This window comes from Domibacillus enclensis, assembly GCF_900156125.1.
GTDB lineage: Bacteria > Bacillota > Bacilli > Bacillales > Domibacillaceae > Domibacillus > Domibacillus enclensis.
Map to the genome: position 1 here is coordinate 170,981 of NZ_FTLX01000001.1, position 57,671 is coordinate 228,651.

At 48.1% G+C, this 57,671-nt stretch carries 52 protein-coding genes, 1 pseudogene and 2 other annotated features (2 of these 55 running past the window's edge); of the genes and pseudogenes, 12 read left to right on the top strand and 41 right to left on the bottom strand.

Features of this window, described 5'->3' with window-relative positions; genetic code table 11:
- On the top strand, positions 1-1,242 hold the 3' portion of the coding sequence (locus BW952_RS00890) for an ABC-F family ATP-binding cassette domain-containing protein (protein ID WP_045851057.1). Its footprint begins 381 nt before the window's first position; only the last 1,242 of its 1,623 coding nucleotides appear in the window; the start codon falls outside the window, past its left edge; its stop codon occupies positions 1,240-1,242.
- 53 nt (positions 1,243-1,295) lie between these two features.
- Here BW952_RS00890 and BW952_RS00895 read toward each other — a convergent pair whose 3' ends face one another.
- The 3 genes from BW952_RS00895 to BW952_RS00905 are packed head-to-tail and all read right to left on the bottom strand — an operon-like array spanning position 1,296 to position 3,322.
- Positions 1,296-1,703: a universal stress protein gene (locus BW952_RS00895; protein WP_045851056.1), complete on the bottom strand. Its 408-nt coding sequence runs from the start codon at positions 1,701-1,703 to the stop codon at positions 1,296-1,298.
- An 18-nt stretch (positions 1,704-1,721) separates the two neighbouring features.
- A complete protein-coding gene (locus BW952_RS00900) occupies positions 1,722-3,044 on the bottom strand; it encodes a CoA-disulfide reductase (protein WP_045851055.1) in 1,323 nt (440 codons plus the stop codon).
- Positions 3,041-3,322 (bottom strand): GNAT family N-acetyltransferase, encoded by a 282-nt coding sequence (locus BW952_RS00905; protein ID WP_082084617.1) that lies wholly within the window; start codon positions 3,320-3,322, stop codon positions 3,041-3,043. The genes BW952_RS00900 and BW952_RS00905 overlap by 4 nt, the downstream gene beginning before the upstream one ends.
- Before the next feature lie 149 nt (positions 3,323-3,471).
- Between BW952_RS00905 and trhA the strand changes: the two genes are divergently transcribed.
- A complete protein-coding gene (gene trhA / locus BW952_RS00910) occupies positions 3,472-4,125 on the top strand; it encodes a PAQR family membrane homeostasis protein TrhA (RefSeq protein WP_045851054.1) in 654 nt (217 codons plus the stop codon).
- Between the two features lie 30 nt (positions 4,126-4,155).
- Here the strand turns inward: trhA and BW952_RS00915 are convergent, their stop codons facing one another.
- The 9 genes from BW952_RS00915 to BW952_RS00960 all read right to left on the bottom strand — a co-directional run bounded on the left by BW952_RS00915 (position 4,156) and on the right by BW952_RS00960 (position 13,925).
- Complete coding sequence (locus tag BW952_RS00915) at positions 4,156-5,082, bottom strand: tripartite tricarboxylate transporter substrate-binding protein (protein WP_052698457.1); 927 nt, start codon at positions 5,080-5,082, stop codon at positions 4,156-4,158.
- 17 nt (positions 5,083-5,099) lie between these two features.
- The gene (locus BW952_RS00920; protein ID WP_045851052.1) at positions 5,100-5,783 is read right to left on the bottom strand and encodes a response regulator; all 684 of its coding nucleotides are present in this window, start codon (positions 5,781-5,783) and stop codon (positions 5,100-5,102) included.
- Positions 5,780-7,063 carry an ATP-binding protein gene (locus tag BW952_RS00925; RefSeq protein WP_052698456.1) on the bottom strand — a complete coding sequence of 428 codons (1,284 nt, stop codon included), beginning with the start codon at positions 7,061-7,063 and terminating at the stop codon, positions 5,780-5,782. The genes BW952_RS00920 and BW952_RS00925 overlap by 4 nt, the downstream gene beginning before the upstream one ends.
- Before the next feature lie 95 nt (positions 7,064-7,158).
- Positions 7,159-8,484 carry a CitMHS family transporter gene (locus tag BW952_RS00930; protein ID WP_045851134.1) on the bottom strand — a complete coding sequence of 442 codons (1,326 nt, stop codon included), beginning with the start codon at positions 8,482-8,484 and terminating at the stop codon, positions 7,159-7,161.
- Positions 8,485-8,945: 461 nt separating this feature from the next.
- Positions 8,946-9,305: a replication termination protein gene (locus tag BW952_RS00940; protein ID WP_045849601.1), complete on the bottom strand. Its 360-nt coding sequence runs from the start codon at positions 9,303-9,305 to the stop codon at positions 8,946-8,948.
- Between the two features lie 75 nt (positions 9,306-9,380).
- Positions 9,381-10,820, bottom strand: a complete 1,440-nt coding sequence (locus BW952_RS00945) for a phospholipase D family protein (RefSeq protein WP_045849600.1) — start codon at positions 10,818-10,820, stop codon at positions 9,381-9,383.
- A 63-nt stretch (positions 10,821-10,883) separates the two neighbouring features.
- Complete coding sequence (locus BW952_RS00950; RefSeq protein WP_045849599.1) at positions 10,884-11,948, bottom strand: acetyl-CoA C-acyltransferase; 1,065 nt, start codon at positions 11,946-11,948, stop codon at positions 10,884-10,886.
- The gene (locus tag BW952_RS00955) at positions 11,945-13,339 is read right to left on the bottom strand and encodes an AMP-binding protein (protein WP_045849598.1); all 1,395 of its coding nucleotides are present in this window, start codon (positions 13,337-13,339) and stop codon (positions 11,945-11,947) included. The genes BW952_RS00950 and BW952_RS00955 overlap by 4 nt, the downstream gene beginning before the upstream one ends.
- Before the next feature lie 31 nt (positions 13,340-13,370).
- Positions 13,371-13,925: a biotin transporter BioY gene (locus BW952_RS00960; RefSeq protein ID WP_045849597.1), complete on the bottom strand. Its 555-nt coding sequence runs from the start codon at positions 13,923-13,925 to the stop codon at positions 13,371-13,373.
- A 164-nt stretch (positions 13,926-14,089) separates the two neighbouring features.
- Here BW952_RS00960 and BW952_RS00965 point away from each other — a divergent pair, with 164 nt between their 5' ends.
- Positions 14,090-15,253: an aminotransferase class I/II-fold pyridoxal phosphate-dependent enzyme gene (locus BW952_RS00965; protein ID WP_045849596.1), complete on the top strand. Its 1,164-nt coding sequence runs from the start codon at positions 14,090-14,092 to the stop codon at positions 15,251-15,253.
- Between the two features lie 17 nt (positions 15,254-15,270).
- The gene (locus tag BW952_RS00970) at positions 15,271-16,635 is read left to right on the top strand and encodes a TrkH family potassium uptake protein (RefSeq protein ID WP_231581278.1); all 1,365 of its coding nucleotides are present in this window, start codon (positions 15,271-15,273) and stop codon (positions 16,633-16,635) included.
- Positions 16,636-16,648: 13 nt separating this feature from the next.
- Here BW952_RS00970 and BW952_RS00975 read toward each other — a convergent pair whose 3' ends face one another.
- The 6 genes from BW952_RS00975 to bioB form a co-directional block, all read right to left on the bottom strand.
- Positions 16,649-17,491 carry a formate/nitrite transporter family protein gene (locus tag BW952_RS00975; RefSeq protein WP_045849595.1) on the bottom strand — a complete coding sequence of 281 codons (843 nt, stop codon included), beginning with the start codon at positions 17,489-17,491 and terminating at the stop codon, positions 16,649-16,651.
- 411 nt (positions 17,492-17,902) lie between these two features.
- Positions 17,903-18,574, bottom strand: coding sequence for an LrgB family protein (locus tag BW952_RS00980; RefSeq protein ID WP_045849594.1), 672 nt, complete (start codon positions 18,572-18,574; stop codon positions 17,903-17,905).
- Positions 18,571-18,939, bottom strand: a complete 369-nt coding sequence (locus tag BW952_RS00985; RefSeq protein ID WP_045849593.1) for a CidA/LrgA family protein — start codon at positions 18,937-18,939, stop codon at positions 18,571-18,573. Before BW952_RS00985 ends, BW952_RS00980 begins: the two co-directional genes overlap by 4 nt.
- Positions 18,936-19,298 (bottom strand): MaoC family dehydratase, encoded by a 363-nt coding sequence (locus BW952_RS00990; RefSeq protein WP_045849592.1) that lies wholly within the window; start codon positions 19,296-19,298, stop codon positions 18,936-18,938. The genes BW952_RS00985 and BW952_RS00990 overlap by 4 nt, the downstream gene beginning before the upstream one ends.
- On the bottom strand, positions 19,291-19,686 hold the full coding sequence (locus BW952_RS00995) for an FAS1-like dehydratase domain-containing protein (protein WP_045849591.1): 396 nt from the start codon (positions 19,684-19,686) through the stop codon (positions 19,291-19,293). Before BW952_RS00995 ends, BW952_RS00990 begins: the two co-directional genes overlap by 8 nt.
- 277 nt (positions 19,687-19,963) lie before the next feature.
- Positions 19,964-20,959, bottom strand: coding sequence for a biotin synthase BioB (gene bioB, locus BW952_RS01000; RefSeq protein ID WP_045849590.1), 996 nt, complete (start codon positions 20,957-20,959; stop codon positions 19,964-19,966).
- A 173-nt stretch (positions 20,960-21,132) separates the two neighbouring features.
- On the opposite strand from bioB, the gene yidC reads away from it, so the two are divergent.
- The 3 genes from yidC (at position 21,133) to BW952_RS01015 (ending at position 23,867) form a co-directional block, all read left to right on the top strand.
- Complete coding sequence (gene yidC / locus BW952_RS01005; protein ID WP_045849589.1) at positions 21,133-21,894, top strand: membrane protein insertase YidC; 762 nt, start codon at positions 21,133-21,135, stop codon at positions 21,892-21,894.
- Positions 21,895-22,039: 145 nt separating this feature from the next.
- Positions 22,040-22,738: a 5-bromo-4-chloroindolyl phosphate hydrolysis family protein gene (locus BW952_RS01010; RefSeq protein ID WP_045849588.1), complete on the top strand. Its 699-nt coding sequence runs from the start codon at positions 22,040-22,042 to the stop codon at positions 22,736-22,738.
- Positions 22,683-23,867 carry a toxic anion resistance protein gene (locus BW952_RS01015; protein WP_045849587.1) on the top strand — a complete coding sequence of 395 codons (1,185 nt, stop codon included), beginning with the start codon at positions 22,683-22,685 and terminating at the stop codon, positions 23,865-23,867. Before BW952_RS01010 ends, BW952_RS01015 begins: the two co-directional genes overlap by 56 nt.
- A gap of 93 nt (positions 23,868-23,960) precedes the next feature.
- On the opposite strand, the gene brnQ is transcribed toward BW952_RS01015, so the two are convergent.
- The 6 genes from brnQ to BW952_RS01045 all read right to left on the bottom strand — a co-directional run bounded on the left by brnQ (position 23,961) and on the right by BW952_RS01045 (position 30,205).
- On the bottom strand, positions 23,961-25,241 hold the full coding sequence (gene brnQ, locus BW952_RS01020; protein WP_045849586.1) for a branched-chain amino acid transport system II carrier protein: 1,281 nt from the start codon (positions 25,239-25,241) through the stop codon (positions 23,961-23,963).
- Between the two features lie 15 nt (positions 25,242-25,256).
- Positions 25,257-27,140: a vWA domain-containing protein gene (locus tag BW952_RS01025; protein WP_052698368.1), complete on the bottom strand. Its 1,884-nt coding sequence runs from the start codon at positions 27,138-27,140 to the stop codon at positions 25,257-25,259.
- A 1-nt stretch (position 27,141) separates the two neighbouring features.
- On the bottom strand, positions 27,142-28,005 hold the full coding sequence (locus BW952_RS01030) for an ATP-binding protein (protein WP_045849626.1): 864 nt from the start codon (positions 28,003-28,005) through the stop codon (positions 27,142-27,144).
- Between the two features lie 99 nt (positions 28,006-28,104).
- The gene (locus tag BW952_RS01035; protein WP_052698364.1) at positions 28,105-28,521 is read right to left on the bottom strand and encodes a Rok-like winged helix domain-containing protein; all 417 of its coding nucleotides are present in this window, start codon (positions 28,519-28,521) and stop codon (positions 28,105-28,107) included.
- 34 nt (positions 28,522-28,555) lie between these two features.
- Entirely contained in the window at positions 28,556-28,759 is a 204-nt protein-coding gene (locus tag BW952_RS01040; RefSeq protein ID WP_045849585.1) for a DUF6501 family protein, read from the bottom strand.
- Between the two features lie 3 nt (positions 28,760-28,762).
- Entirely contained in the window at positions 28,763-30,205 is a 1,443-nt protein-coding gene (locus tag BW952_RS01045; protein WP_045849624.1) for a bifunctional ADP-dependent NAD(P)H-hydrate dehydratase/NAD(P)H-hydrate epimerase, read from the bottom strand.
- Positions 30,206-30,400: 195 nt separating this feature from the next.
- Between BW952_RS01045 and sda the strand changes: the two genes are divergently transcribed.
- Complete coding sequence (gene sda / locus BW952_RS01050; RefSeq protein WP_331428797.1) at positions 30,401-30,529, top strand: sporulation histidine kinase inhibitor Sda; 129 nt, start codon at positions 30,401-30,403, stop codon at positions 30,527-30,529.
- Positions 30,530-30,569: 40 nt separating this feature from the next.
- On the opposite strand, the gene odhB is transcribed toward sda, so the two are convergent.
- The 3 genes from odhB to BW952_RS01065 all read right to left on the bottom strand — a co-directional run bounded on the left by odhB (position 30,570) and on the right by BW952_RS01065 (position 37,623).
- Positions 30,570-31,820, bottom strand: coding sequence for a 2-oxoglutarate dehydrogenase complex dihydrolipoyllysine-residue succinyltransferase (gene odhB, locus BW952_RS01055; RefSeq protein ID WP_045849583.1), 1,251 nt, complete (start codon positions 31,818-31,820; stop codon positions 30,570-30,572).
- Positions 31,821-31,900: 80 nt separating this feature from the next.
- On the bottom strand, positions 31,901-34,720 hold the full coding sequence (locus tag BW952_RS01060; RefSeq protein WP_045849582.1) for a 2-oxoglutarate dehydrogenase E1 component: 2,820 nt from the start codon (positions 34,718-34,720) through the stop codon (positions 31,901-31,903).
- A gap of 425 nt (positions 34,721-35,145) precedes the next feature.
- Positions 35,146-37,623 (bottom strand): CoA-disulfide reductase, encoded by a 2,478-nt coding sequence (locus tag BW952_RS01065; protein WP_045849581.1) that lies wholly within the window; start codon positions 37,621-37,623, stop codon positions 35,146-35,148.
- Between the two features lie 138 nt (positions 37,624-37,761).
- On the opposite strand from BW952_RS01065, the gene BW952_RS01070 reads away from it, so the two are divergent.
- The gene (locus BW952_RS01070) at positions 37,762-38,544 is read left to right on the top strand and encodes an ABC transporter ATP-binding protein (RefSeq protein ID WP_045849580.1); all 783 of its coding nucleotides are present in this window, start codon (positions 37,762-37,764) and stop codon (positions 38,542-38,544) included.
- A gap of 272 nt (positions 38,545-38,816) precedes the next feature.
- On the opposite strand, the gene trpA is transcribed toward BW952_RS01070, so the two are convergent.
- The 14 genes and pseudogenes from trpA to BW952_RS01135 all read right to left on the bottom strand — a co-directional run bounded on the left by trpA (position 38,817) and on the right by BW952_RS01135 (position 54,789).
- Positions 38,817-39,581 (bottom strand): tryptophan synthase subunit alpha, encoded by a 765-nt coding sequence (gene trpA / locus BW952_RS01075; protein ID WP_045849579.1) that lies wholly within the window; start codon positions 39,579-39,581, stop codon positions 38,817-38,819.
- Complete coding sequence (gene trpB / locus BW952_RS01080; RefSeq protein WP_045849578.1) at positions 39,578-40,789, bottom strand: tryptophan synthase subunit beta; 1,212 nt, start codon at positions 40,787-40,789, stop codon at positions 39,578-39,580. The genes trpA and trpB overlap by 4 nt, the downstream gene beginning before the upstream one ends.
- Positions 40,786-41,400, bottom strand: a complete 615-nt coding sequence (locus BW952_RS19600) for a phosphoribosylanthranilate isomerase (protein WP_045849577.1) — start codon at positions 41,398-41,400, stop codon at positions 40,786-40,788. The genes trpB and BW952_RS19600 overlap by 4 nt, the downstream gene beginning before the upstream one ends.
- Entirely contained in the window at positions 41,401-42,171 is a 771-nt protein-coding gene (gene trpC / locus BW952_RS19605; protein WP_045849576.1) for an indole-3-glycerol phosphate synthase TrpC, read from the bottom strand.
- Positions 42,168-43,784, bottom strand: coding sequence for a bifunctional anthranilate synthase component II/anthranilate phosphoribosyltransferase (locus tag BW952_RS01090; RefSeq protein WP_076496158.1), 1,617 nt, complete (start codon positions 43,782-43,784; stop codon positions 42,168-42,170). Before BW952_RS01090 ends, trpC begins: the two co-directional genes overlap by 4 nt.
- Entirely contained in the window at positions 43,781-45,175 is a 1,395-nt protein-coding gene (gene trpE / locus BW952_RS01095) for an anthranilate synthase component I (RefSeq protein ID WP_045849622.1), read from the bottom strand. Before trpE ends, BW952_RS01090 begins: the two co-directional genes overlap by 4 nt.
- A 51-nt stretch (positions 45,176-45,226) precedes the next feature.
- Positions 45,227-45,433, bottom strand: a binding site (T-box leader).
- Between the two features lie 25 nt (positions 45,434-45,458).
- Positions 45,459-45,688, bottom strand: a binding site (T-box leader).
- 40 nt (positions 45,689-45,728) lie between these two features.
- Complete coding sequence (locus tag BW952_RS01100) at positions 45,729-46,397, bottom strand: GNAT family N-acetyltransferase (protein ID WP_045849575.1); 669 nt, start codon at positions 46,395-46,397, stop codon at positions 45,729-45,731.
- The gene (locus BW952_RS01105) at positions 46,394-47,263 is read right to left on the bottom strand and encodes a carbon-nitrogen hydrolase family protein (protein ID WP_045849574.1); all 870 of its coding nucleotides are present in this window, start codon (positions 47,261-47,263) and stop codon (positions 46,394-46,396) included. The genes BW952_RS01100 and BW952_RS01105 overlap by 4 nt, the downstream gene beginning before the upstream one ends.
- 394 nt (positions 47,264-47,657) lie before the next feature.
- A complete protein-coding gene (thrB, locus tag BW952_RS01110; RefSeq protein ID WP_076496159.1) occupies positions 47,658-48,548 on the bottom strand; it encodes a homoserine kinase in 891 nt (296 codons plus the stop codon).
- Positions 48,545-49,609 carry a threonine synthase gene (gene thrC, locus BW952_RS01115; protein ID WP_045849573.1) on the bottom strand — a complete coding sequence of 355 codons (1,065 nt, stop codon included), beginning with the start codon at positions 49,607-49,609 and terminating at the stop codon, positions 48,545-48,547. The genes thrB and thrC overlap by 4 nt, the downstream gene beginning before the upstream one ends.
- 2 nt (positions 49,610-49,611) lie before the next feature.
- Positions 49,612-50,910, bottom strand: a complete 1,299-nt coding sequence (locus tag BW952_RS01120; RefSeq protein WP_045849572.1) for a homoserine dehydrogenase — start codon at positions 50,908-50,910, stop codon at positions 49,612-49,614.
- 222 nt (positions 50,911-51,132) lie between these two features.
- A pseudogene (gene tnpB / locus BW952_RS01125) lies at positions 51,133-52,255 on the bottom strand (IS200/IS605 family element RNA-guided endonuclease TnpB).
- A gap of 252 nt (positions 52,256-52,507) precedes the next feature.
- Complete coding sequence (locus BW952_RS01130) at positions 52,508-53,998, bottom strand: glycosyl hydrolase family 28-related protein (RefSeq protein WP_045849571.1); 1,491 nt, start codon at positions 53,996-53,998, stop codon at positions 52,508-52,510.
- A gap of 41 nt (positions 53,999-54,039) precedes the next feature.
- Positions 54,040-54,789 (bottom strand): NRDE family protein, encoded by a 750-nt coding sequence (locus BW952_RS01135; RefSeq protein ID WP_045849570.1) that lies wholly within the window; start codon positions 54,787-54,789, stop codon positions 54,040-54,042.
- An 85-nt stretch (positions 54,790-54,874) separates the two neighbouring features.
- Here BW952_RS01135 and BW952_RS01140 point away from each other — a divergent pair, with 85 nt between their 5' ends.
- The 3 genes in view from BW952_RS01140 to BW952_RS01150 are tightly spaced (at most 1 nt apart) and all read left to right on the top strand, a layout consistent with a single transcriptional unit that may run on beyond the window.
- Positions 54,875-56,020 carry an iron-containing alcohol dehydrogenase gene (locus BW952_RS01140; RefSeq protein WP_082084543.1) on the top strand — a complete coding sequence of 382 codons (1,146 nt, stop codon included), beginning with the start codon at positions 54,875-54,877 and terminating at the stop codon, positions 56,018-56,020.
- Positions 56,017-57,615 carry an ATP-binding protein gene (locus tag BW952_RS01145; protein WP_045849568.1) on the top strand — a complete coding sequence of 533 codons (1,599 nt, stop codon included), beginning with the start codon at positions 56,017-56,019 and terminating at the stop codon, positions 57,613-57,615. Before BW952_RS01140 ends, BW952_RS01145 begins: the two co-directional genes overlap by 4 nt.
- 1 nt (position 57,616) lies before the next feature.
- Positions 57,617-57,671, top strand: partial view of a sigma-54-dependent transcriptional regulator gene (locus BW952_RS01150; RefSeq protein WP_045849567.1) — the 5' end (the start) only. 1,352 nt of this gene lie beyond the right edge of the window; the window shows 55 of its 1,407 coding nt (coding positions 1-55); the start codon lies at positions 57,617-57,619; its stop codon lies beyond the right edge, outside the window.

Here is a 57,671-nt window from a genome sequence, read left to right on the forward strand (position 1 = left end):
GGATGGGAAGCAGAATCAGAAGCGGCCATTTTGCTGTCAGGCCTTGGCATCACCGATGCGCTGCATGATAAGCTTATGGCTGATCTTGACGGTTCGGATAAAGTAAAGGTGCTTCTTGCCCAGGCATTGTTCGGCAAGCCGGATGTTCTATTGCTGGATGAGCCGACCAACCACCTTGACATTGAAGCGATCCGCTGGCTGGAAGAGTTTTTAATTAACTTTGAGAACACAGTCATTGTCGTTTCCCATGACCGTCACTTTTTAAATAAAGTCTGCACGCACACAGCGGACCTTGACTTCGGCAAAATTCAAATTTATGCAGGGAACTATGATTTCTGGTATGAATCAAGTCAGCTGGCGCAAAAGCTTCAGTCAGATGCCAATAAGAAAAAAGAAGAGAAAATCAAAGAGCTTCAAGCGTTTATTGCTCGCTTCAGCGCCAATGCGTCGAAATCAAAGCAAGCAACGTCCCGTAAAAAATCATTGGATAAAATTTCTCTTGACGATATTAAACCGTCTTCACGCCGGTATCCGTATGTTCAGTTTACGCCTGAACGTGAAATTGGGAATGATATTTTGCGTGTGGATGGGTTGTCGAAAACGATTGATGGTGTAAAAGTGCTGGATAACGTCAGCTTTATTATGAACAAGGACGACAAAATTGCGCTTGTTGGCACAAACGAAGCCGCAAAAACAGCACTGTTTAAAATTTTAGCCGGTGAAATGGAACCGGATGAAGGCTCGTACAAATGGGGCGTAACGACAACCCAGGCGTATTTCCCGAAAGACAACTCTGAGTATTTTGACGGATCGGACATCACCCTTGTGGAATGGCTTCGCCAGTTTTCACCAGCGGACGAAAGTGAAAGCTTCCTGCGCGGCTTCCTGGGCCGTATGCTGTTCTCGGGTGAAGAAGCGTTGAAAAAAGCGAGTGTTCTGTCCGGGGGCGAGAAAGTGCGCTGCATGCTGTCGAAAATGATGCTGTCCGGTTCAAACGTGCTGCTGTTGGACGAACCAACCAATCACTTGGATCTGGAATCGATCACGGCATTGAATAATGGATTGATTAACTTTAAGGGCACGATGATTTTTGCTTCTCATGACCATCAGTTCGTGCAGTCGACCGCTAACCGCATTATCGATATTACGCCAAATGGTGTTGTTGATAAATCGGTCACGTATGATGAGTATTTAGATGATGCTGAGCTTCAGAAAAAAGTAAAAGAAATGTATGCTTCGTAAATTGAATGTAACAGCAAAAGCGCTCTTCACATGGAAGGGCGCTTTTGTTTTGCTCATTTGACAATCATCACCGGACAGTGAGCCCGTTTCATGACTTTATGGCTGACGCTGCCCAGAACAAATTCCTGCAGGTTGTTCAAGCCCCGGCTTCCGAGGATGACGAGATCTACATGATGCTCATTCGCATATTTGACAATCACCGGTCCAGGATCTCCCTCTTTGACGATCACCTTATAGGAAATATTCTGCGCTTGAAACAGCGCATCGTGACGCGAAAGCTTTTCTTTGCGTTCCCGCTGGATGGTGGCAAGACGCTCTTTTTGAAGCAGACTGCCCTTCGCCTGATCAGCGGTCGGTACAAACAAAACGGTGATCTGTCCGCCGGCAAGTGCAGCGGCATGCTGTGCGGCGCGGAATGAGTGATCCGAACCGTCAGCTGCTAACAGAATATGTGTATACATACGATCAAGTCCCCTTGTTTATGTAGCTCGCCGTGCCGCTTGCTGAATAGGGTCCCACACTCCGTTTACAGGCGGAGAATAACTTAAATCCAGGTCTTCTAGTTCATCAACCGTCATTTGATTAAAGAGTGCGGCTGCGAGCACATCAATTCGTTTTTCTGCGCCATTTTCACCGATGGCCTGGCCGCCGAGCAAGCGGCGGCTTTCAGGAGCGTATAAAATCTTCACGTGCAGTGGTGCTGCATCAGGATAATAGCCGGCTTTATCCTTCGCCTGAATCGTGGACGTTTTAAACGAAATGTTTTCCTCCCGGGCCTGCTGTTCCGTTAAGCCGGTGGAGGCCGCGATCAAGTTGAAAAATTTCATCACCGACGTACCCGTGACGCCTTTAAAGGAACGGCTTTTTCCGGCCATGTTCAACCCGGCAATGCGCCCTTGTTTATTGGCTGTAGTGCCTAGTGGAATGTAATCCGGCTTTTGCTTCACAAGGTGAAAATGTGAGGCGCAGTCACCGGCAGCGTAAATGCCCGGTATGGACGTTTCTAACCGGTCATTGACAAGAATCGCCCCGTTTTGAAGCATATTCATCCCGGTTTTCTTTAAAAAAGCTGTGTTCGGGCGGACGCCGACCGAGGCAACGATTAAATCAGCGGGGTAGCTGTTTTGATTGGTCGTAATGCGCCCTTTCCCGATCGCTTCCACTTCTTCGTTTAATGTAAGAAGAACCCCGTGCCGCTCCGCTTCCTGATGGAGGCGTTCCGACAGGTCTGCATCAAACATGGAAGCAATATGGCTGCCACGCTGAATGATGCGAATGCGCTTGCCCAGCCGGTGAATGTTTTCGGCGGTTTCAAGGCCAATATAGCCTGCCCCGATAATCACAACCTCTTTTACGTGTTCCTGCTCCAAATCAGCGATGAGCCGGTTTGTATCCGGAATGGTTTTCAGCACATGCACCATTTGGCTGGCTGCGCCCTTCCAGGTGGGCAAAACAGGAGAGGCGCCTGTCGCGATTAACAGCCGGTCATATGAAACAGTAAAGGGTTGTCCTGTCTCGTGATTAGTCCCTGACACCGTCCGTGATGAAGAATCGACGGCCGTCGCCTCGTGCAGCGTACGGGCATCAATCCCGTATTTTGACCGGAACGATTCCACCGTTCGGGCAATCACGTCATTGGTCGACTCGATCAAACCGCCGACAACGTAAGGAAGACCGCACTGGCCATACGAATATATTGTTCCTTTTTCCAGCACCGTAATCTCAGACTGCGGATCGTTATGAACGATCTGCATAGCTGCGCTCATCCCGGCCGCATCCCCGCCAATAATCACGTACTTCATTTTGCCAGGGCATTCACATCATTATATTTGCTGCTTTTTGAAAATTTAGCGACGACGTATGAGCAGGTTGGAATGATTTGAACGTTTTGTTCTCTTGCGTAATCCGCCAGTGCATCAAGAAGTGCCTGGGCGATGCCGCCGCCCCGTAAATCGTGATCGACATACGTATGATTGGCGTTAATTTTTCCGTCACCGGCCGGAGCATATGTAATTTCAGCCATCCGGCGTCCATCCTTTTCCATGTAAAAAATACCTTCTTCGTGTTTAATTGGTTCCAATTGAATAAACCCCTTTCATTGGTTGTCTTTCACAGTATACCCTTTTCACCCCCTCTCCTTAACCTGTTTTAAGGGATAGAACGAGAATAATTGGATCAGAATATGCTACAATACGGGAAAGATGGATTTGAACGAAAGGATCGTTTTGAATGAAAAAAGAGTCAAGAACACACGTGTTTTCAAAAGGTGAAGAAATTGCGAACTCCATTACGCATGGCATCGGGGCATTGCTGAGCATTGCAGCGCTTGTGCTGCTTATTGTGTTTTCTGCGCTGCACGGGACGGGCTGGCATCTGGCCGGTTTTATGGTGTTCGGGATCACAATGGTTCTGCTTTACCTTTCTTCTACGCTTGTGCACAGCTTTCCGCATGGCAAAGCAAAAGATTTGTTTGAAATCTTTGACCATGCCTCGATTTATTTTTTTATTGCCGGGACGTATACTCCTTTTTTATTTATCGCGGTTAAAGGAACCCTCGGCTGGACATTATTTGGGCTTGTGTGGGGAATGGCCATTGCCGGAATGATATTTAAATGCTTTTTCGTCAAGCGCTTTGTCGGGGTGTCGACGCTTCTATACGTTGTGATGGGCTGGCTGATCGTCTTTGCCTGGGGACCGCTCACCGCCTTTTTGTCACCGCTGCCTCTTTCCTTCCTCGTTACAGGAGGCATTTTGTACACAGCAGGCGCAATCTTTTATGTCTGGCGCGGCTTTCCTTACCATCATATGATCTGGCATCTGTTTGTGTTGGCCGGCAGCGTATTTCATTTCTTCGCTGTGCTGGGCTTGCTTCCAGATGCTTGAAAAAGCGGTCTCGCCCAGTGCGTGACCGCTTTATTTTTGCTCCATCATATACCGGTATTTTTTAAAATCAGCTTCCAAAAGCGCCTCGGTATCCTGGCTGTTTCGATAAAAAGCTGTCCAGTGGTTTTCTTGTAGTTCTTCTTTCCAGTAAGGCGAGGACTGGACAGCTGTCAGCAGCTCCTGCCACTGCTTTTTCTCCCTCTCACTCATATCACCGGGTCCCATGACACCTCGCCAGTGCGGGAACACAACGTCAATCCCCTGCTCTTTCCAGGTTGGGACGTTCGGCAGGTGGCCGAGCCGCTCGGGAGAAGAGATGGCGATGATCCGGACAGCTTCATTTGCCGCAAAGGCTTCCGACTGGGAGGAAGAAAGCGAGGCCGCCGCCACCTCTCCTGACTGAAGCGCCTGCAGCAGTGCATCCGCGTTTGAATAGCGGAAAAAGCGAAGTGAGGCGGCAGACAGATTCTGTGCCCGTGCGGCCTCTGCAAAAGCGATTTGATCGTCATTCCCAAATTGCGGTTCAATGCCGACAGGATGCTGTTCCGGATTTTGCCGCAGGATGTGCATCAGGTCAGTGATGGACTGGATCGGTGAGTCCTCTGGAACGATCACCGTTTGCCATTCACTGGCCATCGTGGCAAGCGGCGTGAAGTCGCTGAAGTGAAGAGTGCTGTGCCCGAGCAGTTCATTTGTGAGCAGCAGGCTCGAATTGATGGCAATTGTGCCGGACCCTGATTCATTCAAGCGGCTCCACCCGTTTTCTCCGCCGTCTCCTTCCTTATACACAATCCGTATTTCCTTGTCGGTCAGCTCTTCTTTTTCCATTACCCTTTTAATCGACATCGCGAGCGCATCCCAGCCGCCGTCTGGAGCACCGGGGACAATAATGGTGACTTCCTGATCGGCGAGAGGCGGATCAGGGGAACAGCCAGCTGCGAGCAGCAATACGATCATCCACAGTAGCGCTTTTTTCATCCTGTAATTGTGTAATAGCGGCGCTCAGGGCGGCCGACAATTCCATATTCATGTTCCACGCGGCAGACACCGGTTGTCACTAAGTATTCGAGATACCGGCGTGCCGTCGTCCGGGAAGCACCCATTTTTATGCCCATTTCCTCAATGGACACACCCGAATCAATCGTTTTCAACAATTCAGAGACACGAGCGAGCGTTACACCGTCTATGCCGGTTGGAAGCGGTGCAGTTGCTTGCGTGCGTTCAGAAGCCGTTCCGGAAAAATAGGCATCTACTATTTCCTGTGTCACATGACTAGTGGTGGATAAAAGCTGTTTTTTCTTTTTGTATTGTTCGAGAACCGAGGTGAATTTTTCGAGTGATACCGGTTTCACCAGATAGTGAAAGACGCCGTAACGGACAGCCTGCTGAAGCATATCCGTTTCAGAAGCGGCTGTAATCATAATGACGTCTGTTGCTGGGAATCGGCTTTTTAAAATAGGCAGCAGCTCCGTTCCGAGCATATCCGGCATATAAATATCGAGCAGCAGCAGATCCACCTTTTGTTTTTCAAGCAAAGCCAGCGTTTCAGACGCATTCAGCGCTTTGCCGACCAGCGTAACGCCGGTTAATTGCTCTAAAAACCCTTCCTGAATACTTGCAATACGAAAATCATCCTCGGCAATGGCTACATGGATCATACAAATCTCGCTCCTTTATCGGTCTGTTTCGGTATGTAAATGGTGAAGATGGTTCCTGCTGGTTCATTCGGCTGCACGTCGATCATCCCGCCAAATGATTCCACTGCTTCTTTAACATTAAATAAGCCATATCCTCTTCCTGTTCCTTTCGTGGACCAGCCTTTTTCAAAAAGAGTCTGAATGGTTTCTTTCGGAATGCCCGGGCCATTATCCGTTACTTCAATTATAAGGGTTGGACTGGCGTCGGTCATTAAAAAAGAAACGCGGGGCTGCTCTACGTGCTTGACGGCTTCGAACGCATTGTCGATCAAATTGCTGATCACGGTCAGCAGCGCATGTCCGTCTACATGATCAGGCATTTTCGACAAGGTGCTTTCCTGTTCAATGGAAAAGGATAATTTCCGCTCAGATGCTTTGGCTGTTTTTCCGAGCAGCACTGCTTGAATTAAATCATCCTGAATTTGCTTAAAGACGATATGGTGTTGCATTGTCACACTGTCTGCTTCTTTTTGGATAAAGTCAAGCGCCGCTTCATGCCGGCCAAGCTGCAGGAGGCCGGACAGCACATACAGCTTATTCATGAATTCGTGTGTCTGCGCACGCAATTCGTCCGCATAAAGACGCATCTCTTCGATCGTTTTGCTGTACATCGCCGCAATCTTCACAGGTTCAAACCCGAGGGTATCGGCGAGAATGCTTTTCGTCAGCCAAAGCCCGCCGATAACACCCGCAGCCAGCGCAAAAGCAGCCGCAAGCAGGATATCGCCGGTCTGGGCAGCTGTTTGCGCTGAAATGGACTTTTTTGAAAATTCCACAGATACTGTGCCGATCACTTCCGTGTAGGGAGCAGCCATATACATAATGGGCGCTTTCCCTATGATCGCCTGCCCATCCGTTCCTTTTTCTTCCACGGTATACGTTCCGCCGTAAATAAGGGAGCGGCTGTCCGATTCTTGAAGAGCCGCTCCGGATTCGTGCGTCGTCAGCACAGCTCCATTTCGTCCGGCGATGGTAATAGACTGAGCATCTGTCCGCTCTTGAATGTTATTCATCGTCGGCAGAAGTGACTCGACTGATGCATCTCCATTTAAAAAATCAATCGTTTCCGGCATAAAGGAAAGCGTCTGAGCGGTTTGAAGGGAAAGCTGATGCACCTGTTCAGACGTTTCCCGCACCTGGATTGTGTAAAAAACAATGGACATGCCAGCAATGATCAGGAAAAGCAAAATAAAAACGAGGGTAAAGATTTTGGTCCGCAATGTCATCGTTTTTTTATTCATGAATGCTCCTACTTTAGCTTTTTACCAAATTGTACGAGAAATCCGGCGAGAAGAAAAGCAAAATTCCCGGATCAAAAAAATCCGGGAATGAAGCCTTAAAAGGAGATAACGCCAAGCAGGATCGCTGCGATCGTCATGACGATCGACGTTCCAACTGTCCATAAAATCGTAAAGCGCTGATACTGGCCAAAATCAACCTTGGCCATCCCGACAAGCAAGTACGTGGACGCAACGAGCGGGCTGAGCAAGTGAACCGGCTGGCCTAAAAGCGATGCACGCCCGAGCTCCACTGCGCTGATGCCATAAGTGGAGGCCGCTTCCGCAATAATGGGCAGTACACCGAAGTAATACGCGTCATTGGACATAAAGAAGGTAAACGGCATACTCGTAAGTGCTGTGATGACCGGCAGATGCGGCCCCATTGAATCCGGAATAATGGCAACCAGGCTGTTCGCCATGGCGTCGACCATTTCCGTACCCGATAAGATGCCGGTGAAAATACCGGCAGCAAACACAAGCGAGACCACAGCCAGGACATTTCCTGCATGAGCGGCAATCCGGTCTTTTTGATGCATCACGTTCGGATAGTTAATGGTAATGGCAATCGCAAAAGCGAGCATAAACAAGATCGGCAGCGGCATAACCCCTAGAATGAGCATAGCCATTAAGCCAATGGTCAAAGCGAAGTTTACCCAAATCAGCTTCGGGCGCTTCCACTTGGCTTCTTCCTCTGATACAGCGGCTGCACCGAAAAAGGTTAAGTAGCTTTTTCCTTCAGCTGGCGCATGTAATTCATCCATCGATAAAACACCGAGACGTTTTCGTTCCTGCTTCCCCATCCAGTAGGCAGAGAGAATGACCCATACTGCTCCCGCAATCATCACAGGGATTAAAGGATTGAACAATTCCTGCATATCCAGATTCAATGCGCTGGCTGCACGGGCTGTTGGACCGCCCCACGGAGTCAGGTTTGTTACCCCAACGGCCATAAGAGCGACGGCTGGCAAGATAAGCGGATTCATTTTCAAACGCTGGTAAAGCGGCAGCATTGCAGATATGGTGATCATATATGTTGTTGTACCGTCTCCATCCAGTGAAACGATCATGGCCAGAACAGCGGTCCCGACGACGATTTTCATCGGATCGCCCTTTACCGCTTTTAAAATTTTGCCAACGACCGGATCAAACAAACCAGCGTCGATCATGATGCCGAAGTAAAGAATGGCAAACATGAGCATAACACCGGTTGGCGCAAGCTCGGTAATCCCTGTCAGCGCCATCTCGCCAATATCTGAACCGAACCCGGCGATCACCGCAAAAACAGCCGGTACGATCATTAACGCAATCAATGCGGAAAGCTTTCCGCTCATAATTAAATACATGAATACTGCTACCATTGAAAAACCAAGGATTGCGAGCATTGTCATAAGTAACACACTCCTTTTCTCTTTTTGAAAACGCTTTATTATTGAATAATTTAATTAATTTAAGCGAAAAGGTATATAAAAAGAAAAATAAAAACGTTGTATCTTTAAAATGAATTGTGTTCATAAAAACCAGTCTAGACATTAACAATGAGATTGACGATTGAATTCGAACAATCTAGCAATAGAGTGAGGTTTGTTGTTACGCATTCAGAACGCTTCTTTTAGGTTTACCAATTGCTTTTCCTCTCCACCAGGGCGGCTGGCGCAGGACGAAGACTCGGGAGGGATCTCACCGCCCGCCCCTCCGAACGCGAAGTCCTGCAGAAGCCGCCCAAACTGTGTTGGCATAAGCGCATTCACTAATTGTTTCATCATCATAAAGAGCTCAAAAAAAAGCCAAACGAATGTGATCGTTCGGCTTTTTCTTCTATTTTGAACCTTCTGTCTCAAGCTCGTTAATACACGTCTTCTAATGCTTTCCGCAGCAGCGACATGCTGCGGTCCAGATCGGTTTTCACTTGTTTTTTATACAGTTTCGCTTTTTCGTAATCGGCGAACTGGTAAATCACGATTTCCTTGTATTTGGCCCCTTCTTGAATTTTTTTATGACGCACAAGAATGCCATCATCAATTAATTCATGAAGCGACCGGTAAATTTCAGAATGGTTTGGTTCATAGCCAAACGGCTTAAACGTGGCCTTTAGTTCGTCCATTGCCTGCATGCCGTACATTTTATGCTCTTCGACAAACCGGATCATATAAAGCTTTAAAAAGGCGCGCTGCTTGATTAGAAACTTCCCTTCACCTCTAGGCATAGGATCACATCCTTTTCTTTTTAGTGTAGTAGCGTTTGAAAAGAATGTCAATTCTGAATTTTGCACACTATGCTTTTAAAAAGTTGTGAAGTGAAGAAGCTTTTGAAATGCATAAATAATCCGTTTTCCGATGGACATATCGTCGTCGTGCTTTTCATAATCATCGGTGTAAATGGCGCCTTTATTTTCCCACAGCATATGGAAATAGGCATCTACCTCTTTGATAATCTCGCTGTCATTGGCAGCTCTGATTTTCACGTCTGTTTCCGGATTGTAGTTATTTAAATTTCGTGACGTATGGTTGGCTGAGCCGCTGATGATCACCGTTTCGTCCTGGTGCTTGACGTACAGCATTTTCGGATGAAATTGTTCAGGCGCTTGAGCAAACCAGCGGATTTCCACCTGGTTATTCGTATCTTCTTTTAGCTCAGAGGCCATTGGAATGTTGGGAAGACCGGTTTTTTTTCGGCCAAATGAATTTTTATTCGTGTCCAAAATCAGTTTTACATCCACTCCGCGGTTGGCTGCATCTGTCAGCCCTTCCACTACCGTTCGGTCCGCTAAATAAAACATCGCCATCCAAATTTCATCGCCTTTTTCCGCCGCTGCGATTTCATTCCGGACTGCTTCTTGAATTTTCCCTTCTGTCACGAGCTGGACGTGGACGTTTCCATTATTCACGTGCGGTTCGATTGGATCTGGAAAAGGAACGTTTCTCCGTGTGTCTGCGGCTGCTTTTTCGCTGAGGAGCATATCATTGACGAGCGCCTGCTTCACCTCAAACGCGACGTTGGCAAAATAATAGCTCGCATCGTGCGGATTGGCAGAACTGATGAGTGTCGTTTGTTCCGTCGTAATGGTTTTCCGGTGATTGGCTTTTACGTTAAACAGTGTTAAATAAGAACGAACGGTCATATCCGGTGCCGTTTCAGTTAAGGCATTTGGCAGCCACCCATTCTGGCTGTCGCCCCACCATGTGAACAGCATCCGGTAAAATCCGCTGTAAATTGGGGTCGGGTCCCGAAAATCGTCCAAATCTGTTTCAATGACCTCTACACCTGCCTGCTTCAGCTGTTCGAATTCCGGAACGGTATGAGAACGGTAAGAAGAGTTTACTTCGTCTGTTACGAAAAGGATCGGCATATCAGGATGTTCTTTCTTTTTTTGAAGCAGGGCGTTGGTGATCGCCTCCACATTTGCCGGGTATTCCTTATCTTTTTCATGATAGGAGTTAAAAAGGAAATAATCGAGAACGATAAATTGTTCCGCTTCTTCAATAATAGAAAGCGTCCGGGTGAAAATTTCTTCATGGAAAAACTTTTCACCGTTTTTCTCTCCAGATAGGTTGTAATAAAAATCAACCGCGTCTTCGTTCACTGTGTATTCCTTGCTTTCATAAGCGATATGCTCCGGAAGCGGCCTGTACACGTTGTACAGCATAATAATGACGTATAAAGACAAAAAAAGAATGGCGAACAACCGCCATTTCCCCCATTTATCGAGCTTCTTTTTCATGTGACTCTCCCCCTGACTGCTTTTTCTTTTTCTATACCCTCCCGTGTAGAAGGAAAAACGGGCTTACACCCGTTTAAATAGCATCGCAACACCTATTCCTCCTGCACTTCCGACCGCGGCAATGCCGTACGTCTCCCTCCGTTCGCGCATTCCGTACAGCAATCGCAAAACGAGCATAGCACCGGATGCACCGTACGGATGACCGAGTGCGATGCCGCCGCCGTCCGGGTTGATTTTATTCAATGGAATGGACAACGCATTGGATATGTGAACGATTTTCACCGCAAACGCTTCGTTGATTTCCCACACGTCAATGTCTCGTACAGCCAGGCCTGTTTGCTGGAGCAGCTTTTCGATCGCCGGGACAGGAGATGCAGCCGGCAGATTCGGATCTGCACCTGCCACAGCAGATGCCACGACAGCCAGTCCCTCCTGCTTTCGATTCGTCATCGTCACAGCGCAGGCCGCATCATTAAAAGCCGACGAATTAAGCGCGGTAACGGTTCCCCCCTGCTTAAAAACAGCTTTTGCACGCGGAACCATTTTTGCGATCGGGCGCTGCTTTATCGCGGCTTCATCCTGTGTCAATCCGTCCACTGACACCATCTCCTGCTGAAACCGGCCGCACAAAACGGATTGTTCGTACCGGCTGTAGCTTAACAGTGTGTAATCATCCTGCTTCATTCTTGAGATGCCTTTCTTTTCTGCCAGATGTTCAGCCGCCAGGCCCATTTCGGGATCACCTATCGACGCCGGCGAGAAAACGGCTTTTTCAGGGCGGGGCGAGGTACTGGAGCTTTCACAGCCGCCGGCCAGCACCGTTTCTGCCTGGGCGGACTGAATGAGCGCTGCGCCGAGCCTGATCGCTTCAAGTCCTGAAGAGCATTGCCGGTCAATGGTCAGACCTGGAACCGTGACAGGCAGCCCCGCCAGCAACGCAGACAGCCGGGCAATATTTCCACCTGGTCCTGTAACGTTACCAAGAATCACTTCATCCACTTCAAAAGAAGCAGCAGCATGCAGCTCCGCGAGGACGGGGGCAGCGAGTTCTGCTGCACCAACGGTTGAAAAAATGCCGCCTTTAACGCCAACGGGTGTCCGGCGCGCATCGGTAATGTATACGGTCATTGGCTCCACTCCTCTGCTATCCTTTTCAGTTCGGCCCGCGCAACCTTTCCGTTTGAGGTAAGCGGAAGGGCGTCTGTTTGAATAAATCGCCTCGGGGTCTTTTCAACTGATAAACGAGCTTTCACAAAACGGCGTACCGTTTTTTGGTCTGCTTTTCCCGTATACAAACAAACGAGCCGCTCCCCGAGCCGGTCATCGGGAATAGATGTCACCGCAGCTGCTTCCACATCCGGGCACTGGATCACGATGCGCTCCACCTCTTCCGGATAAATGTTTACGCCGCCGGAAATCATCATAAACTGTTCACGGCCCACGATGTATAGATAGCCTTCCTCATCGACATAGCCGGCGTCCCCCACTGTGTAAAATCCATCCTCCGCGAGGTCGATCCTGCACCGGCCTTCCTCCATATAGCCGCTGAAAAGCATCGGACTGTTCACATACACTGTTCCGATTTCAAAGGGTGCACAAGCCGCGCCGCCGGAACGGATTTCAACCGTAACACCTGTGCTCGGCTTTCCGGAAGAAGACGGCCGGATTTGAACGTCTTCCGGATTCATATAGGAAACAAAGCTGAGCTCGGATGCGCCGTAAAACTCAAATAAACGGATTTGGTCATGCGCAGACGACCACTGTTTTTTCCGTTCGGCTGACCAGCCTGCGCCCGATAAAAAAACAATGCCTTTTCCATTTACAGCTTGCATGGCTTCTAGCATCGTTGGTACCGCATAAAAAACAAACGGTTCCGTCTCGTTGAGCAAAACCGAAAGGCGGTCCGGCAGAAATTTTTCTGTTAATAAAATGGGCTGGCCTGTATACAGAGCAAAAGCGGCACCGTATAAAAACAGAGAGTGATGGATCGGTCCGGCAATCACAGCTGTTTCCGTTCCGCTAAACGGAAAATCAGCCAGCCCAGCTTCAAAGCTTTTCAGCCAGGAAGACTGATTCCTGGCGAACTGTTTCGGCTTGCCACTTGACCCGGAAGTGAAGCCTGAATAAAACAACGCGTTTTGCGCCGGATGGGAATAAGATGAAGGCGCCGTTTGATCCAGTTGATGCTCAAGCTCATTCAAATCATCTTCATTCATATATAAGGCGGGCTTTGCAAGCTGCAGCCGCTCACTGCGCTCGGCTTCTGTCATTCTTGGATCAAGCGGCATAAACACGAAGCCTGACCGCGCAGCTGCCCAAAAAAGCAGCAGGGTTTCCCATCGGTTTTGTCCGTTAACGGCCACGGTACTGCCAATTTCTCCTTGATTCAAAAGCCAGGCGGAAGCTCGTTTCGTCATATCTTCCCATTGTTCTATTGAAAATGTCCGTGAAGCAGTTTTTAAACAAACAGAATCCGGACACGTCTGTGCCCGGAGTGATTGTGTGGTTGTCATGTTCATCCCTGATCCCCCCACTGTATCATATCAAATTTTATGCCGCTCTGCGAAAAGATGGAACCGATTGAAGCGCAGCGCGGAGTCTCGGAACAAGCACGCCTGCCGCAGCAGCTTTTAAAAGGTCACCAGGTATAAAAGCCATGCTCGCTACGGCGACTTCGGCCAGACCGACACCCGTTACAAAGGATTGAACCGGGATTCCGATCGCATACAGCACGGCCACACCGCCGATCAGATTAGCGGCAAATGTACGGCGGACTGTTAATTTTGCTGCTTTTTGGGTGAGCAGCCCGATGATGAAGGCGCCGGCAATCCAAGAAATAAGAAAGCCTGCACTTGGTCCTGCAAAAACGGCCAGACCACCCCGGCCGCCTGCAAGAATTGGAGCGCCTGCCGCAACGGTAAGCAGAAAAATGATCTGGCTGAGCGCGCCAAGACGAGCACCCAGAATGCCTCCTGCCAGCATGACGCCGATCGTTTGAAACGAAATTGGTACGGGTGTAAACGAAAGCGGGATCGGCGGCAAAAAGCCGAGAACCGCCATAATGGCCGCAAACATTGCGGCGTGCATCCAGTGAATGGTTTTCATGTATGTATTCCTCCAGCTACTTGGTTTTTTTTATTGTAAATCGAGCTGCATTCTATTGTCAACCTATTTTATTTTTAGTTAACAAAGTGCCCGCATACTTTTCCGAGCCGGTGTGGTAAAATAGTGCGCGTACATACATATTTAGACACAACGAGGTGCTTGTTTTGAAGATTGAACCTTCATTGAAAATGAACGCGTTTCAGCCGTCTATTTTCAGCGATTTAAAAGAATATGCTGCTCAAAAAGCGCAAGCCGGCATCGAATTAATTGATTTGAGCCTGGGCAGTCCGGATCTTCCGCCAGACAAACGAATAGCCGAAAAGCTGTCTGCCGAAAGCATGGACACTTCTCAGTACGGCTATACGCTGGGAGGCACAGACCATTTTCACCGGGCGGTTGCCAATTATTATAAAAGGCGGTCGGGAGTAGAGTTGAATCCGAAAACTGACATTGTGCAAACGATGGGCTCACAGGAAGGGCTTGTTCACCTGCCGCTTGCATTTTGTAATCCGGGGGATCTTGTGTTGATGACAAATCCCGCTTATGTCGCATACGAAGCAGGGCTTACACTTGCTGGCGCAGTTCCCCATTATATGCCGATCATACCGGAAAATCAGTTTTTGCCGGATTTATTTCGAATACCTGAAAAAACCGCTCAAAAAGCAAAGCTTCTGTTGTTAAATTTACCGGGAAATCCCGTTCCAGCCTTGCCGGATCGAGCTTTTTTCGAGCAGGTCATTGCTTTTGCGAAAAAGAACAATATTCTCGTGGTGCATGATGCCGCGTATTCAGAATTTTATTTTACAGGCGACCGCCCCTTCAGCTTTTTATCCGTTCCAGGGGCAAAGGATGTCGGCATTGAAATTAATTCGCTGTCAAAGAGCTTTAGTCTGGCCGGAGCCCGAATTGCCTACATGGCCGGGAACAAGCAGATGATCCGCATTTTAAAGCAATTAAAGTCAAACCTTGATTATGGCGTTTTTCATCCGGTTCAAAAAGCAGCGGTGCTGGCGCTGGATCACGCAGAGGAAATAACGGACCGGCTTCGGGCAGAATTTCTTTCTCGGGCTGAAGCACTAACAGCAGGTCTTCAAGAAATCGGCTGGCATGTAGAGCGCCCGGACGGCGGCATGTTCTTGTGGGCGAGGATTCCAGCGGGCGGGGATGACCGTGCCTTTGTGTATAGAGCGATAGACGAGGCCGGCGTCGTCATGGTGCCGGGCAGTGCATTTGGTTCCGGCGGCCGAGGGTATGTGCGGATCGCTCTTGTCCAGCCGGCAGATGTGCTGAAAAAGGCAGCTGTCCAGCTGCAAAGGGTGATGCCATGAATGAGGTGACGTGTTAGATGGCGAAACGAGCGAAAATGAAGTTAAAACGAACGATCCGTCTTTCTCCCTTTCAAGTGATTGTGCTGCTTTATTTGACGGGTGCTGTGTTTTCAAGCTTTTTGCTGCTGCTCCCGATTGCACATAAGCCGGGAGTGGACATTGCGTTTATTGATGCTGTTTTTGTCGCGGTCAGCGCGTTAAGTGTGACGGGTTTAACACCTGTCAGCACCGTTGATACCTTTAGCACCACCGGCTACTTTTTTATTTTGCTTATTTTGCAGGTTGGCGGCGTTGGGATTATGACGTTCAGCTCCATGGTCTGGCTGCTTTTCGGCAAACGAATCGGCATGCGGGAACGGCAGCTGATTATGGCCGATCAAAACCGGACGGATTTAAGCGGCCTCGTGAAGCTTATGCGGGAAATCTTTTTGCTCATATTAGCTATTGAAGCGGTAGGGGCACTTGTATTAGGGGTTTACTTTATGCCGTTTTATCCAACGGCCGCAGAAGCGTTTCTGCACGGACTGTTTGCCTCCGTTAGTGCCACAACGAATGGCGGCTTTGATATTACTGGAGCGTCTCTTCTGCCTTATGCGAATGATTATTTTGTGCAGGCAGTTCATATGGTGCTGATCATTTTGGGTGCTATTGGCTTTCCTGTTTTAATTGAAGTAAAGGATTTCCTGTCGTACCGTGGCACGCGAAAGTTTACGTTCAGCTTGTTTACCAAATTAGCTGTTTTTATGTACTTTTTTCTGGCCCTGTCAGGCATTGCCGGTTTGCTTCTATTTGAGCATAAGAACTTTTTAGCTGATAAATCGTGGCATGAATCCATTTTTTACACAGCCTTTCAATCCGTAGCAGCAAGAAGCGGCGGCTTAACAACGATGGACTTAAATGATTTTTCTACGCCTTCGCTGCTGCTGCTGTCCATGCTCATGTTCATCGGCGCGTCTCCTTCGAGCGTCGGCGGCGGCCTGCGGACAACGACCGTCGCGATTGCTGCCTTGAGCATCTTTACGTTTGCACGAGGCAAAAATACGATCAAAGTGTTTCACCGAGAAGTGGACCCGATTGATATTCACCGCTCCTTTGTCGTGGTGGCGACGGGCTCGTTTATTTGGTGCATGTCGATTATGCTGCTTTCTTATCTGGAGCCTGAGGTCGCGCTTCTGCCGATCATTTATGAAGCGTCCTCGGCATTCGGAACAACCGGATCATCCCTCGGCATTACCGGTGTTATTGGCACACCGGCGAAAATGATCTTGATTATGCTCATGTTTATCGGACGTGTCGGCTTGTTCTCCCTCCTATTCCTGATTCGTGGAAAAGAAATAAAAGATTCCTACCACTATCCGAAAGAGCGGATTTTGATTGGTTAAAAAAAGCCGTCCATTAGCGACGGCTTTTGCTCATTTGCAATAGTTTTAGTGAAATGCGTTCTTTCGCTTCTGCAGGCTCAGATGCTACAGCCGGCTTTGCCAAATACATGTACACCATGCCGACAAAGACGCTGCCGCCGATCATGTTCCCCACGGTCACAGGAATCAGGTTATGCACCGCACTGGCAACAGAAATCGCTTCTGGATGAGGAACCGCCAGCGCCAGGCTGAACAGCACCATGTTCGCGACACTATGCTCAAAGCCAGCGACAACGAATGTCATCACGAATAAAAGCATAGTTACAATCTTAGCCATGTCCCCCTTCATCTGCATAGGAATCCAGACAGCCAGGCAGACGATCCAGTTACAAAGAATGGCTTTGAAAAATAATTCAGACGCCGGGTAATGCATTTTATGTGAGACGACGTCCATCAAGTATTGAGAGGTGGCCGGGTCGTTGTAAATGCCGGCTGCACCGATAAACAAGCCGAAGAACACAGCGCCCAGCAGGTTCCCGCTGTAGCAGGCGCTAAGAACAGCCAGCGCATCCTTCCATGTTGTTTTCCCGCTCATTGTGCTCATGGTAAAATACATTGTATTGCCTGTGAACAACTCGGCACTTCCATAGATAATCAGAACGAGAGCAATCCCAAAGAAAGCGCCCAGCATCAACCCTGTTGCCGGAGAAGAAGCATCGTAAAAGGGCTCGGCCAGCTTAAAAGAAAGCATGATGGCGAAACCGATGAAAAAGCTTGCGAGCATCGCTTTTACAATGTATTGAAGTGGATTGTGCTTTAAGATCGCGGTTTTTTTCATTGCCCATTGATTAATTTCTTCGTACGCTTCTTTGTTCATGTCCTTCACTCACCATTCATGTTTTTAGTTTGTGAAATAATTCACAATTAATTTATACTCTTATTATACGCCCTCCTGCCGTAAAGTCCACTCCGAATTTGTCACAACTTTTTGTCCTTTTTTAAAGCGTTATCAATGAAGAGTTCAGATGTGTGATTGGTGAAAAGAATTTATTATCAATCGATTAAAAAGTAATAAGATTTAAGCAACTTGTGAATGTGAAATTATAAATAGCCGATTCTTCTTAACATAAGGAAGATCGGCTGTTTCTTGCTGAATTTTTGCGCAGCGCAAGTCCTCCGCGTTTTAATGACGATACACCATAGAACCACAACGGCGCAGGAAGGCGGAACCGGCAGCCCGGAGCCCCTGAATGTGATTTTCTAACAAAAAGGGACTTTTCTCATTTATTTAAAGCAGTGGATAAAGCCACGGCAGTACAAGTGCCGTGATAATAGAAGCAAATCCCATTGCGGCACTCGACACCGCTCCCTGCACAGGTCCTTCGAGCACCGCCTGGCTCGTCCCGATTCCGTGAGAAACCGTGCCAATGCCAAGACCTCGTGAAAACGGATCTTGAATGCCGGCCATCGTAAGAAGCAGAGGGCCGCAAACGGCTCCGAAAATACCGGCTGTCATGACAAAAGCCGCCGCGAGAGCAGGATCGCCGCCAATGATCACTGCGGCTTCAATCGCAACAGGAGTGGTCACAGCTTTAACAGAAGAGGTCGCTTGAATGGTTTCTGACAAACCGAGAGCAGCTGACAGCCAGACGGAGGAGACAATCGTTGAGATCGTGCCGACAATCAAGCCGGCAGCTGTCGGTACGAGCCGTTCCATCAGAACAACCCGGTTATGGTAAAGCGGCAGGGCAAGTGCCACCGTCGCAGGCCCGAGCAAAAAGGTCATGATGTCTTTCGCCGGCGTATACTCTTCGTAAGAAACATTCATCAAAAGCAAAATGACAATCACTGCCGCTGTGGATGTGAAAACCGGCGTTGTAAAAGGAGATGGAAACCGCATCGCAACAAAGCGCGCGCCGGCATATACGACAATCGTTAACAAAATAAAAAAGACAGTCACTGCTTTTCCCTCCCTTTAGCTGACAGAATGGCGGACAATCCGGAGGTAACCAGCAAGCCAATGATCGAGCTGCCGGCAATCATCAAAAATAAAGAAAGACCATCTGAGCGGATCAAGTCGCCATATGCCATCAAGCCGACTGCAATTGGAATGAAAAAGAACGCTAAGTGCTTGTTTAAAAAGGTCGCCCCGAGCGCAATGAAACGATCAGGCACCACCCCCGTTGAAAGCAGCAGAAGCAGTGCCAGCATGCCAAACACACTAGCCGGTATCGGAATGTTCAGCGTGGCTGTAATCAAGACAGAAAGCTGATAAAGAACGATCAAAAAGGCAATCTGTCCAATGAATAAAACGGCCCTTTTCATAAAGCATTCCTTTTCACTGAAAAGGTCCCTTTCATTTTGATGTCTCCTTTTTTATTCTCAATTTGGACGATTCCGATGCCTTCCTCTCCGTTTGTCCAGCTTCCTTTTATACGCAACAGCTCATTCGGATACGTCATTGCTTGAAAGCGGGCATCAAGGGATCGGATCGGGTCTGGCTGCCATTCACGGACTGCCCGGGCGCCCAAAGCCATCACAAGCATACCGTGAACAATGCAGCCGGGAAGACCGGCTTTTTTTGCGGCTTCTGCATTTGTATGGATGGGATTGTGGTCGCCTGATGCAAGCGCATATGAGTGAACATCCTTTTCTGTAATGGTCCATTCTCTTTCATCAAACATGGGAGTCTCCTTTCCGCTCGATCAGAACAGATTTTGATCGGATGGCGGATTCGCCGTTTTTTATGTAAGTGGTCTCGATTTTTGCAAATGTCAGGTTTCGTTTTGGACTGATTCCGGTGACGATCACGATTGCTTCAATTTCATCACCGACTGCGACAGGCTTTATGTATTCATAGGACTGGCTTCCGTGCAGCACGCAGGCAGGATCGAATTCCAGCTGTTCCGTTAACGTTTGAAACGTCATGCCGCTTTGAAAGTCGAGTGCTGCCATATATGTCGGAGGGACTTCTTCCCCTTCCTCCATCCAAAAAGCTGCTTGTTTAAACGCTTCCACATGATGTTTTTTGATCACGGTTTTGTACCGGTACAGCTCTCTTTTCCCCTTCATTGTATCACCTCTTTCCCTCTCAATTTTAGCATACTGGAATAAAGAAAAGGGGGGGATATAACTTAACTAATAAACACAAAAAACTGAATGAAGCAATCTCCATGACTGCTTCATTCAGTTTTTGAGCACATCCATATTCGCACCAGAAAGTGTGTTTAGCGCCGATATATTTTCATTATCGCTGATAAAGGGCGGTCTATCGCCGATATAGTGACGATATCAGCGATAGACAAGAGGATATCAGCGGTATTTTCAATTTATCGGCGTTAGACCGAAATTAACAAACAGGTTCCTGCTCATGTGCGTATTCAATGGTAAAGCCCATATCTTCAATCATTTTGTGGTCGGCTGTTGTTTCCTGGCCGGCTGTCGTTAAATAGTTTCCGAGAAAGATGGAGTTGGCGGCGTACAGACCCAGCGGCTGTACAGAACGCAAGTTGACTTCCCGGCCGCCGGAAATGCGAATTTCCTTTGATGGATTGATAAACCGGAACAGCGCAAGCACCTTTAAACAAAAGGATGGGGTCAAGGGCTTTTCGTTCTCAAGCTTCGTTCCAGGAATGGCATGTAAAAAATTAACGGGAATCGAGTCAGCGTTCAGGGCCCGAAGGCTGAGTGCCATGTTCACGATATCTTCCTTTGTTTCGCCCATGCCGATAATGACTCCTGAACAGGGCGACATGCCGCTTTCTTTTACACGGCCAACGGTTTCGGTCCGGTCTTTATATGTATGGGTGGTCGTAATGTCACCGTGATGGGCTTCAGACGTATTAATATTATGATTGTAGCGGTCGACCCCCGCTTCATTCAGCTGTTCTGCCTGCTCCGGCTTTAAAATGCCAAGGCACGCACAAATGCGCATCGGGTACTTTTCTTTAATTTCTTTTACCGCCCCTTTAACCGTTTCGAGCTCTTTTGAAGAAGGTCCTCTGCCGCTTGCGACAATGCAATACGTCCCGGCCCCGAGTGAATGTGCTTTTTCGGCACCGGCCACAATCTGCTCACGGTTCATCATCCGGTATTTCTCAATCGGTGCGGTCGATTTAGAGGACTGTGAGCAATAGCCGCAGTCTTCCGGACAAAGACCGGATTTCGTATTGATAATCATGTTCAGCTTTACTTTTCGGCCAAAGTAATGCCTGCGAATGTGATAAGCACCGTCCAGAAGCTGCAGCAATTCCTCTTCCGGGCAGTTTAAAAGCTGAAGCGCTTCCTCTTCTGACAGCTGATATCCGTTTACTACTTGTTGAGCGAGCTGCGTCCATGTTGTCATTGATCATCTCTCCTTTTTTCCAGATTAAAGGATTTCTAATTATTTTGTCAACATAAAATTAAATAAAGTTAACATTACTCCTTTTGTCCATTCATTGTTTTCATAAAGAAAAAGGAGTATACTTTTTTTGACTAAAGGAACTAGCCTGCTAGCAGGCGCAGGAGGAACAGCTATTGAAAAAACATATTTTATTGGGTGTCACGCTTATCTCTGCCGTTATATTGTCCGGCTGCCAGAGCGCCCAAACAGAAGGTCATTTTTTTCACGATTATTTAGTAAATCCGTTTGTTGAGCTAATTCACTGGCTCGGTGAACTGCTTGGCAGCTATGGCCTGGCGATCATCGGCATTACAATTGGCGTCCGGCTTATCTTGATGCCGCTGATGCTGAACTCGATGAAAAAGCAGGCACTGATGCGTCAGAAAATGGATGTCGTGAAGCCGCAGATGACGGACATTCAAGCACGGTTAAAAGCAACGAAAAACCCGGAAGAGCAGCGGAAGATTCAAATGGAAATGATGAGTCTGTACAAGGATCATGATATCAATCCGATGGCGATGGGCTGTTTGCCAATGCTGCTGCAAATACCGGTTTGGACAGGCCTTTATTATGCCATCACCATTTCGGAAGACATTCAAACCCACCAGTTTTTATGGTTTGAGCTTGGTCAGCCGGATATTGCCATGGCGATCATTGCCGGCATTATTTATTACATTCAATTTAAAGTATCCATGCAGACGATGCCTGCTGAACAGCAGCAGCAAATGAAATTCATTGGCCTCTTATCTCCGGTGATGATTTTGATTTTCTCATTCAATGCACCGGCCGCTTTGCCAATTTACTGGACAGTCAGCGGAATCATTTTAATTTTCCAGTCGTGGCTTGGCCGCAAGTATTATCAAAACCATCCTCCAGCTGAGGAGCCGGCAAAATAATGAATTACGAGGGACTGACAACTGTCAGTCCTTTCTTTGATCGGATAAATGGAAAGAAGTGAAACTTTTTGATACGCTTGTCCGTATAAAAGAACATAATACGCTCATAATGGAGAGCAAAATGATAAAATGGAGTGGATGAACGATGCGATATGCTTTTTATACGCTTCGCCGAGTCGCAGCAGCATTCGGTGCAGCGCTTCTTGCCTCAACGATGGTTGATGGCATTTTCGTCTATGGTGCGTCAGTCGTGGCGTTTGCGGCTGTCTTTATGCTTTACACGAATGTCAGCAATCGCCGGATTCAGAAAAAACATGCCTTAAACCGAAAAGAATATTACTATATACTTGATCAGCTGAAGGAAGCGAAGATCAAGCTGTCCCGGCTGCAGAATCTTTTTTTAAAGGTGCGCAGCCTCCGCTCGCTCAAACAAATGATTGAGCTGAACAGTCTAGTGAAAAGAATTTATTCCATCGTCAAAAAAGAGCCGAAGCGTTTTTATGAAATCGAGCCTTTTTTCTATTCACATCTGGATTCAGTCGTAGAGCTTGCAGAAAAATCTGCGATTCTTTCCCGCAATAAAGTGAAAGATCCCGCAACAAAACAATCACTTATTGAAACAAAGGAAACGCTCGGAGATCTGTCCAAAACATTGGAATCTGATCTGCGTCAAGTACTGGCCCGCGATATTGAACATTTAACGATTGAGCTTGATGTCGCACGTCAGCAAACAAACCGGACGCAAAAAAGAATCGAAGCTGAACCTGTACAGGAGGGAGAACAAAAAGATGAACAACGAATTACAACGACAACAGGCACCCGTTACGGACGGAAAAACCGATGATTTCCTATTAGATGATTTGCTGGCAGACCCTTTCGGTGAGCTGCCACAGACGCAAAGTGCAGCCACGCCCACTCAGCAAACAAAAAGACTGGTGGATGTTCTGTCACCGGAGCACAAGCAAAAAGCCGAACAGCTGGCCGCTCAAATTGATGCAGGCAACCAGCAGGCGGTGTTTTCATTCGGAACGGCCGCCCAAACGAAGCTGTCCGATTTCTCTCACCATATGCTCGATCACGTCCAGCGCAAAGACATTGGACCGATCGGCGATATTTTAAACGATTTAATGAAAAGCTTAAAGAATGTTGATCCGGATGAACTGCGTGATGAAAAGCGCAATGTCTTTTCACGTATGTTTGGCAAAGTGTCTGATTCTGTTCAGGAGGTCATGACCCGCTACCAAAAGGTCGGTGCTCAAATTGACCGCATCGGGGTGAAGCTTGAGCATTCCAAGCGCGGCCTTGTCGAGGACATCCGTATGCTGGAGCAATTATATGAAAAAAATAAAGAGTATTTTCAGGCGTTAAACATTTATATTGCCGCCGGGGAATTAAAGCTGGAGGAAATTGAAACGAAAACCATACCGGAGCTGCGCCAGAAAGCGGAGCGTACGGGGGATCAGATGGATTTTCAAGACGTGAACGATATGATTGCCTTTGCGGACCGACTGGAAAAAAGACTGCATGACTTGAAATTAAGCCGGCAGATTACCATTCAAAGCGCTCCGCAAATTCGGCTGATTCAAAACACAAACCAGGCGCTCGCTGAAAAAATTCAGTCTTCGATTTTAACCGCTGTACCGCTTTGGAAAAACCAGATTGCAATTGCCCTGACACTCGTTCGTCAGCAAAAAGCAGTCCAGGCTCAAAAAGAAGTATCGAAAACGACCAACGACCTGCTGCTGAAAAACTCAGAAATGCTGAAGGTCAACTCTATTGAAACAGCGCGTGAAAACGAACGCGGTCTTGTGGATATTGAGACGCTGAAGAAAACGCAGGAAAACTTAATTACGACGCTTGAAGAAACGATTCGCATCCAGCAGGACGGCCGCACGAAACGGAAAGCGGCAGAAGATGAACTAATCGTCATGGAAGACGATTTAAAGCAGCGGCTGCTGCGCTTGAAGCAATAATAAAACGCTCTACCCAAAAGAAGCCGAACCCATGTGGATTCGGCTTTTTTTATGCAGATATTACATCGAAACACCTTGCTAGCGATTCCTTCTTTATTTCCCTGCCCACTTCCCGATTGCAGCTCCTGCTGCTGCCGGAACAATCCAGCCGAGCCCGCTATTGAAAAACGGCACCCAGCCGATCACAGCACCCACCCCATCGACCGGCAAACCAAACGCAACGGCACCGTCATACAAGCTGTACACCGCAGTGAACAGCATCGCACCGATGTACATCGTGCGTGAATCACCGATCAACGGATGCAGCAGTGACAAAATAATCAGAACAATGGCAAAAGGATAAAGCATCACTAGCACCGGAACGGAAAAGGTGATAATCGATGTAAGACCCAGATTGGCAATGACAAAGCTGATGACCGTAAACACCGCCACATACTGCTTGTACGAAACGCGCGGCCATTTTTCATGAAAGTATTGCGCGCAGGCGGATGTTAAGCCGATACAGGTCGTCAAGCAGGCCAGTGCCACAATCATGCCTAAAAGCAGCTTTCCGAATGTGCCGAACAGCAGTGACGAGGCGGTTGTCAGGATGGCTGCTCCATTATCGAACTGGTCCGCTCCCTGCATATGAACCCCGATCCAGCCGATAGAGCCGTAAACAAACGCCAGCCCTAAGGCCGCGATTAAACCGGTCATCGCTGTGTAGCGAACGATTTGTTTTTGATCGTGAACGCCTTTATTTCGCAGCGATGTCACGACGACGATCCCAAACGCCAGCGCCGCAATCGTATCCATCGTTAAATAACCTTCAATAAAGCCAGCTGTAAAAGCGGCTGTTTCGTATTTTTCAGCAGGTGCCTGTGCCGGTGAATCAAATTGATAAAAAGCGGCCAGACAAAGCGCTAAAATAGCAATTAATAAAATAGGTGTCAAAAATTGCCCGATTGTATCCACGATTTTGGACGGATTTAAGCTGAGCAAAAAGACCCCCACGAAAAACACAACTGTAAACAGGAGCAGCATCCCGGAGGAGGAGCTTGTTAAAAATGGCTGGACACCCATTTCATACGCAACACTAGCCCCCCGCGGAATACCGAAGAACGGACCGATAGCCAGGTAAATGAGCACAGCAAAACCCAGGCCGAACATCGGGTGAACGCGGCTTCCAATAGAAGTGATGCCATCAGCGGAAATCGCAATGGAAAGGACCGCTAAAAAAGGCAGGCTCACTCCGGTGATAATAAAGCCGGCAATGGCCGGTAAAAAAGATTCCCCTGCCTGCATGCCGAGAAATGGCGGGAAAATCAGGTTTCCCGCACCGAAAAATAACGCAAATAACATAAGCCCGATGAGAATAATATCGGTTTTTTTCAAGATGAAACGTCCTTTCTAAATGCTGTCAAACAGTAATTTTTTTAACATGGGCGTCAGCACGTGCGGAAGGTCCCCCACGTCCGGCACCATGATCGCACCGTGTCCGTAAATGGTTTTCATCGTTTCCTGGCGCGCTTCGTTCAGTGCTTCATCACCAATAAAAAGATTGAATACCGTCAACCCCTTTTTCCGCGCGAGAAGCACCGCTTCGTGGGTATCGAGCACGCCATTTTTTTCGTAATCTGCAGCAGAAGGCTCCCCATCAGAAAAGACGAGCAGGAATTTTCGCTGTTCACTGCGCCGCTCTAATGCTTCTACTGCCTTACGAATGGCAAAACCGTCGCGGTTGTCCTCTTCCGGACGCAGCTGCATAATAGAATAGCCTGATCCGGATTGCGACGATGTGTCAAAAGGGACGACCGTTAAGAAGTGATTCGGCTTCACTTCCTTGGAGAGAGACGCTGTATCCTCCCAGAACCCTTTGATTTCATGCGCGACCCGTAAAGACGCAAGCGTTTCATGAAACAGCACGGCACTTTTTTTCACGTCGTCCATTTTATCATACATTGAAGCGGAACTATCAATTAATAAATAAAAAGCCGCGTCAATTTCCGTGGAGGCTGCTTGTTTTTTATAAAAAAGGCGCGGGTTTTCATCCGTAAAGTAACGGGTCAGCTTGCGTCCGAGACGACCCGTCAGCAAATTGTCCTGCGGGCTGTTTCGTTTTTTTTCAATCGATTTCTCAATGATTCTTTTTAAGGTTTGAACAGCCGGCTCCGTTTCATTTTTGAAAAGACGATACGCTTCTTTTTCTTCCTCTGTCGCGTCACGGGCTTTTTCGTCAATCGCCACTGCACCGATGTTTTCTTTTCCATATCGCGTTTCATCCGCTGCCATTTCCGCATCGCGCCGTTCTGCCAACAGGCGGTTGTACTGCTCACGCGAGGTTTTTTTAGACTGGCCCTGTACGGACGCAAGAGCCGCATCCCCTTCTTCTCCTTCTCTCGCTGTGTTGCCCATCATCGGTGTTTTTGTGCCTTGATCTAAATCGAACTGCATAAACGTACCGCGCGTTTCCTCTGATTCACGGTGCCAGGTAGAGAATTGTTCATCAAATTGCTCATTCTCCCCTTCTTCCTGTTCATCATTATTAGCAAGCGGGTCCTGCCGTCTGCCCGGGTCTACCGCATTTTCTTCTTCCTGCACCCGGTAATCCGGCAGGTGGCTGTATGTGTTCACCATTTTACGCAAGTCCAGCTCTTCTAGCACGTCCGCAATGTCCCTGACGATTCTGACGACATCAGCTGTCGATCGGGCGTCAAATAAGGACCTTGCCGTCCGGTCTATAAAAGGGCGCGCGGAATCAACAGGCGGGTAAATATCCGACCACTCGAAAGGGGCGTCCGCCTGCCATAAAACAAATAACGCATTAAAAACAGCATCAAGAAAAAACCCTTTTGATTTGTTTACATTCAGCTGCTCCTGATGAAAGCGGCGCAGCATTTTTTTTCGCTGCTTGAAGGCTTCTGCAGTGCCCGGCCGCAGCTCCGTACAAAGAGTCTCGAGCCGTATATCCTCAGCAGCAGCTAAAAGCTGTCGGCTAAACGAATCCTTGTACTTGCTTGTAAAGAACTGGACCGTTTCTTCATTTGTCCAGTTCGCTGTGCCGATCGCCCGTAAATAAATGTCTGTTTTCATGCCAGCCGTTTCTTCCATTTTCGTCCGATGATGCCAAAAGTGACTGACGTACAGCACAGCCGGGTCTTTTTGCCAATACGAAAGCGGGCCAAACTCGACCTTTACCTCCCCATTTTGCGCTAAAGCAGCCGCCAAATCAGACAGCTCCATCCAAAGAGCGGAATTGACGGTTTCATCATTAAACTGAATAAACCGTTCCACGTTACGCAAACCACGTTTCTGCTATATTGCGTACCGCTGCTTTTTCCCGTTCGTCATCAAGCTTCCCCGCGATCGCACTTTCGATGGCCCGAACAGGCGGAATGTACAGCGCAAGGTCGCAGGCATCAAGCAATGCCCGAATGGAGGAAGCTTCTTCCGGGAGCCGGCCGCTTTCCACCAGTGATGTCAAATCGCCTGAAAGAGAAACAAACTGCCTTAAAAGTGAATCATTTTGCAGGATGGACTGCTGCTTCAGTACATCAAATAAAACGCCGCCTGAAATATAAGGAATATCAAACACAATAAACCGGTTTTTAAGCGCTTCGTTCATCGGAGCTGTCCCAGCATATCCTTCATTAACGGCGGCCATTACTGTGAAGGATGGCTTGGCGGTGACGACCTCTCCCGTAAACGGATTGGTAATTTGACGCCGGTAGTCCAGGACTCCGTTTAAAATCGGCAGCGTTTCCGGCTTCGCCATGTTGATTTCATCAATGTATAAAAGATGGCCGTTTTTCATGGCCTGAATGACGGGTCCTTCCACAAACTCAATTTGTGTTTGTTCATCCTTTTCCACAATCGTTTTAAAGCCGAGCATCGCTTCTGCATCGAGATCAACGGAGCAGTTGATGCTGTGAACCGGCTGGCCGAACTGAGCCGCAAGCGATTCGGCTAATTTTGTTTTGCCGGAGCCCGTAGGCCCTTTCAGCAATATGTTTTTTCCAAGTGCGACCGCAACCGCGGCATCGTTTACCAAATCGTCGTTTTGGGCGATATACGCTTGAAATGCTTCGGGCGCTGCGTACTGAAATTGCTGCTTGCGCTGTTCAATAATCGCGTGGATTGGTTGTGGTAATGTTGAGATGTTCAAAAAACTCTTCCTTTCTACTCGCGTTTTGCCTGTTTAATATCATACACCTGAATCCACTTATAACGCAAAAAAGCAGGCTGAATCGCCTGCTCTTCACATGTCGTATTCGTAAATATAAAGACCGCGTCCGAGCTTGCGGACGTGCGCATTTTCTCGTTCCAGGCTGTTCATAAAAGTCGTCATGTTGGCAATTTTTTTCCCAGACTGCTCTTCAATAAACCGCTTTAGCTCTACTCCTCGAATCGGTGTGTTTTGCTCTTTTAAAATACGAATTGTTGTATCGCGCAGCTCCGTCAGGCCTTCACTTCGGCGGCCCCGGCGAACCTTGGGAGGTGCTGCTCCGACCGTCGTAATTGCAGCTACTTCCATATGATTCTGTTCTTCGTTGTCTATTTGCTGGAGCCGCTCGAAAATGGCGTCCCGTTCTTTTTTAAATTCCTGCATGACTCGAATTTCAGAATCTGCCAGCTGATCCAGCCGAATTTTCAATGCCATTCGTTCATCAAACATCTCTTTCGCCCCCTGTACCAAGCCTTCTTATTGTTTACTGCTCTTGAAAATAGTCTTTGTAAAAACCTGATACACGGCCTTTGTTATCAACGACAAAATAAAACTCTTCTGTTTCATTTTTCACGTCGTACGTTTGTCCTTTTGTCAGGACGTTTTCAACCATGTATTTTTCCGCGTTTGTATGCACGCATGTCACTTGTTTGACGGTATCTGTTTCGTTCCATTTTAAATGAATCATCTTTTAATCTCCTCTTTCTTTTTGTTCACTGATCGCAGCCGGGATCCAGTCATGTAGATTAAAGGGACGCAACGCTTGTGCCGGACGGTTTCTTTTCCATATATCAGCACACAAGCCGTGTAAATAAACGGCATCTTTAACCGCCTCCTCTAAAGACGAATGACGCATAAGCAGAGCAAGAAGAATACCTGTTAATGTATCACCGCTGCCGCCTTTTGACAAGCCTTCGTTGCCTGTTGTATTGACGACCCCGCTTCCATCTGAAAAAGCGATCACCGTGTACTCGCCTTTTAAGACGACCGTGACCCCCTGCTCCACAGCATATTGAGAAGCTTCCTGGATTCGATTAAGCTGAATGTCCTTTGTCTGCTTCCCGGTCATTCTGGCGAATTCGCCGGGATGGGGTGTCACAATGACAGAGCATTTTGCTGCCTTGTAGCTTCTCGGTGCCAGAGCTCCGGCATCCAAAATAACAGGCTTTTCCTGCTGCAGCAGCTGCTGAACAATATCTTCCATCGCGTCATCAGCCGGACGCCCGCAACCAGCGGCTATAGCCGAAAAGGAATGAGCGTCCTCTACACCTGTATGAAAATCATACATCGCTTCCGGCACATGAGAAGCAATAACAGAGACCGCTTCTTCTGCTGTTTGAACCGTCAGCTTTCCGGCACCGCTTGAAACGCAGCCGAGCGCTGCAAGGGCGGCACTGCCGGGCATCGACTTCGTTCCAGCAATCAAAAGTCCGTGGCCAAATGTGCCTTTATGGGCATTGCTTCCTTTAAATTGAACAGAAGGAGACGTGGCCGAAACCGTCGAAATAGTCCACCGGGCTGTCTGAGGAAGCCCGATCTCAATGAGGGATGGCTCCCCATAACAGCTTGCAGCGGGATACAAAAAACGCGACGGCTTATATCCGTGTACTATGTATGTTTTATGTGCGTGAATAACGGATGAATCGCAGTTGCCTGTATCCGTGGAAGCACCGGTTGGCACATCAATCGACACTCGCTCGGCTTTTTGGCTGTTGAGCCAGACGCAGAGGTTCTTCATCTCAGTAGATAAAGGCAGTGATGTCCCGGCACCTAAAAGAGCATCGATCATGACCGTTGCCGTCAGATTAAAGGGTTCCGTTTCGTATGAATAGCCCAAAGCTTCATAGTAATCCAAATGACGCCTGGCTGGCTCTGTTTTCGGCAAGCCCGCTGGGAAGCAAAGCGTGCATGAAGCTCCTGCCGTTTTTAAATATCTCGCCAGGACAATCCCGTCACCGCCGTTGTTGCCTTTGCCTGCTAAAATAAGAAAGCATTGCTTGCTTGTTTCAAAATCATCGGTGAGCTGCCGGAAAAGGCCAGAGCCTGCTGCTTCCATTAATGTAAAGCTATCCATGCCAAGCGACTCCGCTTGACGGTCGATTTTTTTGATCTCTTCTCCTTTATAAATATACAACATAATGCCCCCTTTTACATGATTTTATGTAAATATTTTTAAAAACGACAATAGATTTTGGGAATATTATAGCATTTTTATCGGTTTTTCTATTATCATTTGCCTTTTACCAGATTGCTAGTATAATTAGCAGAAAATAAAGAGAATTTCTCTTTATTTGAACACCAAATCAAAGGAGGTCATAAAGTGAAAATTATGAGTGACGAGATGCTGGTGGCGGCTTATCGAGATGCTTTGAAAAGTGATCAAAATAAGTCCGAAATTGAAACATTAAAAACAGAGGTTCAAAAACGAGGTCTTTCCCCGAAAGTTGAAAAAGAGTAAAACGCAACCCCCTGCAGCTTTCTGCAGGGGGTTGTTTTGTTCATCCTTCCAAAAGAAGATCTTCTGGGTTTTCGATTAGTTCCTTCACCATTTTCAAGAAGCCGACTGCTTCTTTTCCGTCAATAATGCGGTGGTCATATGAAAGGGCCACGTACATCATTGGACGGATTTCCACGTTGTCGCCGATCGCGACAGGACGTTTTTGAATCGTATGCATGCCGAGGATGCCGACTTGTGATCCATTTAAGATCGGAGTAGATAAAAGCGAGCCGAAAACGCCGCCGTTTGTAATCGTAAACGAGCCACCTTGCAAATCGCCAAGCGCCAGCTTATTATCCCGTGCTTTAAGCGCCATTTCCATAATGGAGCCTTCGATTTCAGAGAAGTTTTTCCGGTCACAGTCACGAACAACAGGAACGACTAAACCGTCATCCGTTGAAACGGCCACGCCGATGTCATAAAACTTCTTCAAGACGACTTCATCGCCATCAATTTCTGCGTTTACATATGGATATTTTTTCAGTCCGGCGACAACCGCTTTTGTGAAAAATGACATAAAACCAAGGCGCACGTCATGATCGTCAAAGAACTTGTCTTTTTTGCGCTTGCGCAGATCCATAATGTTTGTCATGTCAATTTCGTTAAATGTCGTTAGCATGGCAGCCGTCTGCTGGACTTCCACAAGGCGTTTTGCAATCGTTTGACGACGGCGGCTCATGCGCTCGCGTTCAACCGGCTTGCCGTTATCCTGTGCCTTTGGCGCAGCTGCTTTTTGCGGTGCCGCCTTTTGAGCAGGTGCCTTAGGTGCTGCCGGCTTGTTTTGATGCGATTCCACATCTTGTACGCGAACACGTCCAAGTGGATCTGCTGCTTTGATTTCCTGTAAATCGATTCCTTTTTCACGAGCCAGCTTGCGTGCAGCTGGAGATGCTACCGTGCGGCCAGCGGCTTCTTCTTGTTTCTGAGCTGGTTCTGGCTGTACTTCTTTTTCCTCTGCTTTAGGCGCTGCCTGCGCGGCAGGTTCTTCTTTTGATTCAGCGGATGCTGATGGAGAGCCACCTGCTTCAACGACGGCAATTACTTGACCCACTTCAACCGTATCACCTTCAGCCGCCTGCAGTTCTGTAATCGTTCCTGCTTCTTCTGAAATCACTTCTACATTGACTTTGTCTGTTTCAAGCTCGACGATGTATTCGCCTTTTTCAACGTAGTCACCTGGCTGCTTCAGCCATTGTGCAATCGTGCCTTCTGTAATTGATTCTGCCAGTTCAGGAACTCTAATTTCAGCCACTGTAAAATCCTCCTCATTGTTTTCCGGTATCTTTTTTTATGTACAAGCCGGCACCACCGGGGTCGGCGGTGCAAGCTTTTTTACTTTTCTTTCGTCAAGACGGTGCGCAAAATACGCGCCTGTTCTTTTTTGTGCACGATCGCGTCCCCCTCAGAAGGACTTGACCGGCGGCGGCGGCCAACGTAGCGGACCGTCGCTTTTTCCGGAACAGTGTCGCGAAGTCTAGGGTCCATATACGTCCAGGCACCCATATTCTGCGGCTCTTCCTGGAGCCAGATCACTTCAGTTACGTTCGGGAAGCGCTCAAGAATTGCTGTAATTTCTTCTTTCGGGAACGGATACAGCTCCTCAACACGAAGAACGTGCAGCCAGTCAAGGTTGTCTTCTGATTTTTCAATTTGCTCGGCAAGATCAATCGACACTTTTCCGCTGCAAAGCACGAGACGTTCCACTTGCTTCGGCTTGCTGCCTGTTCTAGGCTCTTCAACGATGATGTTGAAGTTCCCGTCTGAGAACTCCGACGCCTTTGATGCAGCTAACGGATGACGAAGCAGGCTTTTTGGCGTCATAATAACAAGCGGGCGGACTTCTTCTTTTTTCAGAATGGAGGCCTGCCGGCGCAAGATATGGAAATACTGCGACGTTGAAGACAAGTTCGCGACAGTCCAGTTGTTTTCCGCTGCTGACTGCAAGAACCGCTCCATCCGTCCACTGGAATGCTCTGGCCCCTGGCCTTCATAGCCGTGCGGCAAGAGCAGGACAAGACCTGATTTCTGACCCCATTTTGCGCGGCCGGAAGAAACAAACTGGTCAAACATCACCTGTGCCATATTGGCGAAATCACCAAATTGCGCTTCCCATAGAACGAGCGTTTCAGGAGAGAATACGTTATAGCCGTATTCAAACCCGACAACAGCTGTTTCCGTTAACGGGGAATTGATCACGTCAAAGGATGCTGAAACGTCGCTCAACCCGTGCAGCGGATTGTATTCTTTGCCGTCGCGCTCATCGTGCAAAACGAGATTGCGGTGGGCAAATGTTCCGCGCTGTGAATCCTGGCCCGTCAGTCTGATCGGCGTGCCTTCTTTTAAGATTGAAGCAAAAGCAAGCGTTTCTGCGTGGCCCCAGTCAATCTGGCCGTCTTCTACAAACAGCTGCTCACGGCGCTTTAAAATCCGCTCCAGCTTTTTAAATGGCTGGAATCCGTCCGGCCATTGCAGAAGCTCCTGGTTAATCACCTTTAAGTCTTCTTCACTGACACCTGTTTTGTTGCATGGCAGATCCTGCTCCACCACTTCAGGCGGGTTCATCACAATATCGGGGTTTTCATCTTTTTTCGGAACCGTCTCAAACAGTTCTTTCAGCTTCTGCTCATTTTCCTTGTACACTTCATCCGCAAAGCTTGCATCGATCACGCCTCGGTCAGCAAGCTTCTCTGCATAAAGCTCACGAACCGTTTTATGCTTATGAATGATGTTGTACATGTTTGGATTGGTTGTCATCGGCTCGTCCATTTCATTGTGGCCAAAACGGCGGTAGCCGATTAAGTCAATCACGAAATCCTTGCCGAAGCGTGTCCGGTAGTTAACAGCCATGAAAGCCGCCGCTACACACGCCTCAGGATCATCTGCATTTACGTGAACGATCGGCACTTCAAATCCTTTTGCCACGTCTGATGCATAACGAGTCGAGCGCGAATCATAGCTTTCCGTCGTGAAGCCGATCATGTTGTTGGAAATAATATGAATAGAGCCGCCCGTTTTATAACCGTTGATCTGGCTCATATTAAACGTTTCTCCAACAATGCCCTGACCCGGGAACGCTGCATCCCCGTGAATGATAATTGACATTGCTTTTGACACATCAAGCTCCGGCTTGCCTTTGCTTGTGCGGTCTTCCTGCGCTGCGCGTGTGTAGCCGGCAACGATCGGGCTGACGACTTCAAGGTGACTCGGGTTGTTCGCCAACGTAATGCGCGCTGTCTGCGTATCTTCTTCCTTGTAGCTCCGGTCGGCGCCAAGGTGATATTTTACGTCGCCTGTCCAGCCGTAATAATTCATCTTCATCGAGCCAAGCGGCAATGTTTTTTTGTTTGGCGCATGGGCAAATTCTGCGAATATCATTTCGTATGGCTTGCCAAGAATATGAGCAAGCACGTTTAAGCGTCCGCGGTGCGCCATTCCGATGTTAATCGTTTGAGAGCCCTTTACTGCGGAATGATGGACAAGCTCATCCAAAAGAGGGACCATTGCATCCAGTCCTTCAATCGAAAAACGCTTTTGACCGACAAATGTTTTGTGGATGAATTTTTCAAAGCCTTCTACCTGTGTCAGTCTTTTCAGCAGCTTTTTCTTGTCGCTGTCTGAAAATGTCGGGTAGTAATCCGTTGATTCAATTTGCTGACGCAGCCATTGCTTCTCCTCTAAATCGTGCACCTGCGCGAATTCGAAGGCTACCTTGTCTGTGTACACTTTTTTCAAGTGCATGATGGCGTCATAGCCGTCCTTTACGTGAGAAGGAGCACCCGGGCAAATATATTCCACCGGGATGAGGCGAAGATCTGCTTCGGTTAGCTCATACGTGTCAAGGTCGATTCGGCGTGAGTCTTTTTTGCTGTCATCAAGCGGATCAATATCAGCAGCCAGATGCCCATAAATCCGGATGCTGTCCGCAAGCTTTACTGCACGGAACAGCTTATCCAGGTCTCCTGCTGATGCCGACTGTTGAGTCTTATGCCCGCTCAATGATTCCGGCGGGCCCCATTCGTCGAATAATTGCCGCAGCTCCTGGTCAACCGCCTCCGGGTCTGCCAAGTACTGTTCGTACACTTCCATTACATACCCAAGGTTCGGTCCCGAAAAGTCTTTCCACGGGTTTCCCTGGCCAGTTTGCATGTTCATTCTGAAAAACCTCCACCTGTTGCCCATTTAATTTCGTGTATACGTTCGCTGTTTACAAAATATGTACAAAAATCTAAAAACGCTTTCAGAATCATTTTACCACTCCGAATGCTTTTTTAAACAAAAAAGGAAGGTTTCACCTTTCACATTCCAGTCAACTGGATGGCGCCTTTTTCAAGTTCAATCTTACTACTGTTCTTCTCAAAAACCAATGCTTTTTTGCAAATTTGCCGAATAAATTTTCAGATTTCTTGAAAACGCTCCAATAGGCGCCGTTATGCGGTTTTTACGATAAAAATGTGTTATGGGAGAACCCCCTCATATTAGTGAAACGTTATGCTAAAACGGTTTCAAGTCCGGCATTATATTCATGCCAAAAAGGCATTTCATTTTACTTGTGAAATGCCTTTTTGCGATTTATCCTCTTAAATAAACAGGTTAATATTGGAATCTTCTGCTTTACCAAGATAGGAAGCAACGCCGCCAATTTCCACTCCCTCGATCAGCTCTTCTTCCCGAATGCCCATCACGTCCATGCTCATTGCGCAGGCAACAATGTTAACACCCATTCCCATTGCATTTTTCATTAATGTTTCAAGGGAATCAACATTTTTGTTTTCCATGACCTGACGGATCATTTTCGCGCCCATTCCACCCATGTTCATGTTGGAAATAGGCAGCTTTTTCGTGCCTTTTGGCATCATCTTGCCGAACATTTTGTCCATAAAGTCTTTGTCTCCAACGTGGATGTCATCCTTGCGAAGAACGTTCAGTCCCCAGAAGGTGAAAAACATCGTTACCGGCTTGCCCATTGCAGCTGCGCCTGTTGCAATAATGAACGAAGCGATCGCTTTATCAAGATCCTGGTCAAACACGATCATCGTCGCACCTTTTGTCCCTGCCGGTTCATTGCTTCCCGCAGCAATTGGCTGCTCACTTCCCTTTTGCAGGTAAACGTGTGTCATTCCATTCATTTTCTCGTGCTTCAAGTACGTATTGCCTGTTTTGTCGCACCATGCTTTTGCGTCTGGAATAAAGCCTGGATCTGTTACTTTTACTTCAAGCACATCTCCATCCGTTAAATCGCCCATTTTCTTGAACACTTGCGCAATAGGTCCCGGACATTGCAGGCCGGCGCAGTCAAGCACCTCTGTTGCTGTAATCGGTCCCTCAATATTTACTGCCATCTTCTGGCCTCCTGTCGATTCTTTTACCGGCTCTGCCGTGATTTTCACTTGATCGGATTTTGCTTTTTCGTCCCGCTTCATTGCGGCATATGTTTTATATCCGCCGCTGACATTGTGGACATCGTACCCTTCCTGACGAAGCAGTGTGGAAGCTAAATAGCCGCGCATGCCAACCTGACAGGATACATAAACGGGTTTGTCCTTCGGCACTTCTGCTAAGCGGTCTTTTAAATCATTTAACGGGATGTTGACGCTGCCTTCAATAAAGCCGGCATCCCGTTCCATCGGATCGCGCACATCAATGAGCAAACCGCCGTTTTGAACGATGCGGTCCACCTCCTGTGCATAGACAGGCTGCACTTCCCCATCGACGATATTTGCTGCTGCATAGCCAAGCATATTGACAGGATCCTTCGCCGATGAAAATGGCGGAGCATAAGCAAGCTCCAAATCCTGCAGGTCATGAACGGTTAAGCCGCCCGCAATCGCTGTCGCAATCACATCAATGCGTTTGTCCGCTCCCTTTGCTCCGACCGCCTGAGCGCCGAAAATGGTGCCGTTTTCCGGGTCAAATGTCAGCTTCATGGCAAGCGGCATGCCGCCAGGATAATAGCCAGCATTTGAAGAAGGGTGAATGTGAACGGCTGCATATTTAATGCCGTACTTTTTTAATGTTTTTTCATTGTTGCCTGTCGCAGCTGCCGCCACATCAAATACTTTGGCAATGCCTGTGCCCATCGTGCCCTTGTAAGGCGTTTTCTTGCCAAAGATGTTATCTGCTACAATACGGCCTTGACGATTCGCTGGCCATGCAAGCGGAATATGCACGGAACGGCCGCTGACCCGGTCCATCACTTCAATGGCGTCGCCAATTGCATAGATGGCTTCATCTTTTGTTTGTAAAAATTGATTCACGACGATTCCACCCGTTTCACCAATATCCAGTCCGGCTGCTTTCGCCAATTCATTTTCCGGCCGAACGCCAATCGCCAAAATAGTCAGGTCGCTTTGCAGCTTTGTGCCGTCCTCCAATGTGAGAACAGTGCCTTCCTGTTCAAAAGCGGATACGCCCTTGCCGAGGACAAGGTTTACGTCATTCAGGCGAAGCTGATCGTGAACAAGTGCGGCAAGCTCCGGATCAAGCGGCGCCATGACCTGCTCCTGTTTTTCGATGAGCGTCACGTTTAGATGACGTTCACGCAGGCTTTCGGCCATTTCAACACCGATAAATCCACCGCCGATAATGACGGCGTTTTGCGGCTTCTTTTTCTCGATAAAATCATGAATTTTATCTGTATCTGGCACGTTGCGAAGCGTAAAGGCGTTTGCTGCTTCGTTAATACCCGGGATCGGCGGAACGACTGGTTTTGCGCCTGGTGATAAAACAAGCACATCATACCTTTCTTCATATGTTTCGCCCGTAGCGAGGTTTTTAGCAGAAACGGTTTTTTGGTCACGGTTGATCGCCGTCACTTCCGTTAACGCCCGAATATCAAAACCGTAGCGAGCGGTTAATTTTTCTTTTGTTTGAACAAACAAGGCATCTCGCTCTTTAATGACGCCTCCAATATAGTAAGGCAGTCCGCAGTTCGCATACGATACATGGTCGCCGCGTTCAAATACAACAACATGAGCCTGTTTATCAAGACGGCTGATTCGGGCCGCTGCTGTTGCTCCTCCAGCTACTCCACCAACAATGACAATTTTTTTAGACATACATTCGCTCCTCATATACCTCAAAGGGTATTTACTGTATGTGAATACAATAGCACACATTTTTTCGCTCGTCAAATACCCCAAACAGTATTTTCGAAAAATCTTTTTCTGTTAAAATGAGGAAGGGAGTGATGAGATGTGAATGAGCTTATTTCATATGAAAACGTGCGGTTTATTCGAGACCATAACGTCATTTTGGATCATGTAAACTGGACGGTTCAACCTGGAGAGCATTGGGCGGTGATCGGGTTAAACGGCTCAGGAAAATCAACGATGCTCAATATGATGGGCGGCTATGAATTTCCAACAAGCGGCACAATCCGTGTGTTTGGCCACCAGTATGGCCGTTACAACTGGGAGCATGTGAAAAAACGCCTCGGCTTTGTCGGCAATACGTTAAACCGCTTTTTGGACACGCTGAATATGGAAACCGCCCGGGAAATCGTCGTTAGCGGACGGTTTAATTCCATCGGCATTTATGAGCAGACAAAAGCGGAGGATTGGAAAAAAGCAGATGAGCTTTTGGCTTCTTTTCGCCTGACGTATTTAGCGGACAAGCCGTATCGTTTCATGTCACAGGGCGAGCAGCGGCGTGTCCTGATTGCAAGAGCGTTTATGGCGGAGCCGGATGCAATGATTTTAGATGAGCCTTGTTCGGGTCTTGATGTACGGGCGCGCGAGGAACTATTGGCCTCACTTGAACGTCAATCGAAAGCCCACAACACGTCTCTTCTATACGTGACTCATCATATTGAGGAGATTTTTCCGGCGATCACACACGTCGCCCTGCTGAAGGATGGAAAGATGCTGGCGGACGGCCGCAAGGAACACGTGCTGACCAGTGAACATTTGTCTGAGGCATTTGGTTTGTCCGTAGAGGTGGAGTGGCGTGATGAACGGTGCTGGCTGAAGATTACCTAACGCGAGACTGCGGCAAAGGAATTTTTAAAAAAACAGCTGTGGAATGCGCTGACGGTCGGATTGAAGATCTGTGTACGTTATCGCTGATATAAAGGACGGATCGCTGGTATTTGCTCGTTATCGCTGATATAAAAGGTGGATCGCCGATATGTTGAAGATATCAGCGATCGGCAGATGGATATCAGCGGTAGGTTCATTTTACCGGCGATTGCTTTATTATCGTCAGATTTCAACAGAATGACCCCCCTCTGTGATTCAGAGGGGGGTACTTTTTATGGAATGAGCTGTTTAATTTCGCTGCCTTTTCCTTCGTGCAGCAGCTGGACGATTTTGCTGCCGACGATGACGCCGCCGCAGGCTGCACCGAGTGTTTCTGCCTGCTCTTTTGAAGAAACACCAAATCCGGCTAAAACCGGAACTGGGCTTTGTTCTGCAATGCGGGACAGGTGGGCATTTAAGTCGCCGGCAAATCCGGCGCGCGCTCCGGTAATCCCATTAACCGTTACGGCGTAAATAAAGCCTTCTGCATCTTTTACCGTTTCGGCAATCCGTTCGCTTGAGCTCGTCAGCGTTACAAAGCGAATCATTGCAATGTTATGATTGGCAAGAGGCTCTTTAAATTCTGCTTCTTCCTCCATCGGAACATCTGGAATAATAACTCCGGACACACCGGCTGTATCACATAAATCGGCAAACCGGCCGGCACCGATTTTAAACACAGGGTTTGCGTACGTCATGATGACAATCGGCACCTGTATCTCCTCTTTAAACGAAGCCAGCTCATGTAAAATCTCGGTTAAGGTCACTTTTTCCTTTAGCGCCCGTTGACCGGCTTCCTGAATGACCGGTCCGTCCGCAACAGGATCTGAAAACGGAATGCCGAGTTCAATAACGGTGACACCCGATTGTTCCAAAAGGAGAATGGTGTCTTTTAGCGTGTGAAGACCCCCATCGCCCGCCATAATATACGCCGTGAACGCTTTTTTGCTCTGGTCATTTACTCGTTGAAAGGCTTCAGCCATTTTGAATTTCGTCATGCTTGTTTGCCCTCTCTTTCAAACCGTTCTTTAATTTGCGCGACGTCTTTGTCGCCACGGCCGGATAAGCAGATGGCAATAATCTCGTCCTTCTTCATTTTCGGCGCAAGCTTCATGGCATAAGCGATCGCATGCGAGCTTTCAAGTGCGGGAATGATGCCTTCTGTTTTTGTTAATGCTTTAAAGCCTTCAAGTGCTTCTTCATCGGTAATGTGTTCGTAGATGACCCGTCCGGAATCCTTTAAAAAGCTATGCTCCGGTCCCACGCCCGGGTAATCAAGCCCCGCTGAGATCGAATGTGCTTCTTGAATCTGGCCGGCCTCATCCTGCAGTAAATACATTTTTGACCCGTGAAGGACGCCGACGCTGCCCATTGTCATTGAAGCCGCATGCTTGTCTGTGTCCACTCCGCTGCCGGATGCTTCCACGCCGTACATTTTCACATCGGCATCTTCAATAAACGGATAAAACATGCCCATCGCGTTACTGCCGCCACCGATGCAGGCAATCACCGCATCTGGAAGACGTCCTTCTTTTTCCTGCAGCTGTTTTTTCGTTTCCAATCCGATCACCGCCTGGAAGTCACGGACAATTTGCGGGAATGGATGCGGCCCGAGCACGGAGCCCATAATGTAATGAGTGTCCTCTACGTTTGTCACCCAGTAGCGAAGCGCTTCATTCACCGCGTCCTTTAATGTGCCGCTGCCTTGAGAAACACTTTCCACGCGGGCGCCAAGAAGCTCCATTCGAAAAACATTCAGTTCCTGCCGGCGAATGTCTTCTTCGCCCATAAAAATGACGCAGTCCAAGTTAAGAAGTGCACAAACCGTTGCGGTCGCAACACCGTGCTGACCCGCACCCGTTTCTGCGACCACTTTTTTCTTGCCCATTCGCACAGCTAATAGTGCTTGTCCAATTGTGTTGTTGATTTTATGGGCGCCTGTATGATTTAAATCCTCACGCTTCAAGTAAATCTTCGCTCCGCCTGCCGCTTTTGTTAAGTTTTCGGCAAAATAAAGCGGGTTTTCCCGGCCGACGTAATCGGTTAAATAATGATTTAATTCAGCGAGAAACGCATCATCCTTCATCGCGGATTGATAAGCTTCTTCTAATTCTTTTACCGCCCGCATTAACGACTCTGGTACGTAGCGGCCGCCATATTGGCCATAATGCCCTTTTTCATCCGGCTGATTGTATTGATTGCTCATGCTTTATTTGCCCCTTTCGCACGCTGTACAAATTGAAAAATTTTCAGTTCATCTTTTCGTCCATCTGTTTCCACACCGCTTGATATATCGACCGCATACGGCCGGACAGATTGAACGGCTTCCTCTATATTATCAGGATGCAGGCCGCCTGCCAAAATTAAGCGGCTTTTGTCAACATCGGGATGCTCGAGGATCGACCAGTCAAATGCACGGCCGCTGCCGCCCCGGTACTTTGCAGGCGGGCTGTCAATTAAAATAAAGTCAGCAGGAAACGAGAACATCTCCTTGAAAGACAAGCCCTCCTTAACAGAAAACGCCTTAATGACCGGCACCGGCATATTTTGCGCAAATTCGGCTGTTTCGTCGCCATGCAGCTGAATGTAATCCAGTCCGACCTCTGCTGTGATGGACCGGATTGTTTCCTCTGTTTCATTCACAAAAACCCCGACTTTTTTCACCTGTGGACCGACTGCTTCCGCAAGCTGCCGCGCAAACTCGGCAGGGATCCTCCGGCTGCTTTCGGCGAACACAAATCCAATTAGATCCGCCCCGGCTTCCCGCGCCCAGCTTGCTGCTTCAAATGACATAATGCCGCAAATTTTCACATTCATTTATAAATCCACTTTCAGAGAACGAACGGCTTCTGCCACGTTTCCTGCTTTCATTAATGTCTCACCGACGAGCAGGACGCGCGCTCCTGCTTCCTTCATGCGAATCGCGTCCTCCGCTGACTGAATGCCGCTTTCTGATACGAAAAAGGCCGGTTCCTTGCCGTACGAGCGAAGCAGCCGCTCACTCACCGCTAAATCAATGTCAAATGTTTTTAAATTGCGGTTGTTGATACCGATCAATTGGGCTTCAAGCTTGAGTGCACGTTCCATTTCCGCCTCATCGTGCACTTCAACAAGGACATCCAGGTTTTTTTCTTTCGCGTGATGGTACAAACGCTTCATCGCCTCATCATCCAGTGCTGCTGCGATGAGCAAAATCATATCGCCGCCGGAAGCATATGCCCGGTCAATTTGAATAGGGTCGATAATGAAATCTTTGTTCAGCACGGGAATATCGATGCTTGATTTAACTGCTTTTAAGTCGTCCATCGTTCCTTTGAAAAAGGGGGTATCTGTCAGGACAGACACAGCATCCGCGCCATTATCTGCGTAAATTGAAGCCTGCTCTACTGGATTAACGCCCAGGTTAATATCTCCTTTAGAAGGAGACGCCCGCTTTACTTCGGCGATAAGCGACATCGTTTTGGATGCAGCCACCCGGTCGTAAAACGACACCGGCTTCCGATTTGTTGTGTAGGACAAGCCGGATGTTTTCAGCATGGCGACTTCTTCTTTTTTCTTATCGATGATATTGTCTAAAATGGTTGTCATCCGAGCACCACTTCTTTCTTTCTGGATTTTGAGTAGTCTACAAGGTAGTTCAGCTTGGAAAGAGCCGCGCCGGAATCAATGCTTTCCTTCGCCATGTCCACGCCCTCTTTCACTGTTTTGGCTTTGCCATTTGCGAACAAGCCGATGCCTGCATTCAGCAGGACTGTGTCGCGGCAGGCCCCTTTTTCTTCTCCTTCTAAAATACGCTTTAGAATTTCTGCGTTTTCAATCGCTTCGCCGCCTTTGATCTCGTCCAGTGAATAAGCAGGCAGCCCGACCGACTCCGGTGTAATGATCATTTTTTGCACCTCACCGTTTTCGAGAACGACAAGATGATTTTCTCCTGCAAGAGACGCCTCGTCCATATATCCTGCTCCGTTCACGACAACCGCTCGTTTCCGGCCAAGACGGTTTAACACGTCCGCCATCATTTCCAGCATATCACGGCGATAAATACCGAGCAGCTGCGTGTCGAGCTGAACCGGATTGGTCAGCGGGCCGATTAAATTAAAGATCGTCGGGATTTTCAAGTCACGGCGAACCTTCATAATCCGCTTCATTTTCGGATGAACGTGAGGCGCAAACAGGAAGGTGATCCCGTTTTCGTCAATTAATTTATCGGTTTCGTTCCCGACAAAGTCGAGTGATACACCCAGGTGCTCCAGCACGTCGGCGCTGCCGGTTTTGCTGGAAACACTGCGGTTTCCGTGCTTGGCAACCTTAACACCGGCACCGGCTAACACGAAGGCGGAGGTTGTGGAGATATTAAAGCTTTGCGAACCATCACCGCCCGTGCCGCAGTTGTCCATCACGTTTTTCCAAACCGTCTGGGTGGATACGGCATTTTGGCGCAGCACATGTACAAGCGCTGCAATTTCATCCACTGTTTCTCCTTTGGCCTTTAACGCCATTAAAAATGCGGCAATTTCGCTGTCGGAAATGTCCTCCTGCAGGATTTCTTCGACGGCATCGGTCATTTCATCAAATGAAAGCGAATGGCCTTCTGACAGTTTGATTAAGTAGTTCTTCATGTTTTTTTCTTTCCGGTACGAACGGAAAAATTCAGCGACCAGCTCGTCGCCGATCTGTGTGCCGATTGATTCCGGATGAAATTGCAGGCCGAAGACCGGATATTCCTTGTGACGGATCGCCATAATTTCGTTGTCATCAGCAGATTCTGCTATTATTTCAAGCTTCGGACTAAGCGTATCGCGGTCGGCCACAAGCGAGTGATAGCGCATAACGGGAACAGGCCCCTGAACGGCCGAGAACAGGCCTTTTCCTTTGTGGCGCACCATCGACAGCTTGCCATGCTTGATCGTTTTTGCGCCAATAATGTTCGTGCCGAATGCAGCGGCGATGGCCTGGTGGCCGAGGCAAATCCCTAAAATCGGGATGCGGTGGTAAAACGCATGAACGACTTCAATGGAAATCCCCGCTTCCTCCGGTGTCCCCGGTCCCGGAGAAATAACGATGGCTTCCGGCTCGAGCGCTTCAATCTCGTCAATCGTGATTTCATCGTTTCGCACAACACGGACGTTTTTGCCAATGCGGCTGATTTGCTGGTACAGATTGTATGTGAATGAATCGTAATTATCGATAAGTAAAATCATTTTTGCACCTCCAGTAATGCTTTTGCTTTATGCATCGTTTCTTCGTATTCCGTTTCCGGCACAGAATCGTACACAATGCCGGCGCCGGCCTGTACGTGCGCTTTTCCGTCTTTAATGACCATCGTGCGGATCGCCAGCGCAAAATCCATGCTGCCGGTTGCCGATAAATAGCCAACTGCGCCGGAATAAACGCCGCGCTTGACCGGCTCCAGGTCATTAATAATCTGCATCGCCCGAATTTTCGGTGCACCGGAAACTGTTCCAGCCGGCAGGCAGGCAGTCAATGCATCAAGCGGATGAAAGTCTTCCTTCAGTTCTCCCGATACTTCCGATACGATATGCATCACGTGCTTGTATTTTTCAATCGTCATGTATTTATCGAGTGTGACGGATCCGATTTCGGAAATTTTCCCGACATCATTGCGGCCAAGATCAACGAGCATACGGTGCTCGGCGATTTCTTTTTCATCCGCCAGCAGCTCCTCTGATAAAGCTGCGTCTTCTTCCGCTGTTTTGCCGCGCGGGCGCGTTCCGGCAATCGGGTTGGTCGTGACCGTCCGGCCGCTTACTTTCACCAGGCTTTCCGGTGACGTCCCGAGCACTGTATAGCCATCAAAATCAATATAAAACATGTAAGGCGACGGGTTTGATGTACGCAGGCGACGGTACAGCGTGAACGGATCGCCTTTAAAAGGAGAGGTCAGCCGCTGGGATAGCACCACCTGAAAAATGTCGCCGCTGACGATATGCTCCTTTGCTTTCTCCACCATTTCACAAAAAACCTTTCGTTCTAGCTTTGAGCCGAACGCGAGACTGCTCGTGTCCGTGCCGGCATATGGTTTTTTGTCGGCATGAATGTCTCTGTCGACGCATTGAATCGCTTCTTCCATCTCCGCTTTTGACCGGTCGCCGAACAAATCAACGGCTGCGATCGTTACGCGCTGTGTCAGGTGATCGTATACAACAAACGTGTCGTAAAACATCATATGCACATCCGGCATTTGCAGCTCATCGGTCAATGGCTCGCCGATTTTTTCTTCAAAAAAGACCGTGTCATAGCCGATATAACCGGCCGCGCCGCCGAAAAACGGAAACGGATAATCCGCCTGGCCGTAAGCCGGCATCATTTCCTTTAGCTTGTCCATAAATTTGCTGGTCCCGGATTCCGTTTCGCCGTCTTTTTTCACCAGCGTATAGCCTGATGCATCCGCCTTAAATTCGGCAATCGGATCGATGGCGATAAAAGAGTAGCGCCCGCTTTCCTCGTGCTTGGCTGATGATTCAAACAGCATTTTCTTCGAGCCGCTCAGCAAATGATAAATGGAAATCGGCGTCAGCATATCACCTTCTATTTCTTTCAATGTGTAAGCAAGATTTTGTTGTAAGTTCATTGTCAGTTCCCCTTTCAGCGCATAAAAAAACTCCATAGATGATCATCATCTATGGAGGACGGTTTCCCGCGGTGCCACCTCACGTTGAAGCAAATGCTTCCCCTTAAAACCGGTTAACGGCCGGCTGCCGGGCGCTCTACTTTTCGTTCAAGCTGCCACTCACGGACCCATTCAAGCTGCTGCCTCGTACCGGTTTCCACCATCCCGGCTCTCTTTGACGCGCATCACTGCTCTACTTTTTCCGATCAACGTATTTTTATATACAAAAAAGCCCCCTCATCACTCAAAGGACGGGGAGCCGTGGTACCACCTTTATTGGCTGCACATTTCGCAGCCCACTTTAACGGCAGAATCATCTGCCTGTCTTCTTAACGTAAGACGTACGCCGGAGCCTACTAATCGTTCAGTCCGGAGCTCAGAAGCCCATTCACATTGTTTCCTGCACCGGCTCGCACCAACCGCCGGCTCTCTTCAGCATTTCACATTGCTACTTTTCTTCTTCAACGCAAGTTTATTTAACTGATTATTATCATAATACATACAATTCGAAATTTCAACTATTTTTAAATGGATTTTTCCACTCCATTAAAGCAGCGCAATTTCCCGACTCTTCGTCCTGTAAATAATCGTGGAGTACCCCGACTGGCAAGCGGCCCACCCGCATGAGAAAGGTGACAACAGGGTCAACCAGCTGGCCCGCAGCAACCTGTTCCAAATAGTCCTCTGGAGTCATGTCCGCCGCATACACGTGATAGCCGGGCATGCGCCCTCCGCCTAAAAGCCGGTCAAGGTTCAGCTGAATAACCGTTTCATACATCGCCTGCATCATTTTCTTGGCAATGCCGAGCTTCCGGTAAGACGGTCTCACGCTAATATCAACAACGTATAGTGTATTCCCGGCGGGTGTGTGATGTCGAATGTAGCCATTGTCGGTGATCTGCTCCCAGGAATGTGTGTCTCCAGGTTGATAATCGACTATTAAAGCGGTCATGGATCCAGCGATTTCGCCGTTTATTTCCACACAAAGCGCGCCTTCAGGAAACAAGCGGACATGGTTTTGAAGCTGCTCCTTATTCCACCATAGCTCCTCTGGAAACGGTGGTGGAAAACATTCCTTTTGCACCGCAATTAAACGGTCAAAGTCTTTTTCCATGTATCTGCGAACAACAGCTTTGACCGGCTGTTTATCCTGAAACGCGAAATACTCCTGGCGATAGCTCATTCATGCTCCCACCAGTCCGGATACAAGTCCGTGCGGCGGTCCCGCCACGTTGTCACTGATCCTTTGTTGCGCACTTCGTAAAGCAGCGTTAAGTCCAGATCAGCGGTAATGATCATGTCATCGTTCATGATCCCTTCTGCGACGATGCCGCCGGGCGGAAAGGGAATGTCATTTGGCGAAATGACCACAGCTTGTCCTACATTGGAACGCATTAAATCGACTGTAGGCAACGAACCGACTGTGGCAGCGCCGACGACGTAAATCTGGTTTTCGACGGCCCGTGCATGGCTCGTGTAGCGAACGCGGTGAAAGCCGTGGCGATCATCTGTACAAGATGGGCAAAATACAACGTCTGCCCCTTTCGCTTTCGCCATACGAACAACTTCTGGAAACTCAATATCGTAGCACGTTAAAATGGCAATGGTGCCTTTTTCTGTTTCAAAAATGCGGAAAGTTTCGCCCTGCTGCATATTCCAGCCCTCTACTTCAGCTGGCGTAATATGCAGCTTGGACTGCATCTGGTAAGAACCGTCCGGATAAAACAAATACGCTGTGTTTTGAATACCGCCCTTCCATTCCGTCACATGGGTCCCGCCGATAATGTGAACGTCAAATTCTTTGGCGAAATTTGAAAATAATCGCTCATATCGCTCTGTGAACATGGGCAAATCCGTAATCTGCAGCGCTTCTCCTGTTTTCTCGTCCCCGATGGACAGCAGCTGTGTAGTGAAAAACTCTGGAAACAAAATAAATTCTGCTTCAAATTCCATCGCTGTTTTTATATAATGCTCGCATTGTTTCGCGAATTCATCAAAAGATTGGATCGTGTGCAAATGATACTGCACGGCTGATACTCTCATTTTCAACTGAATAGCCCCCTTCATTCTTTCTAAAGTAGAGGAAAATCGCTTTTTTTGCAAGAAAAAAAGACGGCTCACAGACCGTCTTTTCAATATAGCTTTGCCGTCAGCAAAACTGTCGGATGTAATTCAATCTCATAAGAGGGGGTAATGAGAATGAATCTCAATTTCAATTATAACGAAATTAGCCCGAATGTCAAATCTTTTCTCACCATTGCTTCAGCGAACGCCGATATTGCGACGCTACCGCCGAAAAAATTGATTTATCGACGGTAAAACAATATATCGGCGATCGGGCTTTTTATCAGCAAACAGAGAATATACAAGCGATCAAACAGCCGCACTCAAAAAAAGCACAAAAGCGAACGAGCCGCTTCTGTGCTTTTCTTCAAATCGATTGCTACTGCCACACCGGACCGTTTGATTCAACGTCTAGCTGCAAAACGTCACAGTCAGCAAACTGGTTCTTAAACGCAGCGGCAATCTTTTCGCCATGACCGCGTGGAGCAAGCGTCAAAACTGTCGGGCCGGCCCCGCTGATCACGGTGGCATATGCACCAAGCTCACGTGCTTTTTGACGTGCCGGGCCAAATTCTTTAATCAAAGCAGCGCGGTACGGTTCATGGAACACATCTCGCTCCATCATACGCCCGGCTGTTTCATAATCGTGCTGCATAAATGCGGCAACGAGCATATTAGACACGGCACTGGCCAATACGGCATCCCCGCGGCTGAATGAATCCGGCAGCGCATTGCGCGCATCCTCTGTTTTTAATTCATAAGGAGGCACAATCGCAATCAAGTCTACATCCGGTGCCGGCAATGATAAAAGCTCTGCCGTTTCACCGAGTGACACACCGCACACCATCCCGCCAAAAAGAGACGCACCGATGTTATCCGGATGCCCTTCAAACTGATCGCCAATGTTTAATTTTTCTTGATCGGTTAATTGAAGATCCGCGAACTGATTCGCTATTTCAATACCGGCTGCAATAGCCGCCGCACTGCTGCCGAGGCCTCGCGCAAGCGGAATATCGCTTTCGAGCACTGCAGCCACTGGCGGCATGTCTACACCTCGCAGCTGAGCGGTTTTTTTCGCGACGATGGCAATTAAATGCTGATCGTCTTTTGGCAAGCCGTTCAGCAGCTCAGACTTGTGGGCAAAAGACCACTCGTCTGAACGCTTGACGTCTACCATTAAATACAAGCTGAAGGCAAGGCCGATCGAGTCAAATCCTGGCCCTAAATTGGCCGTTGATGCCGGCACTTTTAAGGAGCCGGACGACATCATGCCTCAACCACTCCACGAATAAAGTCAAATACTGCTTCTTCACTGTTTGGCAGTACAGTTGGTTTTTTCTCGATTTGCGCGATCGCTGTTTGCGGGTCCTTCAAGCCATTGCCTGTCAAAACGGCGACAATGTTCGCACCCTGCTCGATTTCGCCTGACTTCACGTGCTTAATGATTCCAGCGATTGATGCATTTGATGCTGGCTCTGCGAAGATGCCTTCTTCTCGTGTCATCATTTCATATGCTTCCAAGATTTCCGCATCTGTCACAAAATCAATTTTTCCGCCGGACTCATCACGCGCTGCTTCTGCGAATGACCAGCTGGCTGGATTTCCGATCCGGATCGCTGTAGCAACTGTTTCAGGGTCAGCAATTGGCGCACCCTGTACGATCGCTGCCGCACCTTCTGCTTCAAAGCCGTGCATGCGCGGAAGACCTGTACCGAATTTCTCATTGTATTCCTTAAAGCCTTTCCAGTACGCCGTAATGTTGCCGGCATTTCCGACTGGAATTGCCAGCACATCCGGTGCCTGGCCAAGCTGGTCGCACACTTCAAATGCCGCTGTTTTCTGGCCTTCAATGCGGTACGGATTCACCGAGTTCACAAGTGTAATCGGTGATTTTTCACTAATGTTACGCACCATTGTCAGCGCCTCATCAAAGTTTCCTTCAATCGCAACGATTTCCGCTCCGTACATCATCGCCTGGGCCAGCTTGCCGAGTGCGATTTTTCCATCTGGAATCACAACGATTGTTTTCATTCCTGCACGTGATGCATAAGCAGCTGCTGCCGCGGACGTATTTCCTGTTGAAGCACAAATGACCGTATTGCTGCCTTCTTCTTTTGCTTTGGCAACAGCCATCACCATACCGCGGTCTTTAAATGAGCCCGTTGGGTTGGCGCCTTCTACTTTCACGTGAATATTCACACCCAGTTTTTTCGAAATATTCACAAGCGGAATAAGCGGTGTATTTCCTTCCATTAATGAAAGGGCCGGTGTGTTTTCGTTCACCGGTAAAAATTCTTTGTATTGATGTAATAAACCTTCCCATTTAGCCATAATTATGCTCCTTCTCCTTCAACGCGGTAGAAACTTTCGATGGACCGAACGACCGCCAGATCTTTAATTTGGTTTTGCATTTGTGTATAGTTTTCTGCTGATGCTTTATGTGTCACGATGACAATTTCAGCAACGCCCTCTTCGTCAAGCGGCAGCTGAAGAATCTTTTCAAAGCTGATGCCGTTTGATGAAAACAGCTTCGTTAGTTCAGAGAACGCGCCGACTTCATCGCGCACGTGCAGACGGATAAAGTATTTTGCAAATTTTTCTTCTGATGTTTTTAATTGTTTTTCAAATTGCGGCGCCGAAATGCTTTTGCCATTTACGCCGAGACGCATATTTGTAATGACTGCTACTAAATCACTCACGATCGATGTTGCCGTTGGCAGACCGCCGGCACCCGGTCCGTAAAACATCGTTTCACCGACTGCTTCGCCGTATACATAAACCGCATTGTATTCATCATTAACCGCAGCAAGCGGGTGATTGTTCGATAGAAAGGTTGGCTGCACGCTTACTTCAGCGCCGCCGTTTTGCTGATCCGCATACCCAATCAGCTTCATTGTATAGCCTAGCGTTTGACCGTGCTTTAAATCGCTGTCGGACACTTTGGAAATGCCGCTTACTTCCACATCCTCAAGCTCAATGTCCATTGAAAAAGCAAGACGGGCAAGAATCGCCATTTTGCGCGCAGCATCCAGACCTTCCACGTCAGAAGTCGGATCTGCTTCAGCAAAGCCGAGGTCCTGGGCTTCTTTCAATGCCACGTCGTAGGACATGCCTTCTTTATTCATTTTTGTGAGGATAAAATTCGTTGTCCCGTTTACAATCCCCATCATCGTTTTGATTTTATCAGAGGCAAGGCCATCTGCCAGGCCCCGGATAATCGGAATCCCGCCGGCAACACTCGCTTCATAATAAAAATCGCAGCCGTTTTCGCTTGCTGCTTTTAACAGCTCTGAACCGTAAAGAGCAACCAGATCTTTATTGGCCGTCACGACATGTTTTTTCTGATGAAGAGCCGCAAGCAGCAATTTTTTCGTTTCATCAATGCCGCCCATTACTTCAACAATTACATCCACGTTCGGATCGTTAATGACCTCGTACGGGTCAAGCGTGAGGGCTTCTTTCGGAAGCTCCACGTCGCGTTTTTTGTCTACGTTTTTAACGAGTACCTTTGTTACGTCAACCGAGCAGCCAACGCGGTGTGCAAGCTGTTCCTGATGATCCTGGATCATTTTCACAACGCCTGTTCCAACTGTCCCGAGACCGAGTAATCCTACTTTTACATTGTCCTTCATCCTAAACGTCACCTCAACTATGTATTTTTCTGATGTACATTTGTTTTTGTATAGTAGACATTATATCGATCTTTTGTGTGGAATACAACCTTATATTTTCGCAAAAGGAAATCAAATCATTTTTTCGCGAAAATATTCACACAATTCCTATATTGAACTACCCACATTTAGCTGACGCTTGAAGTGGGGATTCCTACGATCACCGGCGTAACCGCCCGTTCGTTAGTAGGCTACCCCCGCCGTCCCAGCGGTTGAAGAAGCGATGAGGCGTTCTGCTTCTTGTTTCAAATTCAGTCCTGCGTTAAGATCCCGGTCATGATGGATGCCGCATTGTGGGCAGGTCCATTCACGCAGCGCGAGATTCTTTACGTCTTTATGCTTGTGGCCACAGCTGGAACAAAGCTGGCTTGAGGCGAAGGTTTTGGAGACAACCACGACTTGCTTTCCGTACCAGGCTGCTTTGTACTCCAGCATCGTTCGAAACTGAGCCCAGCTTACTTCGCTGATGGCTTTCGCAAGGTTACGGTTTTTGAGCATGTTCACTACCTGCAAATCCTCCATCCCAATGATGTCGTGGTTTTTGACAATATTAGTAGAGATTTTATGCAAGTAATCCACGCGGGTGTTGGCGATTTTTTCATGAATACGGGCCACTTTCCGCTTTTGTTTTTGATAGTTCTTCGCTTCTAGCAGGGGCTTTTTCCGCTGGATCGCCCCTTGTTTTCGGCGTGCGAGAATGCGCTGCTCATTCGCTAATTTCTTTTCAAGCGAACGAAAGAAACGTGGGTTCTTATATACCGTACCGTCGGACAAAATGGCGAAATCTTTGAGTCCGACATCTACCCCAACCGAAGAACCGGTTTTCGGCAGCGGCTTGACGTCTGTTTCCGTGAGAATCGACACAAAATATTTTCCAGTTGGGTTGCGCCTTACGGTGGCGGACAAAACCGAGCTTTGGCAGTTTGAGCCGGTTCCCTTCAACGGCAATGTTGTTGTTTGTGTATTTGGTTGTGTACGACTGGACCCGATTTTTCTTGGGTTTGAATCGGGGAGCCTGATTTTGTTTTTTGAAAAAACGTGAAAAGGCATCCGCCAGGTGTTTGACAGACGATTGAATCGCAACGCTGTCCACTTCTTTGAGCCATTCATATTCTTGTTTTAACGCAGGAAGCTGTGAAGAACAGGCGCCGTATGTCAAGCCTTTCCCTGTTTTCTTGAAGACGTCATTCCATTGCGCTAAAAACCGGTTAAACACAAAGCGGGAACAGCCGATGGTTTTAGCGATGAGGATTTCTTGATCTTTGTTTGGATAGAGACGGTATTTAAACGCTCGATGACGGATCAAGTGACTCACCCCCTTTTTTATGGTCGCAACAAATCAGCTAACAGTAGCGCTGGCAGACTCACTTTTCGGGAGACAAAAAGGCTGAGAGGACCTCATTCTTTTTCATTCTGGGATCTCTTTCTATTACACTCATTATAGCAAAAAGAACATGCGTTTATAAAGCGAAAAAGTAGCGATTCATCGCCCCATAAGAAAAGCACTTTGAGGAGTGCGTCTTATCGCCAAAGATAATAAAGAAAACAACCGCTTCTTTCAAGCGGTTGTTCCATTTTCTGACGAGGCATTCGCTATATCCTTCGCGATAAAAAGCGGCTTTTTTCCGCAGTTGGCGAAATGGGTGTTTTTCATTGTAACAAAATCGGGCTTGTTGGCACCCCCAAATACTTTTAGCGAAGCCCCTGCCGTCGCAAAGTCCCGCATGGACACATCTTGAAGATGAACATGCTTTGCTTTGTACTGAATACCTGCTATCGGCAGCTCTTTGTAGTTGTACGACGGGTCCCCGATTGCCCGGAGCCCGTTAATGACGACATGCTGATAAGCCGAAACAGTTAAAGCGCGGGGCTTTGACGATGCATAAAGGTCCGTGTAGATCGGATGAACAGAGACAATTCGCGTCGCTGTGAGAAACCGGGCTGTTTTCGAATCCGGATCATCTGCTGCATGGTGGCCAATATGGCGGAAATTAAACGACCGGTTATCATTTTCAGACAAATGGCCAATAATGTGGACATTGGCTGCTGCTGAGCTCGTTGCATGCGCCTTTACTTCCACACCGCCAAAGCAGCGGGCGGAAGCGTTATTCACCAGCCAGACGGAACGAGAACCGTCATCCACTTCAAAGCCGTTGGAGTTCGAAAATCCGGTTTTATGACTGCGCCCGGACGGATCAAGCATAAAGCAATTCGAGATAAAAATGTAGTCACTGTGGTGCGTTGTAATGCCATCATCGCCAAATCCGGAGCCCGTGCAGCCGTCAATCCAAACATACCGGCTGCCGCCGCGTGCCCGGTGTCCGTCACCGGAATAATCGTATAACGTGGAAGATACATCATAGCAGTGAAGACCCGGGTTGACCGCGTCACAATTTTTCACCCACCCGTATGTCACATGGGCAAACGTTAGACAGCTCGACCGGTTATTGCCGCTGGATGACTTTTCGTCCGGCCGGAGCCGCTCCAGTGTCCAATCGAAGGTGATTCCTTCTATTAATATATGGTGGTTGCCCTTTACATGATTTTCGTTGGTCAGCACAAAGCTTCTTTTAGGGGCGGTGTCCACTAATTTCAGAATCGTTTTCCCCGCACCGGCTCCTTTCACAATCGTATCAGACGGTACATGCAGTTCATTGACCAGGTACGTTCCCTCAGCCAAACAAACCGTTTTCCCTCCGCCACTAAGCGCCCTTTGCAGATCATCTCCAGGATTGACGTGCACGATTTGGGCGGCTTTTTTTTGCAGATTTTCGTATTCCCGGTCCAATTCCGGCTTCCAGTCCGGGTACACCTCTCCTTCTTCAACGATCGTATAGTGGAGCTTGATTGGTTCTTCCTGCTTTGTCCAGAGCGATTTGATCTTATCCAGCCAGCCTAGTTGATGATTTCCAGGCTTCCAGTTGGCAGCTGAAGCAAAAAAAAGCTGATTTGTTTCCGCAACAGCGGCTGATAATGGCGGACTGTCTTGAAAAAAGGAATCAATTAACCCCGCATTTTGATGCGGCTGATGAGAAGGTGTTATATACATGGTTTTTTCCTTTCTGTTTTTGAATTTTGCACATACTGTTTTTAGTTAAAATCAAACGAAAAAGCTTTTTCTTGTTTGGATTTTCCTGGTTGGACCGTTTTTTCAATCCACGTTGCTTGATTGTTTTTGGTTAATTCCACTATTGTGGACGTCCGTGTGCCATATGCTTCACTTTGAATAAAGATGGGCGACAGTAATCGTTCCCATTCGATTGACACCCCGGTTTCAGGCAGCTCGTGGTCGGGGGCAATTGTTTGGTCGTGAAGCATGTTAAACAGCTGCTCTCTGCTGTGTAAAGCAGCGGCTATCTTTTCTTTTATTTTTCTTGTTTTCGGCCACGGCGTATTCATAAAGGCGTTACTGACCGCATGAATGCCTGGCGGAAGTAAAAATGCCTGCTCATTTGACCGACTGCCATACGCGTATAATTCATCTTTCGTTCCTGCAACGAGATTGAACCCGGCATACCTGTTCTTTTCCCTGTCCAATTCCTTTAAAAACGCCTCCGCAGTCAGATCACTTTCTAAAAAGGAGCGGACAATATGACCGCGTGATTCTTTTCCTTCTGATCGTTCATGGGGGTCCCGGTAATTTGTCAGTGCACAAAACCGGCCGTTCCTCGTAATACCCATCCACGTCCCGCCCTTTTCCTCGTCCCGTCCGGCTAAAATCGGCGTATCCTTCCACCAATGAGAGGCCTGCGTAGGACGCGCGTAAAATTCGTCCCGGTTTGCTGCCACAATGAGTGGCTTGTCGGCACATACTTGAAAAGCGATCGCAATTAAGCACATGGCAGTTCCCCCGCTTTCTTTTCCTTCATTATACGCAGAAATGGTATAATGAACCAAACAATCGAACGATGGGATGGTGGGAAACATGTATAAGTTTGTGATGCCGGAAGTGATTTTTGGAAGCGGCTCCATTTATCAAGCCGGGGAATGCTGCAAGAGGCTCGGCGCCCGTCACGTACTGGTCGTCACCGATCGTGGTGTCATGGATGCCGGATGGACAGATCCTGTATTGGAAAGCTGCCGGAAAGCAGGTCTTGCCGCTACTTTATTTCATGAAGTATCGGTCAATCCGACAGACGTTGAAGCGGCTGCTTGTGCGGAGACCTATAAGGAAAGCGGCTGTGATGCAATTATAGCAGTTGGCGGCGGAAGTGCCATCGATAGTGGAAAAGCGGCCGCCGCTCTTGTGGCAAACGGCGGGCATATTCGGGATTACGAAGGGGTTGACCGCATTTTATCTCCTCTCCCTCCTCTTGTCATGGTTCCGACAACCGCCGGATCGGGATCGGAGGTTTCCCAGTTTTCGGTGATCGTCGACAGTGTCCGGCAAAAAAAAATGACCATTGTCTCAAAATCGCTCGTACCGGATATTGCCGTTATTGATCCGGATGTGCTTGCAACGAAAAGCGCCCGGCTCACCGCCACAACAGGACTGGACGTTATTACCCATGCGATTGAGTCCTTTGTTAGTATTGCCGCGACGCCGATGACGGATGTGCAGGCGAAAAACGCACTCGCCCTTGCCGCACGGTTTCTTCGGCCTTCGGTTGCGTCTAAATACAACAAAGAAGCAAAGGAAAAAATGGCGATGGCTAGTCTTCAAGCCGGTCTTGCGTTTTCGAATGCCATTTTAGGCGCTGCACACGCTATGAGCCATACGATCGGCGGCCGCTTCCCTTTTTTACACGGCGATATTAATGCAGTTTTGCTGCCGCACGTCATGGAATTCAACTTAATTGCCTGCCCCGAGAAATTCCGCGAAGTGGCATTGCTGATGGGTGAAAACGTCACCCGCTTATCTGACCGTGAAGCCGGAGAAAAGGCGATTCAATCGGTGAAAAAGCTCGCCGTGGATATCGGTGCCCCCTTAACGCTTGCTGAAATGGGCTTTCACGCTTCTGCCATACCGGAGATCAGTGAAATCGCGCTGACCGATGCATGCATGATTACGAATCCGCGCGATATTTCAGCAGCGGAAGTCGCAGCTCTGTTAACGAGGGCTCTGGCATGAACCGGCCCGAAATGATTCACTTGCTGACCGGTGTTCAATCGTCAAAGCTGAATTATTACACAGAGCTGAAGAAAACGATCGGCGAGCTGCAAAAGAAAAACAGACAGCTGGAAATCATGAATACGATTATGCACAGCTTTAATGTCAATATGTCGATTCAGGATATGCTGAAGCAAACACAGGAAACGCTGCAGTCGGTATACAAAATAGACCGTCTCAGCCTGGCGATGTGGGAAGATGGCGCATTGAAAATGGCCGATGTGTATCCAGAAAAAGCATCCTTTTTGCGAAAAGGCACCGTTCTTTCATCAGAAAACTCGCTTTATGCGCGTGTTTTCTCAAGCGGACAGGATCTTCTGCATTCCGTTCAAAAAGGCGATGATTTTTTTGAATCGGAAGCGTTTCAAGCGCTTGGTTTTCAGTCTGTCTGGTTATTCCCATTGAGCAGCCGTGGCATGATCACCGGTGTGCTTGGTCTTGCTACACGTGAAATATTTTCTTTTTCTGAGGAAGACCGGTCTTTTTTTGATCATTTATCCGGACAATTTGCGGTTTGTATTGAAAACGCCCGTCTTTACCACGAAGTGCTGCTCAGTGAATCCAGATGGGCATCGACCTTTCGTGCTGTACCGGATTCTATTCTGGTCACTGATTTGGATGGAACAATCTTAACGAGAAACGACAGTGCGGCCCAAAGCTGGCCGTTTGAACAAACCATTTGCACGTTTTTAAAGCCGGATCGTTTTCACGAGGCGGTGCAAACCGAACTGCCTTGTTTTGAAGAAGTATCGATTCAAAATAAAGTGTATGAATGCGCTTATTATCCGATGCTTGAGGATGGAGAGCTTAAAGGGATGATTGTGTATTTAAAAAATATTACGGAAAAACAATTTATGCAGGCACAAATTATCCATTCCGGCCAGCTGGCTGCGATTGGCGAAATGGCTGCCGGCGTAGCGCACGAGCTGAACAACCCACTTACAGCCATTCTTGGCAATGCTCAGCTTTTGCTGCGGCTTGCAACAAACGAAACAAAGCCGCTGCTTGAAGACATTGAGGAGTGCGGCAAGCGGTGCCGGACGATCATTCGGAGCCTGCTTGCGTTTTCCCGGCAAGAGCCTTCCTCCTTCCATCCGTGCTCGCTCAATGACGCAATTTACGAAGCGCTTCGTCTGACCGGGCGCCAGATGGAAAAGCAGCGTATCCAGCTTTTGATCGAATTGAACGAGCAGCTGCCTCTTGTGAATGGAAACCTCCAGCAGCTGAGCCAGATTGCCGTTAATTTATTTATCAATGCAAAGGATGCCTGTTCAGAAATGCAAGGAGAAAAACGTGTCTGGGTGAAAACAGAAGCGGATCAACACTTCGTTTATTTGCATGTGCAGGACAACGGTTGCGGGATTGATGCTGACAAACTAGACGAAATCTTTCACCCTTTTTTCACGACCAAATCAGCTCACAATGGGACAGGTCTCGGGTTATCGGTGAGCATCGGTATTGCGGAATCTCACGGCGGCACGTTAACTGTGAAAAGTCAGCCTCAAAAAGGAAGTACCTTTACGCTGGCACTTCCCGTTTTGGAAAGGACGGAATGACATGACGAATATTTTAATTGTCGACGATGAACAAGAAATTGGCCGTTTTTTAACCC

Excerpts from the sequence above, each read along its gene's own strand:
- BW952_RS00920 (WP_045851052.1), bottom strand. The coding sequence starts at position 5,783 with ATGATCCATGTAGCCATTGCCGAGGATGATTTTCGTATTGCAAGTATT.
- BW952_RS00970 (WP_231581278.1), top strand. The coding sequence starts at position 15,271 with ATGGCGAAACGAGCGAAAATGAAGTTAAAACGAACGATCCGTCTTTCT.
- thrB (WP_076496159.1), bottom strand. The coding sequence starts at position 48,548 with ATGATGTCGTCCGGCTCCTTAAAAGTGCCGGCATCAACGGCCAATTTA.
- BW952_RS01010 (WP_045849588.1), top strand. The coding sequence starts at position 22,040 with ATGCGATATGCTTTTTATACGCTTCGCCGAGTCGCAGCAGCATTCGGT.
- BW952_RS01015 (WP_045849587.1), top strand. The coding sequence starts at position 22,683 with ATGAACAACGAATTACAACGACAACAGGCACCCGTTACGGACGGAAAA.
- BW952_RS01060 (WP_045849582.1), bottom strand. The coding sequence starts at position 34,720 with ATGAACATGCAAACTGGCCAGGGAAACCCGTGGAAAGACTTTTCGGGA.
- BW952_RS01040 (WP_045849585.1), bottom strand. The coding sequence starts at position 28,759 with ATGATTCATTTAAAATGGAACGAAACAGATACCGTCAAACAAGTGACA.
- BW952_RS01035 (WP_052698364.1), bottom strand. The coding sequence starts at position 28,521 with ATGTTTGATGAACGAATGGCATTGAAAATTCGGCTGGATCAGCTGGCA.
- BW952_RS01090 (WP_076496158.1), bottom strand. The coding sequence starts at position 43,784 with ATGATTTTACTTATCGATAATTACGATTCATTCACATACAATCTGTAC.
- BW952_RS01130 (WP_045849571.1), bottom strand. The coding sequence starts at position 53,998 with ATGTATATAACACCTTCTCATCAGCCGCATCAAAATGCGGGGTTAATT.
- BW952_RS00975 (WP_045849595.1), bottom strand. The coding sequence starts at position 17,491 with ATGAACAAAGAAGCGTACGAAGAAATTAATCAATGGGCAATGAAAAAA.
- BW952_RS00940 (WP_045849601.1), bottom strand. The coding sequence starts at position 9,305 with ATGCCTAGAGGTGAAGGGAAGTTTCTAATCAAGCAGCGCGCCTTTTTA.
- BW952_RS00925 (WP_052698456.1), bottom strand. The coding sequence starts at position 7,063 with ATGAATAAAAAAACGATGACATTGCGGACCAAAATCTTTACCCTCGTT.
- BW952_RS00985 (WP_045849593.1), bottom strand. The coding sequence starts at position 18,939 with ATGAAAAGGGCCGTTTTATTCATTGGACAGATTGCCTTTTTGATCGTT.
- trpB (WP_045849578.1), bottom strand. The coding sequence starts at position 40,789 with ATGAGCAATCAATACAATCAGCCGGATGAAAAAGGGCATTATGGCCAA.
- bioB (WP_045849590.1), bottom strand. The coding sequence starts at position 20,959 with ATGACAACATGGACGCAGCTCGCTCAACAAGTAGTAAACGGATATCAG.
- BW952_RS00960 (WP_045849597.1), bottom strand. The coding sequence starts at position 13,925 with ATGAAAACCATTCACTGGATGCACGCCGCAATGTTTGCGGCCATTATG.
- thrC (WP_045849573.1), bottom strand. The coding sequence starts at position 49,609 with ATGGCTAAATGGGAAGGTTTATTACATCAATACAAAGAATTTTTACCG.
- BW952_RS01140 (WP_082084543.1), top strand. The coding sequence starts at position 54,875 with ATGTATAAGTTTGTGATGCCGGAAGTGATTTTTGGAAGCGGCTCCATT.
- BW952_RS01065 (WP_045849581.1), bottom strand. The coding sequence starts at position 37,623 with ATGTCTAAAAAAATTGTCATTGTTGGTGGAGTAGCTGGAGGAGCAACA.
- BW952_RS19600 (WP_045849577.1), bottom strand. The coding sequence starts at position 41,400 with ATGAATGTGAAAATTTGCGGCATTATGTCATTTGAAGCAGCAAGCTGG.
- BW952_RS00895 (WP_045851056.1), bottom strand. The coding sequence starts at position 1,703 with ATGTATACACATATTCTGTTAGCAGCTGACGGTTCGGATCACTCATTC.
- BW952_RS00945 (WP_045849600.1), bottom strand. The coding sequence starts at position 10,820 with ATGAAAAAGAAGCTCGATAAATGGGGGAAATGGCGGTTGTTCGCCATT.
- BW952_RS00990 (WP_045849592.1), bottom strand. The coding sequence starts at position 19,298 with ATGTTTGATGAAAGAGAATGGACCATTACAGAAAAGGATGTTCACTCA.
- BW952_RS00950 (WP_045849599.1), bottom strand. The coding sequence starts at position 11,948 with ATGACCGTATACATTACCGATGCGCGCCGGACACCCGTTGGCGTTAAA.
- BW952_RS00915 (WP_052698457.1), bottom strand. The coding sequence starts at position 5,082 with ATGATCGTATTGCTGCTCGCAGCTGGCTGTTCCCCTGATCCGCCTCTC.
- trpC (WP_045849576.1), bottom strand. The coding sequence starts at position 42,171 with ATGACAACCATTTTAGACAATATCATCGATAAGAAAAAAGAAGAAGTC.
- BW952_RS01120 (WP_045849572.1), bottom strand. The coding sequence starts at position 50,910 with ATGAAGGACAATGTAAAAGTAGGATTACTCGGTCTCGGGACAGTTGGA.
- BW952_RS00900 (WP_045851055.1), bottom strand. The coding sequence starts at position 3,044 with ATGAAGTACGTGATTATTGGCGGGGATGCGGCCGGGATGAGCGCAGCT.
- BW952_RS01100 (WP_045849575.1), bottom strand. The coding sequence starts at position 46,397 with ATGAGCTATCGCCAGGAGTATTTCGCGTTTCAGGATAAACAGCCGGTC.
- trhA (WP_045851054.1), top strand. The coding sequence starts at position 3,472 with ATGAAAAAAGAGTCAAGAACACACGTGTTTTCAAAAGGTGAAGAAATT.
- sda (WP_331428797.1), top strand. The coding sequence starts at position 30,401 with ATGAGTGACGAGATGCTGGTGGCGGCTTATCGAGATGCTTTGAAAAGT.
- BW952_RS00955 (WP_045849598.1), bottom strand. The coding sequence starts at position 13,339 with ATGAACATGACAACCACACAATCACTCCGGGCACAGACGTGTCCGGAT.
- BW952_RS00930 (WP_045851134.1), bottom strand. The coding sequence starts at position 8,484 with ATGCTCGCAATCCTTGGTTTTTCAATGGTAGCAGTATTCATGTATTTA.
- trpA (WP_045849579.1), bottom strand. The coding sequence starts at position 39,581 with ATGACGAAATTCAAAATGGCTGAAGCCTTTCAACGAGTAAATGACCAG.
- BW952_RS01145 (WP_045849568.1), top strand. The coding sequence starts at position 56,017 with ATGAACCGGCCCGAAATGATTCACTTGCTGACCGGTGTTCAATCGTCA.
- BW952_RS00995 (WP_045849591.1), bottom strand. The coding sequence starts at position 19,686 with ATGAAGGGGAAAAGAGAGCTGTACCGGTACAAAACCGTGATCAAAAAA.
- BW952_RS01135 (WP_045849570.1), bottom strand. The coding sequence starts at position 54,789 with ATGTGCTTAATTGCGATCGCTTTTCAAGTATGTGCCGACAAGCCACTC.
- trpE (WP_045849622.1), bottom strand. The coding sequence starts at position 45,175 with ATGAACTTACAACAAAATCTTGCTTACACATTGAAAGAAATAGAAGGT.